Raw genomic sequence first — 57,063 nt, 5'->3', positions numbered from 1 at the left:
GCGGGCATGAGCATCGGCAGCGTGGCCATCTCCTCCGGCACGAGCACCGAGGTCAGCGCCTCCATGCCGTCGCGGGGGATGCCCTCGGCCAACGAGTCCAGCAGCTCCGCCAGGGTGGGGTTCTCGCGGTGCGCCTCGGCCAGCTGCTGTGCGCGCTCGCGGACGTCCTCGTCAAGGAGCAGCTCCCGGCAGGGGAACAACACGGCCGAGTCGACCTCTCCCTCGGGCAGGGAGCGCTGGTCGGCCACGGAGAACTCGCGGATCTCGGCGATCGTGTCCCCGTCGAACTCCACGCGCAGCGGGTGGTCGGCGGTGGTGGGGAACACATCGACGATGCCGCCGCGCACCGCCACGTCACCGCGGCGGGCCACCATGTCCTCGCGGCTGTAGGCGAACTCGGTCAGGGTCGCCAGAAAATGCGCGGGGTCGAGCTCGGCGCCGCGGGCCAGTCGGATCGGCTCCCGGCGGGCCGCCCCCGGAGAGATGGGCTGCACCACCGACCGCGCCGCCGCCACGACGATCCTGGGAGCTCGCCCGGCCATCACCGAGTTCAGGACCTGCAGCCGGCGACCGATCGTGTCGGAGGCGGGCGACAGGCGCTCGTGCGGAAGCGTCTCCCAGCTGGGGAACTGCGCCACAGCCCCATGTGACTGGCTGGGGTCGTCGACAAGCCCCGCCAGCTCGTCGGCCAGCTCCTCGCACTCGCGCTCGGTGGCCGTCACCACCAACAACGGTGCGCGCTCGGCCAGGGTCGCCACCAGGAACGGCCGCAGGGCCTCCGCGGACCGGACCACCGCGGCGTCCCGGTCCAGGCCCGCCCGCAGATCGGCCAGCGCCGGGTTCGCGGCGACCGCCCCGGCCAGGCCGGACAGAACTGCGGTCGTGGGGCTGCTGACAGTGGTCGTCACGCGTGTGAGTCCTCCAGGTGGGGCGGGCGCGGCGGACGGGGCCGCACGGAGAGCACCAGTGTAATCAGGCTCGACACCGGCGAGCGCGGGCGTGACCCCGCTCACCTGACCCCGTCGTCGAGGGGCGAGGCCCCGCCCTTGTGTTACGTCGACGCCGGACGGGTTATTCCAATCGCAACCACCCGGTAACGGACCGACACGCAGCGGTAACGCGGCGGGCGTGTACTCGCTGCCATGTCACCGGAACCCCTCCGGTGACCCCGTCCCCGAGGAGCCCACAGTGCCCGAGTTCGACGCCGCCATCACCGAGAACATCGCCACCTCCCTCAAGGAGATCCCGCACCCGTCGCTGCCCAAGGGCGCGAGCATCTACGGCGGCACCAAGATCTTCCCGGACTACAAGGCCGAGGAGGGCGAGTCGTACTTCACCCTCGTGCACGGCATCGCCCACGAGTCGTCCGTCTCCTTCGTGGCCGTCCTCCAGGCCACCCGCGCCCTGCGCAAGGGGTTCGAGTCGGCCATCTACTTCTACGGCCCCGGCGCCATCAACTGCCTCGCCACCCGCGGATTCCCCACCACCGGGGACTCCGGCTTCCCCGGCGAGCAGAACATCAACGAGTCCCTCGAGGCGTTCATCTCCGAGGGCGGGACCGTGTTCTGCTGCCGCTTCGGGCTCGGCCTCCACGGCGGCCGCGAGGAGGACCTGATCGAGGGAGTGATCCCCGCACACCCGCTCGACGTGCAGGACGCCCTGATCCACTACGCCCGCAAGGGAGCCATCATCAACTCCACCTACATGGTCTGATGTCATGACCACCATCGGCTCGGTCGCGGCCAACTTCACCCGGGACCTCGAACAGAACTACCGGACCATCGCCCACTACGCGGAACTCGCCCGCGACCGCGGTGTCGACTTCCTGGTGTTCCCCGAGGCCGCCATCGGCGGCTATCTCTCCAGCCTCGGCAACCACGGGGACACCACCCGCACGGCCCGGTCGCTGCCGCCGGCGATCCGTCTCGACGGTCCGGAGATCGCGCGCGTCCAGGAGATCGTCGGAGACCTGGTGGTGGCAATCGGGTTCTGCGAGCTCGGCGCGGACGGGGTGAGCCGCTACAACGCCGCCGCCGTCCTCGACGGAACCTGCGTCTACGGCACCTACCGCAAGGTGCACCAGCCGCTGGGCGAGAACATGTCCTACGCCTCCGGCGGCGACTACCAGGTCTTCGACACCCCGGTCGGGCGGGTCGGCCTGCAGATCTGCTACGACAAGGCGTTCCCCGAGGCCGCGCGCGTCATGGCCCTGCAGGGCGCGGAGATCATCGCCTCCCTGTCCGCGTGGCCGGCGGCGCGCACGGCGACCGCGGCCAACCTGCAGGAGGACCGCTGGACCTACCGGTTCAACCTCTTCGACTCCGCCCGGGCGCTGGACAACCAGGTGTTCTGGGTGGCCTCCAACCAGGCGGGGACCTTCGGGTCGCTGCGGTACGTGGGCAACGCCAAGATCGTCGACCCCGGCGGGAACGTCCTGGCCACCACCACTCTCGACGAGGGTCTGGCCGTCGCCGAGGTCGACGTGGCGGGCACCTTCTCCGCGATGCGCGCCGGGATGTTCCACCTGCGCGATCGGCGCCCCGACGTCTACGGGCCGCTGGTCGAGGTGAGCGACCCGGTCGAGGAGAGGAGGCTCGCCAGTGCCTGAGATGAACTTCGCCGTCCGGTGGCCCGACGGCACGGTCCGGGACTACTACTCCCCCAGTCTGGTGATCCACGACCACCTCACGGTCGGCGAGCGTCTCAGCGTCACCGAGTTCCGCGCCCGGGCAACCGACGCCCTCACCGAGGCGGGCGAGCGGGTCCGCGCCCGCTACGGGTTCCTCTGCACCTCCGCCGCCGAGACCGCCGCGCAGGTGACCTCGGCGAGCCTGGCCCACCCCGGGGACGCCCTCGTCGAGGTGGTCGCCATGCACCCTCTCAAGGAGCACCCATGAGCCCCACACAGGTTTCCCCCGGCACCCACATCCCCGTGCTCGTCATCGGCGGCGGCCAGGCCGGTCTCTCGGTGAGCCACCACCTCGGCGCCGCGGGCGTCGAGCATCTGGTGGTGGAGAAGCAGACCGCCGTCCACGCCTGGGCCGACACCCGCTGGGACTCCTTCACGCTCGTCACGCCCAACTGGCACTGCCGACTCCCGGGCTACCACTATGAGGGGCCCGACCCCGACGGGTTCATGACCCGCGACCAGGTGGTGGAGTGGCTGCACGGCTGGCTGGAGACCTTCGACCCGCCGCTCGTCGAGCACACGGCCGCCACGCGGCTGCGCCGGACCGGCACCGGCTTCGAGGTGACCCTTGCGGGCCCGGTCGGAGAGCGGACGGTCACCGCGGACGAGGTGGTGGTGGCCACCGGCGGCTACCCGATCCCGGTGATCCCGCCCTACGCCTCGTTCCTCGACCCCGCCGTGGCGCAGCTGCACTCCGAGCAGTACCGCAACCCGGACCAGCTGGCCGAGGGCGCGGTCCTGGTGGTGGGCTCGGGCCAGTCCGGCGCGCAGATCGCCGAGGACCTGCACCTCGCCGGCCGCCGCGTCCACCTGGCGGTCGGCAACGCCCCGCGGGTCGCCCGGTTCTACCGGGGCCGGGACTGCATGACCTGGCTCGCGGACATGGGGCTCTACGACACCCCCGCCCAGCAGTACCCCGGCGGCAAGGCCGCGCAGGAGAAGACCAACCACTACGTCACCGGCCGCGACGGTGGACGGGACGTGGACCTGCGGCGCTTCGCCGCCGAGGGGATGCGCCTCTACGGCACGCTCACCTCCGGACGGGACTCTCAACTGCGCTTCGCCCCCACCCTGACCGACGCTCTGGATTCTGCGGACCGGGTGTACAACTCCATCTGCGCCGACATCGACCGGCACATCGACGCCCACGGGATCGACGCCCCGCCGCCGTCGAGGTACTCCCCGGTGTGGGCTCCCGAGGCCGACCCGACGTCGCTCGACCTGGCGGCCGAGGGGATCACCACCATCATCTGGGCCATCGGCTACCGGCCCGACTACCGGTGGATCGAGGCCAGCGCCTTCGACGGCGCGGGCCACCCCCTGCAGACCCGCGGTGTGACGGAGGTGCCCGGCCTGTCGTTCGTGGGCCTGCCCTGGATGCACACCTGGGGTTCCGGCCGGTTCCTCGGGATCGACCGCGATGCGAAGTACCTCGCCGACGGCATCATCGCCCGGCATCACGCCAGCCGAGAGGAACGGGCATCATGACCACCTCCACCACCGCCGCAGCCGCCACCACCGCGGGGGCCAACTCGACGCGGGTCGACCTGGCCCTGCTCGGCATCCGGGGCACCCCGCCCCTGCACCGCGACGGGGGCGCGGGACCCAGCGACGACGGGCATCTGGTCGTCTCCGGGCGCGACGCCGCGCTGCCCCGCAATCCCGACAGCCCCTTCGTCTTCGACGGCGACCGGGTCCTGCGCGACGGGGTGGACACCGGGCTCGAGATCTCCGCGATCGGCCGACCCCGCTTCTACGACCGCCGCACCGCGGACGGGGTGCCGTACGAGAAGATCGCGCGGCTCCACGGCCGGGACGTCCTGGCCACGACGGTGGTGCAGACCTGCATCCGCTACCGCCGCGACGAGCGCTGCCGGTTCTGCTCGATCGAGGAGTCACTGCGCGCGGGCACCACCGTGCCCGTCAAGCAGCCCGAGCAGCTGGCCGAGGTCGCCCGCGCCGCCGTGGACCTCGACGGGGTGCGGCAGATGGTCATGACCACGGGGACCTCCGCCGGCCGCGACCGCGGGGCGGCGCACCTGGCCCGCTGCGTCCGCGCCGTCAAGGCGGCGGTCCCGGAGCTGCCGATCCAGGTCCAGTGCGAACCGCCCGCCGACCTGGCGGTGCTGACCGACCTCCGCGAGGCCGGTGCGGACGCGATCGGCATCCACGTCGAGTCGCTCGACGACGACGCCCGCCGGCGGTGGATGCCCGGCAAGTCGACGGTCCCCCTGACCGAGTACCGGGCCGCGTGGAACGAGGCGGTCCGGGTGTTCGGACGCAACCAGGTCTCCACCTACCTGCTGGTCGGGCTCGGCGAGGACCCCGACGAGATGATCGCCGGCGCGCGGGAGCTCGCCGACTCGGGGGTCTATCCGTTCATCGTCCCGTATCGCCCCCAGGCGGGGACCCTCGCCGTCGACGTCGACGGGGCGCCCGCGCCCGATCACAGGCGGGTGGAGTACATCAGCCGCGAGGTGGGCGCGCACCTGCAGCGCCTGGGGATGGCCGGGTCGGACCAGCGTGCGGGTTGCGCGGCGTGCGGCGCGTGCAGCGTCCTGCAGTCGGTCGGCGGGTGAGTCGATGCTCGACCTCCGAGATCTCGCCGGCCCCGCGCTGACGGGTCCCGCCTCCACCGGCCGGACCCGCGCCGTGGAGTCCGTCCTGGGATCGGCCGCCGCGTCGATCCTCGCGGGGGGACACCGCGCGGAACCGGGCCCGGTGGTCAGGATCGCCGAGGACCCCGGGGTGCTGGCCGCCTACCACCGGCTCCGCCACGAGGAGTTCGTGCTCCGCCAGGGACTGTTCCCCCGCACCGACCTCGACGACGTCGACGACGACCCCCGCACCGTGGTGCTCGTCTCGGTCGCGCCGGACGGCACCGTCCTCGGAGGGGTCCGGATCGCCCCCTGCGCCGAGCCGGACATCGGATGGTGGGCCGGGAGCCGGCTGGTGGTGGCCGACACGGCCCACTCCGGTGGCATCGGCCCCGCGCTGATCCGCTCCGCCTGCGCGCACGTGGAGGCCCGCGGGGTACTGCGCTTCGACGCGGACGTCCAGGACCGCTACTGCCCGCTGTTCACCTCCCTCGGCTGGGTCGACACCGGGGCGGGACCGGTCATCTCCGGTCGCGCCCACCGCCGGATGCGATGGCCCGTCGACCGGATCCAGCGCCTCGCCGACACGACCAAGTCCCTGCTGTCCGGACTGCTGGCCCCGTTGGCCGATCAGCCCGGCGGACTCGGCGAGGCCGGCTTCCGCGGCGACGACGGCGCTCCGGTACCGGGTACCGATCTCGTGGCCGCGTGCGACGCGATCCTGCCCTCGATGGTCGAGCGCGACCCCGAGTGGGCCGGCTGGTGCTCGGTCCTGGTCAACCTCGGTGACCTCTCGGCCATGGGCGCCGACCCCGTGGGACTGCTCGACGCCGTCGCCGCCCCGACCCCCTCCCATCTCGAGCGGATCGTCAGGGGCGTGGCCGCCGCGGCGGCCGCCTGGCGGGTCCCCGTGCTCGGTGGCCACACGCAGGTCGGTGTCCCCTCGGCGCTGTCGGTGACCGCGCTGGGGCGCACCTCGCGGCCGGTGCCCGCCGGTGGGGGCCGCGCGGGCCACATCGTGTCCCTCACCGCGGACCTCGGTGGCTCGTGGCGGCCGGGATACCACGAGCGGCAGTGGGACTCCTCCAGCAGCCGGACCTCCGACGAGCTGCGCCTGCTCGCCGGGCACGTGGCACGGACCGCCCCCGCCGCCGCCAAGGACGTGAGCATGGCGGGGATCGTCGGCACGGCGGGGATGCTCGCGGAGGCCTCCGGGACGGGCGCCGAGTTCGACGTCGCGGCGATCCCCCGTCCTGCGGGCGCGAGCGTGGGCGCCTGGCTCACGTGTTTCCCCGGTTACGCCATGCTCACCGCCGACCGGGACCCGGCTCCCGCCCCCGCGGGCCCGGCGGTCACCGCGACCTGCGGGCACCTCACCGACGAGCCCGGCGTGCGACTGCGCTGGCCCGACGGAGAGGTCACCGTCGCCGTCGTCGGCACCGTGACGGGACTCGGTCCCGCCTGATGCGCGCGGTGACCCTGGGAGCGCTGGCGGGGAACTTCGGCCGGGACCTCCCGCGCTGCGTCGCCAAGGCCGTCGGCATCATCGACGCCGCGGCCCGCGACGGCGTGGAACTGCTCGTCTTTCCGCACGCGACCCTCGGCGGCTACCTCGGCGACCTTCGCGACCCCTCCCCCGCGACCCTCCCCCCGGCGCTCGACCCCGACGGTCCGGAACTCGCTGCCATCGCCGCCGCCGCGGGAGACATGACCGTGTGCATCGGCTACACCGAGGCCGGGGACGGCACGCGCTACAACACCGCCGTCTGCCTCACCGGCGACGGAGTCCTCGGCGTCCACCGCAAGGTGCATCAACCGGTCGACGAGGGCACCCGCTACGGCGCGGGTGACACGTTCCGTGCGTTCGACACCCCGGTCGGGCGCGTGGGGATGCTCATCGACTACGACAAGACGTTCCCCGAGTCGGCGCGGTCGCTCGCCCTCGACGGCGCGCAGGTGGTGGCCACCCTGTCGGCCTGGCCCGCCAGCGTGACCGACCGCGCCGCCCGACTGCCCGCGGACCGTCAGTCCCGGCTGTTCGACCTCTACGACTGCGCGCGGGCCGCCGAGAACCAGGTGTTCGTGGTGGCCTCCAACCAGACCGGCGTCATGGGCTCCCTGCGCTTCCTCGGCCAGGCCAAGGTCGTGGGGCCAGGGGGCGAAGTCCTGGCCGCCACCCGCTCCAAGGGCGGGCTCGCCCGGGTCGAGGTCGACATCGACACCGAACTCGCTCGCTCGAAGAGGGTCCTCGACCACCTCGCGGAGCGACGGCCCGAGACCTACACGACCGAACCACGCCGCGCGCCCTCACCTGCGCGACCGGGAGGCGAACCGACGTGCGGATAGCCCTGCTCACCTACTCGACCCGCCCCCGCGGGGGCGTGGTGCACACCCTGCACCTGGCCGAGGCCCTCGCCCGCGCCGGGCACCGCGTGACGGTGTACTCCCTGGCCCGCGGCGCGGACGCCGGCTTCTTCCGCGAGGTCGACCCCGCCGTCACCGTCCGCCTCGCACCGTTCCCCGACCGTCCCGGCGAGTCCGTCACCGACCGGATCGTGCGCTCGATCACCACCCTGCGGGAGTTCGTCGATGCGCACGGGTTCGACATCGTCCACGCCCAGGACTGCATCAGCGCCAACGCGGTCGGCCGGTGCATCCGCACCGTGCACCACCTCGACGACTTCACCACCCCCGTCCTGGTGGAGTGCCACGAGAAGGCCCTCACCACGCCCTATGCGCACGTGTGCGTGTCCGAGGCCGTCGCCGCCGAGGTCCGGTCGGGGTGGGGTCTGGCGCCCACGGTGATCCCCAACGGCGTGGACCACGCGCGCTTCGCCGAGGCCGCCGGCCCGGGGTCGGCCGCCGTCGCCGATCGCGAACGGTGGCGCCGTACGCTCGGCCCGTACGTCCTGGCGGTGGGAGGCATCGAGCCGCGCAAGGGCAGCATCGACCTCCTGGAGTCGTTCGCGCTGCTGCGACGGAGGCGTCCGGATCTCTCGCTCGTCTTTGCCGGCGGGGAGACCCTGTTCGACTACCGCGACTACCGCGCCCACTTCGACCAGCGGTGCGACGAGCTGGGGATACAGCCCGTGGTCCTGGGCACGGTGCCTGAGGGCGAGTTGCCGGGCCTCGTCGCGGCCTGCGACGTCTTCGCCTTCCCCTCCACCAAGGAGGGCTTCGGGTTGGCCGCGATGGAGGCGCTCGCCGCAGGGCGTCCGGTAGTCGCCCGCGACCTGCCGATCCTCCGGGAGGTCTTCGGCCCCTGCGTCGACTACGCCGGATCGGTCCCGGAACTCGCGGACCGGCTGGAGTCCGCGCTGTCCGCCGATCCCGCGCGGGCCGGGGCCGGCAGCGCTCTGGCGGCCTCGCTCACCTGGGACGCGGCGGCCGCGGCGCACCTCGAGTTCTACGCCGACCACTCCGGCGGCCACCTCGGGCAGCCGCCACCGGCGCAGGTGAACGCCGACTGATCGGCCATCGGTACGCTGGCCGCATGCGCGAGACCCCAGACGCCCCGCACGACGACCCCGCGGGCGCCCCCGCCGAGCCGGTGACGATCGCCCCCTCGACGACCACCGACGTCGACGTCCAGCCCGGCCCCGTCTCGCGTGTGTTCACCGACCGGTGGATGGGCGTCCTGCTCACCGTGGGGTCGATCGTCGCCCTGGTGGCGTCGTTCCAGCTCAGCCTGGACAAGATCCGGCTCCTGGAGAACCCGGACTACATGCCGGCCTGCAACTTCTCGATCCTCATGAGCTGCAAGAGCGTCATCAACTCCGAGCAGGGCGCGGTCTTCGGCTTTCCCAACCCCTTCATCGGACTGGTGGGGTACGCGCTGCTCATCGCGATCGGCGTCGCCGCGGCCTCGGGCGTCCGCTTCCCGCGCTGGTACTGGGTGGGCGCGCTCCTCGGGCTGACGTTCGCCGCCGGGATGGTGCACTGGCTGGCGTACCAGTCCATCTTCTCCATCCAGGTGCTGTGCCCCTGGTGCATGGTCGTGTGGGCCATGACCATCCCGATGTTCTGGTACACCCTGCTCCACGTGCTGGCCAAGCTCACAGGTGCCGGCTGGGTCCGGGCGCTCCAGCGGTGGCACCTCGTCCCCGTGGTCGTATGGTTCCTGGCAGTGGCCGCGATCATCCTCTGGGCGTTCTGGGACTTCTACTGGGCGGATTTCTTCGCCAACCTCTGACCGGGGCGCCACGTGGAGTTCTGAACCCGTCGGCCGGACCGCGGCACCTCCGCCGCCCGCACCACCCGTGCGACCCGAAGGGAACCCGATGCGCTTCGTGGGAATCGACGTGGTGATCCCGGTCCACGACGAGCAGGACCTGCTCCCCGGGTGTCTGGACTCGCTCGAGGCCTGCGCCGCCCTCACCCCGGTACCGGTGACGGTGACGGTGGTTCTCGATACCTGCACCGATGCCTCCGAGGCCGTGGCGTGCGGACGGGCCCGAATCGTGAGGAGCGACGCCCGCAACGTCGGCGCGGCGCGGGCTGTGGGGTTCGACTCGCTCGCCCCCTTCACGCCGTCGTCCGGTGAGCGGTGGTACGCCACCACCGACGCGGACTCCCGCGTCCCGGCCACGTGGCTGACCGACCAGGTGGCGTGTGCGCTCGACGGCGCCGACGTGGTGGCGGGACTGGTGGAGGTGACCGACTGGTCCGAGTGGAGCCGGGGCACCCGCGTGCGCTACCTCGAGGACTACCGGTCGGGTTCGGACCACCGTCACATCCATGGCGCGAACATCGGCATCTCGGCCCGCACCTACCGTGACCTGGGTGGTTTCGCACCTCTGCCGGTCCACGAGGACGTGGAGCTGGTGCATCGCGCCGAGGCCGCCGGGATGTCGATCGCCTGGTCCACCGCGGCGCCGGTGACCACCTCCGCCCGGCGGCAGTCCCGCACCCCGGGTGGTTTCTCCGGCCACCTGGCCCTCACCGAGCTGGCCCTCAGCGAGCTGGACCTCACCGGACTCGAGCACCCCGAGCCGGACCACCCCGCTCCCGCTCGCACCGGGGCGGATCACTTCCGGACCGGGGTCGCCCCGTGAGTTCGTCCGATCGCCCCGGGGGCGCCGACCTCGCCCGGCAGTGGGTGAGCTCGGGGCGCGCCGTCCTGCCCCTGCCCGGCCACGGGGACACCCGCGCCCGCTGGTCCGGGCTCACCGACATGTGCGCCCGTGACGTCTCGGCCGGCCGCCTGGTCGAGGCCCACGCCGACGCCGACGCGATCCTCGCCGAGATCGAGGGCACCCGCGTCGCGCCCGGCGAGTTCTGGGGCGTGTGGGCCGCCGAACCGCCGACGCCGCGTGTCACCGCCCGGCGTTCCCCAGGTGGTGCGGGATCCGGAGTCGGTGCGGGTGGCTGGGTGCTCGACGGGGTCAAGGCCTGGTGCTCCGGAGCGGCGGTGTGCACGCACGCCCTGGTCACGGCCCGCGACGACGACGAACCGCGGTTGTTCGCCGTGGACCTGCGCCATCCGGGTGTGTCGGCCCGGACGGGCGGCTGGGCCAACCCGGGGATGGCGGGGACCGGCACCACTGCGGTGGAGTTCCGGGACGTGCCCGCGCGCGCGGTCGGCGCCCGCGGTTCGTACCTCGACCGTCCCGGATTCTGGCACGGGGGTATCGGCGTGGCGGCCTGCTGGCTGGGGGCCGGGATGGCCGTGGCCCGACCACTCGTGGCCCGCTCGAGCAGACCCGACGCCGACGAGCACGCGCTGGCCCACCTCGGCGCGGTCGACGTGTCGCTCGGCGGGGCGGGCTGGGCGCTCGACGCCGCGGCGCGTGAGATCGATGTCGCCGGCCCGGCCGCTGTCACCGACCCCGACCTCGTCGCGGCCCGCCACCGGGCCGTCCGCGTGCGGGCGATCGTGGAGGCCGCGGTCGACGACACCATCCGACGGGTCGGCCGCGCGCTGGGCGCCGGACCGCTCGCGATGGACCCGCGCCACGCGCAGGCCGTGCTCGACGCGACCGTCTACATCCGGCAGTTCCACGCCGAGCGCGATCTGGCCGGCCTCGGCCGCACCGCCCGGACACACGGCGGCTGGGCCCGTGGGTGAGGGCCCGGTGAGCGAACCCGAGGGCTGGGCGGGCATCGGTCCCGGCGACCGCGGCACCCCCGCCACCGAGTGGTCCCGGTGGCTGGCCGGACGAGTTCCCGATCCGGTGTTCCCCATCCCGGGTCGGTGCCGACGGCTCGTCGTCGTCGCTCCCCATCCCGACGACGAGATCCTCGGCGTCGGGGTCACGGCCTCCAGGTTCGCAGCCGCGGGGGTCGACGTCACGGTGGTGGCGGTGACCGACGGCGATGCCTCCCACCCCGACTCCCCCACTCTCTCCCCGCATCGGCTGGCCGAGCTGAGGGTCGAGGAGAGCCGGACGGCGTGCTCGCTTCTCGGGCTGCCCGGGCCCGTCAGACTGGGGCTGCCGGACGGGAAGGTCCGCGAGCATCTCGACCACCTCACAGGCGCCGTCACCGGGATCGTCGACGACGGGGGCCCCGGAACGCTGGTCCTGGCGACGTGGCGCGGGGACGGTCATCCCGATCACGAGGCCGTCGGTCAGGCGGCCGCCGACGCCTGCGCCGCCACCGGGGCCGGGCTGGTCGAGTACCCGGTGTGGACCTGGCACTGGGCCGCGCCCGGTGATCCCCGGGTGCCATGGGGGCGTCGTCGCCGGGTGGTGCTCACCGATGCCGAACTGGAGGCGAAGCGGGACGCCGTCTCGCGGTTCGTCACCCAGGTCGCGCCGCTGTCCGAATCGCCGGGCGACGAGGCGATCCTGCCCGACTGGATCCTCGAACGTCTGGTCACGCGAGAGGAGACGGTGTTCTGGTGAGCACTCCCGGCCACTACTTCGAATCGATGTACGCGGACTCCTCAGATCCCTGGGACTTCGCGACCGCCTGGTACGAACTACGCCGCTACGGGCTGGTGGTGGCGTCACTGCCCGAGCAGCGGTACCGGGTGTGCTTCGAGCCGGCGTGTTCGGTGGGCGTCCTCACCGAGATGTTGGCCGCACGCTGCGACGAGGTCCACGCGGTGGACGTGGTCGACACCGCCGCCGAACAGGCCCGCACGCGCCTCGCCGATGCCGGCCTGGACCACGCCCACGTCCGCACCGCCGACGCGCTCGACCCGTGGCCGCGCGCCAGCTGCGACCTGCTGGTCCTCTCGGAGTTCCTCTACTACACCCCGGAGGATGAGCTCGACGGGCTCATCACCGACCTGCTCCGGCTGGCCGAGCCCGGCGGGACGGTGGTGGCCTGTCACTGGCTCGGTCGATCCTCCGATCACGCCTGTACCGGCGAGCAGGTCCACGCCGCACTCGAGCGCAGCACCCTCACCCTTCTCGCCCACCACCGCGAGAAGGACTTCCTCCTCCAGACCTTCCGCCGCTGACCCCGCTCTCCGCCTGTTCGACCAGGTGCACGATCGCGCTCGCGTGCAGCCTGAACAGCGCGGCCACGTCGGCGTTCCCGGTCAGCGACGCGAGGAAGATCCCGTCCCCCCCGGCCAGAGCATAGGTGGCCACCAGCATCGCGTCCGCCGGCGACAACGCCGGCCTCACCTGCTGCAGCTCAGCCGCGATCCGCTCGATCGCCTCCCCCCGCAGCCGAAGATAGATCTCCCTCGCCACCGGCTCAACGGGACGCCGTTCCAACGCGAGCATCAGCACCAGCCGCAGGAAATCCGGTGACTCCGTGAACGTCCGGGCCACACCCAGGCACAGCTCCGTCACGCGCTGGGCCAGCGCCTCCCCCTCCCCTCTGGTCACCTGACCGAGCCACAGCTCGACGCTCTCCTCCACCACCGCAGCCAGGAGCGCATCCTTATCCGCGAAATGCCAGTAGATCGAGCTCGCGGGCAGCCCACTGACCTCGCTCACCCGCGCGATGCTCGTCCCCTCGTAACCGCGTTCCCCCGCGACCGCCGCGGCGGCCTCGACGATCCTCCGCCGGGATTCGCGGCCCCTCGCCCGCGTGCGCCTGGTCCCGCCCTGCGACTCGCGTCCCTGCGACGCGCGTTCCACCATCCGACCTCCCCGGTCTTGTGTCCAGCACCTCATTGCTCGGGCACCACCCGTGACTTACTGTAGTGATCACTACAGTACCGCGGTGGCGAGAATCCGCCGCCCGAAAGGTGGAAGACATGATCGAGACCCTCACCCGCACCTGGTGGGTTCAACTGATCCGCGGAGCGCTCGCACTCGCGCTGGGTGCCACCGCGCTCGCGGCCCCCGGTTCCGGTTCCGGCGCCGGGATGACGCTCGCGGTGTTCCTGGTGGCCGCGTTCGCGGTCGGCGACGGAGCGATGACCGCCACGACGGCCCTGGCGTTGCCGGCCGACCACCGGGGCCGGGGCGCTCTGCTCGCCACCGGCGCCGGCATGATCGTGCTCGGGATGGCCGTTCTCCTGTGGCCCGGGCTGTCCACGACCGCGCTCACCGTTCTGTTCGCCGCCTGGCTCGTGGCCTCCGGAGCGCTTGTCGCCTACGGCGCGCGCACCCTGCGTCGTCAGATCCCGGACTCGTGGATCATGGCAACGCTGGGGGTGGTGCTCATCGCACTCGGCGTCGGCATCGGCGCCTTCGGCCCCTCGGCGATCGGCACGTTCGTCACCTTCGCCGGCTGGTTCGGACTGGCTGTAGGCGCCGCGATGGTGGCCGTCGCGTTCCGCCTGCGGGCCGATCTCGAACGGCTCCCCGCACCGGCGATCGCCTGAGAGGCGTCGTCGGCCGGGGCCCGGCGCTACGGCCGGCCCGGCCCGGGGCGCATGTCACGACCCACCAGCGAGCCCTCCGGGTTGCTCGGCCCGGTGTACTTGTCCCGCACCTCGGCCTCGAGGGTCGGCCGCGGGTCCAGGTGGGAGAGCCCGTTGAAACACAGGTTGACGATGTGTGCGGCCACCTCCTCCTTGGGTGGGGTGCGCACGTCGAGCCACCACTGCGCCGTGCCGGAGACCATGCCGACCAGCGCCTGCGCGTACACGCTCGCGGTGACGGGGTCGAACCCGCGGTTCACGAACTCCTCTTCGAGGATGTACGTCACGCTCGCCGTCGCGTCGTTGAGCAGGGTCGAGTACGAGCCACCGGGGGCGATCGACGACTCGCGTACCAGGATGCGGAAACCGTCTGTCCGTTCCTCGACATAGCGCAGCAGCGCCATGGCGGCGCGCTCGATGCGCCTGCGCGACCCCTCCCCTTGGAGTGACTCGGTGATCTCGGCACCCAGATACGCCAACTCGCGGTCGCACACCACGGCGTAGAGCCCCTCCTTGCCGCCGAAGTGCTCGTAGACCACCGGCTTGGAGACTCCCGCCACGGCGGCGATCTCCTCGACCGTCGCGGAATCGTAGCCGTACTCGGCGAAGATCCGGCGGCCCACCTCGACCAGCTGCTGCCGTCGTTTGGCGGCACTCATCCTGGTCCTCGGCGCCGGAATGCCCTCGCCCGTCATCATCAACCCCTTCGCGACAGTCCCCCAAGACTAGTCGGCCCCCCACCCACTCTCCGGGTACCGCCCCCGCCCCGGTGGGACCGGACGGGCGTGCACCGGTGCGACCAGGTGCGCGCCAGCGGGCGGCGTGAGGTGTGCCAGACTGTTACCGACCCGGACAGGGTCGTTCCCCCGTGGTGTAATCGGCAACACTTCTGATTTTGGTTCAGACATTCCAGGTTCGAGTCCTGGCGGGGGAGCCGCCGACTACCGCGCGATCCTCAGCCCATCCCGCCGGACATCACGAGCGCCAGGATGAGCACCAGGATCGCCGCGATCGCCAGGACGGCGAGCAGGGGCTGACGGCGGTTGCGCGGGGTGCGGACCTCCTCTCCCTGACGGGTGACGGACTGCGGGTCGGGCTCGTTGATCCCGGTCATGTGAACCTCTCCTCTTCGATTCGGGCGTACTCCTCCAGCAGTACCAACCCGTGGTGTCCTTCGTCGCCCTCTGCCCGGAGTCCCTCGCGCATCGAGCTCAGCATCTCCCGACCGTGGGGGAACGGGGGCAGCAGCGGGATGTCCGGATCGGCGACCGCCTCGATCACCGTGGGCCGGTCCGCCGTGAAGGCCTCCTCCAGCGCCGCGTCGAGCTGCCGACCGTCCTCGACGCGGACGCCCCGCAGGCCCAGGAGCCGGGCGTAGCCGGCCATGTCGAACGCCGGGACGTCCTGTGACGGCGCGAACCGCGGGGCCGACTCTGTCTCCCGCTGCTCCCAGCTCACCTCCGCCAGGTCGCCGTTGCACAGCACCACCACGACCATCGTGGGGTCCGACCACCCCGGCCACGCCTCGGAGACGGTGATCAACTCGTTGATCCCCAGCATCTGCACGGCCCCGTCACCCGCCAGCACCACGACCGGCCGGCCCGGGGCGGTGGCCTTGGCGGCGATCGCGTACGGGATGCCGCAGCCCATCGACGCCAGCGTGGACGACAGGTGAGCCGGGACCGAGGTGGGTAGGTCCATCTGCCGGACGTAGTGGTACACCGAACTGCCCACGTCCACGGCGAGCCGGGAGTCGTGCGGCATGTGACGGCACAGCCGACGGGCCACCAACTCCGGGTTCAGTCCCCGGGCCGGGACCTCGGCGCGCTCGCGGGAGATCTCCCGCCACTGCCCGACCCACGTCTCCACATCTCCGCGCCACGCCGACCGGTCGCGCACGCCCACGCGCTCGGTCAGGGCACGCAACGCCGCGGCCGAGTCCCCGACCAGCCCCACCTCGACCGGGTAGCGGTTTGCCAGGTGCGAGGGGTCGAGGTCGATCTGGACGGCCCGCGCCTGCCCAGGCCGGGGGTAGAACTCGGTCCAGGGATCGTTCGATCCGACGATCAAGAGGGTGTCGCAGTTCTGCAGGATGCGGGCGCTCGCCGTCGTCCCCAGGTGCCCCATCGTCCCACCCACCAAGGGGTGGGACTCGTCGACGTACGGCTTGCCCAGCAAACTCATCGTCACGCCGGCGTCCAGCCGTTCGGCCAGATCCATCAGCTCCTGCCGCGCCCCGGCCATGCCGCGCCCGGCCAGGATCGCCACGCGCTCCCCCGCGTCCAGCACCTCGACCGCGCGGGCGACGTCGTCCTCACGCGGAGAAACCACTCCGTGCGTCCACTCGGGCGCGGTCACGACGACCCCGTGTTCCTGACCGTCGTCCCCGGCCAGCTCGGGCGCCGGCGCGGTCTGCACGTCATGGGGGATGACGACGACGACCGGGGTCCGGTGCGTCAGAGCGGAGCGGAAGGCACGGTCGATCACCATGGGCAGCTGCTCCGCCGCGACGACGGTCTGCATGAAGGGGCCGGCTACGTCGGCGAACACACTGCTCAGGTCGATCTCCTGCTGGTAGTCCGAGCCGAGCGCGCTGGTGTGCTGCTGCGCCACCAACGCCACCACCGGGACGCTGTCCAGCTTGGCGTCGTACAGGCCGTTGATCAGATGCGCGGCGCCCGGGCCCTGCGTCGAGGTGACCACCCCCACGCCGCCCGAGTACTTGCCCTCGGCCACCGCCATGAACGCCGCCGACTCCTCGTGCCGCGCCCGCATGAACCTCGGTGCCACGTCGGACCGTTGCAGCGCGCCGAGCAGGGGGTTGTTGCCGTCCCCGGCGTACCCGTAGATCCGTTCCACATCCCAGGCGACCAGTCGTTCGACGACGAGGTCGGCCACCGTCTTGTCGTCAGTCATGCGTGTCCCCCCTCCGCTGGACGGCCTGATTGGTGGGCCCCACCGTAGGGGCCGCTCCGACCGACCTCCACCGGTTGTCCTCGGGATTCGCGCCTCCTACCGTGCCCGTCATGGACACCTCACTGAAGGCAGTCGCGCTGGTGTGTTCGCTCAAGGCGTCACCGGCCGAGTCGAGCAGCGACCTCATCGCCCGTCAGGTACTCGACGAGTTGGCGACCCACGGGATCGACGGCGAGACCGTGCGGGTGGCCGACTACGACGTGCGTCCCGGAGTGGAGGACGACATGGGGGACGGCGACCAGTGGCCGCAGATCCTGGAGAAGATCACGGCCGCCGACGTGCTGGTGCTCGCGACCCCGACCTGGGTGGGGCACATGTCGAGCATCGCCCAGCGGGTCCTCGAGCGCCTCGACGCCCAGTTGTCGGCGACCGACGAGCAGGGACGACCCGCGATGTTCGGCAAGGTCGCCGTATCGGCCGTGGTCGGCAACGAGGACGGCGCGCACAAGATCGTGGCCGACACGTTCCAGGGCCTCAACGACATCGGGTTCACGATCCCGGCGCAGGGGTGCACGTACTGGAACAACGAGGCCATGAACCCCAAGGACTACGCGGACCTCGAGGAGACACCGTCCGCGGTCTCCTCGACCATCGCCACCTTGTCCGCCAACGCCGCCCATCTGGCGCGACTCCTGCGCGCGGAGCAGTACCCGCCGGTCTGAGCAGATCCCCTGTACGGTGCGGGTCGCGCCCGACCCGGTCCTCCCGTCCGGAGACACCCCTTATCCTTGCCGGGACGAAGCCACGCCCGCCAGCGCGGAACTCACCCCGCCCGAGGAGACTTGATGACCACACCCGACTCCGACCGCTCGCAGACAGCAGTCATCGTCCTGGCCGCCGGATCCGGTACCCGGATGAAGAGCTCGACCCCCAAGATGCTGCACCGGGTGTGCGGCCGGACCATGCTCGGTCACGCGCTGCACGCCGCCGCCGGAATCCGTCCGGAGCAGATCATCGTGGTGGTGGGGCACCAGCGTGAGCAGGTCGGGGCCGCGGTGGACGAGCTCGCCGTGGACCTGGGGGTGCCGGTGACCACCGCGGTACAGCACCAGCAGAACGGGACGGGCGACGCGGTGGCCGCCGGCATGGCGGCGCTACCCGCCGACTTCTCGGGGACAGTGCTGGTCACCACCTCGGACATCCCGCTGTTGGACGCCGACACCCTGCGCGAGGTGGTCGCGCGCCACGACCTGCGTCCGCGGGCGGCGGTGACCGTCCTGACCTCCACGGCGCCGGACCCCACGGGGTACGGACGGATCGTGCGGAACGACGACGGCGAGGTGCTGCGGATCGTCGAGCACAAGGACGCCTCGGACGACGAGCGGGCGATCGACGAGGTCAACTCCGGCATCTACGCTTTCGACGCCCGCGTGCTGCGCGAGAAGTTGGGTGAGCTGAGCACCGACAACTCGCAGGGCGAGCTGTACCTCACCGACGTCATCCAGCTCGCCCGTCAGTCCAACGGGCTCATCCGCGGACACCGCATCGAGGACGCCGACCTGGTGGCCGGGGTCAACGACCGCGTGCAGCTGGCCGCGCTCTCGGCCGAGATGAACCGCCGCCTGTGCCAGGAGGCCATGCGGGCGGGTGCGACGATCATCGATCCGGGAACCACCTGGGTGGACATGGGCGTGCGCATCGGTCGGGACGTGACCATCCTTCCGGGCACCCACCTCACCGGCTCCACGGTGATCGGCGACGGCGCGACCATCGGGCCGGACACCACGCTCCGGGACACCACGGTGGGCGAGGGCGCGACCATCGTGCGGACCCACGCCGTCAGCGCGAGCGTCGGGGCCGGAGCCGAGGTCGGTCCGTTCGCGTACCTGCGTCCGGAGGCCGAGCTGGGAGAGCGCAGCAAGATCGGCACCTTCGTGGAGGTCAAGAAGTCCTCGATCGGGGCGCACACCAAGGTCCCGCACCTGACCTATGTGGGCGACGCACAGATCGGCGAGCACACCAATATCGGGGCATCGAGCGTCTTCGTCAATTACGACGGGGTTAACAAGAACCGTACAGTGATCGGCGATCACTGCCGTACCGGTTCGGACACCATGTTCATCGCGCCGGTGACCGTCGGAGACGGGGCCTATTCTGGCGCGGGTACCGTGATCAAGAACGACGTCCCGCCCGGGGCCCTGGCGGTGTCGGGCGGACGACAGCGGAATATCGACGACTGGGTGATCCAGAACCGACCGGATTCCGGTTCGGCCGAGGCCGCCCTACGTAGCCGGAACGACTCCTAGAAGGACGGACTCACCGAGTGAGCGAGTGGATCGACAACCAGAAGAACCTGATGTTTTTCGCGGGGCGTGCGCACCCCGAACTCTCGGATCAGGTCGCCGCCGAGCTGGGGGTCGAGGTCACTCCCCAGACCGCCCGCGACTTCGCCAACGGGGAGATCTTCGTCCGCTTCGAGCAGTCGGTCCGCGGTTGCGACGCGTTCGTGCTGCAGAGCTGCCCCGCGCCGCTGAACAAGTGGATCATGGAGCAGCTCATCATGATCGACGCCCTCAAGCGGGGTAGCGCCAAGCGGATCACCGCCGTGTTGCCGTTCTACCCGTACGCGCGCCAGGACAAGAAGCACCGCGGGCGCGAGCCCATCTCGGCCCGCCTGGTCGCCGACCTGCTCAAGACGGCGGGCGCCGACAGGATCATCACGGTCGACCTGCACACCGACCAGACCCAGGGATTCTTCGACGGCCCCGTCGACCACATGCACGCCCAGGGTCAGTTGTCGGACTACGTGCGTGAGCACTACGGCACGGACAACATCTGCGTGGTCTCCCCCGACGCCGGCCGCGTCAAGGTGGGCGAGAAGTGGGCCGATGCGCTCGACGGCGCTCCCCTGGCCTTCGTGCACAAGACCCGCGACCCCAACGTGCCCAACCAGGTCAAGTCCAACCGCGTCGTCGGAGACGTCGAGGGTCGCACCTGCGTGCTGATGGACGACATGATCGACACCGGCGGCACCATCGCCGGCGCGGTCAAGGTCCTCAAGGACGCCGGCGCCGGCGACGTGATCATCGCCTGCACGCACGGCGTCTTCTCCGACCCTGCCGCCGAGCGGCTGGCCTCGTGCGGGGCCAAGGAGGTCATCACCACCGACACCCTGCCCATCCCGCCGGAGAAGCGGTTCGACAACCTCACGGTGCTGTCCATCGCGCCACTGCTGGCCCGGACCATCCACGAGGTCTTCGAGAACGGCTCGGTGACCAGCCTGTTCAACGGGAACGCCTGACGTGTCCACGGACGCCGCGGACAGCGCCACCATCTACCACAACCCGCGCTGTTCCAAGTCCCGGCAGGCGCTGGAGTTGCTCCGCGATCGGGGCGTCGAGCCGACCGTGGTCAGGTACCTCGACACCCCACCCACGGTCGACGAGCTGCGCACACTGATCACCGACGCCGGGCTGACCGTCCGGCAGGCCGTGCGGGTCAAGGAGTCCGAATTCACCGAGCTCGGCCTGCTCGAGGCCTCGGACGAGGCGCTGCTCGAGGCGATGGTGGCGCACCCCCGGCTCATCGAGCGGCCCTTCGTCGTCACCGGCAAGGGCACGCGCCTGGCGCGGCCCACCTCCGTTGTCGAGGAGATCCTCTGACGGGTCCGCGACCCGGCGTGATGCGTCGACCCGGCCTCGCCCGCGTCACGGCGCGATTTGGGGGCCGGGCACGGCGCCGCTAGGCTTATCGGGTCATCTCGGCGAGGGAGGGCCCCGCACTCGGGCCACTCCGTTATCGACGCGATCATTGTCGGTGTGGTCCCGGTGGGCCGCCCCGGGCGATCGTCTCGGTCGCCGGGGAGAACGCCTCCAGACGAGCGCGCGAGCGCTCCCCACCGACAGAAGGATCACCATGGCCAACGAGGTCAACAAGCTCAAGACCACCATCCGCAGCGAGTTCGGCAAGGGTTCGGCCCGCCGCGCCCGTCGCGCGGGCCAGGTCCCCGCGGTGCTCTACGGTCACCACACTGAGCCGCGCCACCTCCTCCTCGACACGCTCGAGTTCGCCGCGGTCCTCCGTGCCCACGGCACCAACTCGCTGCTCACCCTGGACATCGAGGGCGAGGAGCAGCTCGCGCTGCCCAAGCAGATCGACGTGCACCCGCTGACCCGCGTCATCGAGCACACCGACCTCCTCGTCGTGCGCAAGGGCGAGAAGGTGACCGTCGAGATCCCCGTCTCGCTCACGGGAGAGGCGGCCCCCGGCACCCTCGTCACGCAGGACGCCGACGTCATCGAGGTGGAGGTCGACGCCACCGAGATCCCCGAGGGCTTCGAGATCTCGGTCGAGGACGCCGAGGCCGGGACCCAGATCACCGCCTCGGAGATCGCCCTGCCCTCCGCAGCCACTCTCGTATCCGACCCCGAGCTGCTGATCGTCAACATCATCGAGGCGCCCTCCGAGGCCGACCTCGAGGCCGAGGAGGAAGAGGCGCCCGAGGGCGAGGCCGCCGAGGACGCCGCCCAGGAGGCCGAGCAGGCGGGCGAGGAGTCCTGATCTCCCGCGGCGAGGCCTGACCTGCCGCGCCCCCGCCCCGGGCCCGGTTCGACCACCGTGTCGGACCGGGCCCGCGGTCGTTCAGCCGCGGATGAGGCCGACGGCCAGGACCACCATCATCACGGCGATCCCCGCGTCCAGCACCCGCCACGCCCCGGGCCGGGCGAACACTCCGCGCAGGGCCCTGCCCCCGAAGCCGATCAACGCGAACCACGCCGTGCCGGCGAGGAACGCACCGGCCGCGAACACCCAGCGGAGATCCCCTGCCTGCTGGTTGGCGAGAGTCCCCAGGAAGACAACGCTGTCGAGATAGGCGTGGGGGTTGAGCCAGGTGAACGCCGCGCACGCCGCCACCGCGCCCAGGGTCGAGGGGATCCGAGTGTCACCGTCCACCTGCAGTCCGCCGCCGGGGCGTAGGGCGCGGGATGCGGCAAAGGCGCCGTAGGCCAGCAGGAACACCACTCCGAACCACTTCATCACCGTGATGGCACCCGGCGCGGACTCGACCAGCGCCCCGACCCCGGCCACGCCGAGCAGGATCAGGATGGCCTCGGACAGGACGCAGAAGATCACGATCGGGACCATCGCCACGTCGCCCCGGATCGAGCGTTGGAGGACGTAGGCGTTCTGCGCGCCGACGGCGGCGATGAGCCCGAGGCCCATGCCGGCGCCCATGAGGAGCGTGGAGGTGGTGGTCACGGCCCCACGCTAGGGCTGCGGTATCTGTAGCGCCACTACAGTTCCTTGGCTAGCATTAGATCTACTTATGCACGCACTTCACCTGGACCAGCTGCGCACCCTCGTGGCCGTCGTCGACCTCGGCTCGTTCGACGCTGCCGCCGCCCACCTTCACGTCACGCAGTCCGCGGTGTCCCAGCGGATCCGGGCGCTGGAGGACTCGGCCGGCCGCATCCTGGTCCGCCGGGACCGTCCGATCACAGCGACGGACTCCGGCGAGACGGTGCTCCGGACCGCGCGGCAGATGCTCCACCTGGAGGCCTCCCTGTCCCGCGAGTTCGACGGGGCGGGCAGCCCGGCAGAGCATGTGGTCCTGGCGGTGGCGTGCAACTCCGATTCGCTGGCCACCTGGTTCCTCGACGCCATGACCGAGGTCCACGCCTCGGGCCAGGTGGTCTTTGACCTCCGCCGCGAGGACGAGTCATTGTCCTCCCAGCTCCTCCGCCGAGGCGAGGTGATGGCGTCGGTGACCAGCGAGTCCCGGGCCGTCCAGGGATGCCGGTCACTCCCGCTGGGGTCGATGCGGTACCTCGCGTGCGCCAGTCCCGGGTTCGTGGCCCGGCACCTGCGCGACGGTTCGCCCACGACCGCACTGGGCAGGGCCCCCATCGTCGACTTCGATCGCACCGACGCCCACCAGAACCACCACTACCGACGATTGGCCCGCCGCGAACCGACCGGACCCCGTCACTTCGTGCCGAGTTCGCACGACCACGTCCGTGCCATCGCCGCCGGGTTGGGCTGGGGCCTGGTGCCCGAGCGACTGGCCACACCGTGGCTGGTCTCCGGTGAGCTCACCGAGGTCTCCCCCGACCGCCCTCTCGACGTCCCACTGTTCTGGCAGCACTGGAGACTCCAGTCCCCCGACCTCGACGCCCTGACCGCCGCGGTGCTCGAGACGGCCCGGTCCGAGCTGCAGGCCTGACGGCGCGAGCAGCGACCGACGGGACCGCCAACCGATGGGAGCGCTGCCCGACCCTGTCTGGGACCATGAGTCCGTGAGTACCGCTGACGCCCCCGGACCCAGGCTCGTCGTGGGCCTGGCCAACCCCGGTCCCGACTACGAGGGCACCCGCCACAACATCGGCTGGGACGTGCTGGTCGAGCTCGCCTCCCGCGCCCTGCCCGTGCCCGCGAGCTTCTCCACACACAAGCGGACCAACTGCGAGGTCGCCCAGACGCGGTTGGCCGACCAGTCCGTGATCCTGGCCCGCCCGCGCAGCTACATGAACCTGTCCGGGGGGCCCGTGGCCGCGGTGGCGAAGTACTTCTCCGTCGCCCCCACCGAGGTGATCGTGGTGCACGACGAGATCGACATCGACTTCGGCCAGGTCCGGCTCAAGCGTGGCGGAGGCGAGGGCGGGCACAACGGCCTGCGCTCGGTCACCAGCGCTCTCGGCACCCGCGACTACCTCCGCGTCCGCGCGGGGGTCGGCCGGCCTCCGGGTCGCATGGCGGTGGCGGACTACGTCCTCAAGCGTTTCTCCAAGCTCGAGCAACCCGACGTGCCGTTCCTGGTGCAGGATGCCGCCGACGCCGTCGAGCTTCTGCTCAGGCACGGACTGGAGACCGCCCAGAACCAGGTCCATACCGCGTGAGCCGCCCCCGGCGGTTCCAACGCGCCGCCGTTCTGGGCTCCGGGGCCGACCTCGTCGACCGCGCGAGCCGCGCACTGATCAACTGGGATATGCATCGCCGCGCCGGCCTCGTCGTCGTCACCGAGGGTCCCGCAACGGTCGGCCGCACCGTCACGCTCCGTCCGCGCACCGGACCAGGGGCGTGGCTCAGGATCGCGGCACCGTGCGAGGTCACGTCGGTGATCGACAGCCCGACCGCCCGCGGCTTCACCTACCGCGCGCTGCCCGGCCACCCCGAGGACGGCTGGGAGTCTTTCCTGGTCGAGCGCGACCCCGTCACCGACGTCGTGCGCCTGCGGATCGAGGCCGAATCCGCCCACGCCACCCTGCTCGCGAAGTGGGGCGCGCCGGTCGCCCGCTGCGAGCAGAACCGGCTCACCCGCCGCTACCTCGCCGCTCTCGTGGACCGTCCCGGTGCACCTCGCCCGGAGGGCGATCACCGCCCCGTGTGACCTCGCCTTTCCTGCACGCTCACCGACCCCGGGCGGTGCACTGGCGGATTGGGTGCTCGACCGTGGGCGGACGTACCCTGGGATGACGACGGCGAGGGCCGCCGGAGCACCGAGGAGGACGCGTGACCGAGACCGCCGAGCACACCGGGACCACCGGACGGCCGGCCGGTCCGGATGCGTCCGGCCACGTCGCGTCCGAGGTGTCCCGCCGCCGGACCTTCGCGGTGATCGCCCATCCGGACGCCGGCAAGTCCACGCTCACCGAGGCGCTGGCGCTGCACGCGCGCGTCATCACCGAGGCCGGAGCAGTCCACGGCAAGTCCGGTCGCCGCGCCACCGTGTCGGACTGGATGGAGATGGAGAAGGCCCGCGGCATCTCCGTCAGCTCCACCGCGCTGCAGTTCACCTACAAACCCTCCGGGTCCGCCGAGGACGACGAGCCCTACGTCATCAACCTCGTCGACACCCCCGGCCACGCCGACTTCTCCGAGGACACCTACCGCGTCCTGACCGCCGTCGACGCGGCGGTGATGCTCATCGACGCCGCCAAGGGCCTCGAGCCACAAACGCTCAAACTGTTCCGCGTGTGTAAGCACAACGGGCTGCCCATCATCACGGTGATCAACAAGTGGGACCGGCCGGGGCAGGCGCCACTGGAGCTGCTGGACGAGATCACCGAGCAGATCGGCCTGGTGCCGACCCCGCTGTTCATGCCGGTCGGCATCGCGGGCGACTACCGGGGGTTGCTCCGCCGCGGCCCCGACGGTGCGCCCGAGGAGTACATCCACTTCACCCGCACCGCCGGTGGATCGACCATCGCCCCGGAGGAGCACTACGACCCGGACACCGCCGCCCAGCGGGAGGGCGAGGTGTGGGAGACGGCCGTCGAGGAATCCGAACTGCTCTCCGCCATGGGGCAGGACCACGACCAGGAGCTCTACCTGGCCGGCGAGACGAGCCCGGTGATCTTCGCCTCCGCGATGCTCAACTTCGGTGTGCACCAGATCCTGGACGCGCTGGTCGAGCTGGCCCCGCCGCCGCACGCGTGGGAGACCGTGACCGGTGCACCCCGGGAGACCTCGGATCCGTTCTCCGCGGTGGTGTTCAAGGTCCAGGCCGGCATGGACGCCGCGCACCGCGACCGGCTCGCGTTCATGCGCGTGGTCTCCGGCGAGTTCGAGCGCGGGATGGTGGTCACCCACGCCCAGTCCTCTAAACCGTTCACCACCAAGTACGCCCTGACCGTGTTCGGCCGCGACCGCACGACCGTCGAGACCGCCTACCCGGGCGACGTGGTGGGCCTGGTCAACGCCACCGCCCTGGCACCCGGTGACACCCTCTACACCGGTAAGAAAGTGCAGTTCCCGCCGATCCCCCAGTTCGCACCCGAGCACTTCGCCGTCGTGCGCGCGCAGTCGCTGGGCAAGTACAAGCAGTTCCGCAAGGCCATCGACCAGCTGGCCGCGGAGGGCGTGGTGCAGATTCTGCGCAACGACACGCGTGGCGATGCCAACCCCGTCATGGCGGCGGTCGGGCCGATGCAGTTCGAGGTCGTCACCGCCCGCATGAAGGCCGAGTTCAACGTCGAGGTGGTCGTCGACACCCTGCCGTACTCCATCGCCCGCCGCACTGACTCCGCCTCCGCCGACGAGCTCGGCCGGCAGCGCGGTGTGGAGGTGTTCCAGCGCACCGACGGTGAACTTCTGGCCCTGTTCGGCGACAAGTGGCGCCTGCAGTACATCAGCAAGGAGATGGAGCACCTCACCATCGAACCGCTGGTCGCGGACACCAACTGACGCTTCCGCCACACCCGCCCCACCGGGCCGGGGCGTGCTCTGAACAACTGTCCAGAAATCTCCCGGAACGGGCCTTGCCTCGGCCACACCTTAGTTAATCTCCCTTTCACGCCGACGCCCCCGCCGACCCACGGCGGGTGCCGTCTGAGAGGGGTACGGCCATGGGAAGCGCCAGTTCGTCCACGAGGTCCACGAGGTCCACGACCACCGGGAGATGGGCGCGCTCGGCGCTGGCTCTGCTCTCGGCTGTCGCGGTGACCGTCCCGCTGGCGGCCGCGCCCGCGCAGGCCGCCACGCCGATCCGGGGGATGGTCGACGCCCACACTCACATCGCCGCCTCCCAGGCGTTCGGCGGCGCCCTGCGGTGCGGTGAGCCGTTCGCCCCCGGCGGGATGGCACAGGCCCTGGCCGACTGCCCCACGCACTCGGACCTCGGCCATTTCTCGCTTCTCGAGTCGGTCCTCGGCGGCACGCCCGTCCCCGGCGGCACACAGGGATACCCCACATTCACACAGTGGCCGGCCTCCAACTCGCAGTTGCACGAGCAGGCCTACTACACCGGTATCGAGCGCGCGTGGCGGGGCGGCCTCCGGGTGCTCAACAACTACCTGGTCGCCAACCGGGTGCTGTGCGAGATGCTCATCGGCTCGCCGTACTCGTGTGACGAGATGGACCAACTCCGTCGTCAGGTCGACTACATGAACCGCATGGAGGCCCACATCGACGCCGAACACGGCGGCCCCGGCCGGGGCTGGTTCCGGATCGCACGGTCTCCCGAGGAGGTCCGGTCGATCGCCGCGCAGGGCAAGCTCGCGGTGACGCTGGGGGTCGAGGCGTCCGAGCCGTTCGGGTGTCGGATGGTCAACGACGTGCCGCTGTGCTCGGCCGAGGACATCGACCGCGGCCTCGACGAATTCGCCTCGTGGGGCGTGTCCACCGTGTTCCCGGTCCACAAGTTCGACAACGCCCTCGGCGGCGCCCGCATGGACGAGGACCTGGCAGGCCTGGCGGTGAATGTGGGCAACAAGATCGGTACCCAGCGATTCTGGGAGACCGAGCCGTGCACCGGCCCCGACGCGGACCACGACCAGCCGATCGCGAGCACCCCGGTCGCGGACGGGCTGTCCGCGCTCACGGCGGGCGCCCCCGCGGGAGCGGCACTTCCCGTGTATCCCGAGGCACCATTGTGCAACGTGCGCGGACTGACCCCGCTCGGCGAGCACGCCGTGCGGGGGATGATGGCGCGCGGCATGGTGATCAACATCGACCACATGAGCGTCAAGACGGCCACGCGGACGCTCGACATCGCCGCGGAGTCGGGGTACACGGGGCTCATCTCCGACCACACCTGGGCCACGCAGGGCATCACGCGCCGCATGCACGAACAGGGCGGGTTCGTGGCCGCCTTCGCGTGGCCCGCCGATGCGACCGAGACCTTCGAGACCGGCTTCCTCGAGGCCTGGCGCGCCAACACGGCCGGCACGACCCGCCCCTGGGCCGGGTACGGCTTCGGATCGGACGTCAACGGTCTGGCGCACCTCGCGGACGCGCGCCCGAGCGCGGCCACCGATCCGCTGGTCTACCCGTTCACCGCGCTCAGCGGCGAGGTGATGGACCGGTGGCGGTTCGGTGACCGCGTCTACGACCTCAACGTCGACGGCGTGGCCCAGTACGGGCTCTACGCGGACTGGGCGGCCGACCTGCTGCACAGGGCCGGACCCGACCGGCCCGAACTGGAGCGTCAGCTCATGGGCGGCGCCGAGGCGTGGACGGCCAACTGGGAACGCGTGCGGTGACCCGACGGGCCGACCGCGTCGGTCCCCTGTGGATCCTGGCGCTCACGCTCGGCGTCGTGGCGGTCTTCGCCTCGTGGTTCGGCCCGCTGCAGATCCTCCTACCCGTTCAGACCGACAGGATCGGTGGCCCGGGCGGTCGAGAGGCGCTGCTCGGGTTGGTGGTGGGCACGGGGGCCGCGGTCGCCCTGGTGGCCAATCCGGTGTGGGGGCTGGTCTCCGACCGGTGCCGCGCGAGGCTCGGCACCCGGATGCCGGTGGTGTATGCGGGCACGGCGATCGGGGTGGCGGGTCAACTGCTGCTCCTGACCTCCGATTCCGGACCGGCCACGGTCGCGGGCTGGGTGCTGGTGCAGCTGGGGTTCAACGGACCGTTCGCGGTGCTGGCCGCCCTGATGGCCGATCGTGTCCCCGAGCAGCAGCGGGGCGTGGTGGGGTCGTTGTTCGGGGTAGGTCAGATCGTCGGGGTGATCAGCGGCGTGGCGGTGGCGGAGTCCGTCGGCGGTGGCACGACCGGGTACCTGGTGCTCGCGGTGCTCACACCCGCGCTGCTCTCGGCGATAGTGGTGGCGGGACGTGCTGCGCCGGTCGTCTCACCCCGTTCCGCGGGAGCCGACATAGACCCGCGACCCCGGATCGCGCTCGCCGACTTCCGTCCGACCCGCGAGTACTGCTGGGCGTGGGCGCTGCGGTTCCTCATGAACCTCACCAACGCGATCCTGCTGATCTATCTGTTCTTCTTCCTGGACGCCGTGGTCGGGGTGCCCGACCCCGGGAACGCGGTCCTCATGATCACCGTCGTCACACTGGTCCTCTCGGCGGTGTGCGCGGCGACGGCGGGGACGTTCTCCGATCGGCTCCACCGCCGCCGAGAGTTCGCCGCCGCCGGGGCGCTGATCACCGCCGGCGGGTTGACCGGTCTCGCGGCGTCCACCACCATGCCCGCCGTGCTGGTCGCCGCGGCCGTACTCGGCGTGGGCTGGGGGCTGTTCATCGCGGTCGACATGGCGATCATCACCGGGTCGCTGGCCACCTCCGGCACCGCGGGCACCCTCCTGGGCATGGCCAACATCGCGACCTCACTGCCGCAGGTGGTCGCCCCCGCGATCGCGGTACCCCTCGTGACCTCCGCCGCCGGGTACCCCGCCCTCTACGGGGCGGGCGCGGGCATCGCCGTCGCCGCCGCCCTGTGCACCCTGCGACTCCGCGGTGTCCGATAGCCCCACCAAATCCGCGAGTCCCACCAGAAAGGACACCTTCCTTGCCGACCCGAGACCCGATCCTGCCCCCCGGTTTCCGCCTGGGCACCGCCACCGCCGCCGCCCAGATCGAGGGCGGGGCCGACGCCGACGGGCGCGGCCCGAGCATCTGGGACACCTTCGCCGCCGAACCGGGCCGGATCCGCGGCGGCGACACCCCGGCCGTGGCGTGCGACCACTACCACCGCCACGCCGAGGACGTCCGCGACCTGGCCGAGCTCGGGGTCGACGACTACCGGTTCTCGATCTCCTGGTCCCGGGTCCTGCCCACCGGGCGCGGGCGGGTCAACGGGCCCGGCCTGGACTTCTACTCGCGGCTCGTCGACGATCTCCTGGCGGCCGGCATCCGACCCGTGCCCACCCTCTACCACTGGGACCTGCCGCAGACCCTGCAGGACGAGGGCGGCTGGTTGCGCCGGGACACCTCCCGGGAACTCGCCGACTACGCCGCGGTGGTGGTCGACGCCCTCGGCGACCGCGTCACCCGCTGGCACACGCTCAACGAGATGAACGTCCACACCCTGTACGGCCACGGGCTCACCGATCACGCGCCGGCCCTCGGGATGGGGCTCGACTGCCTGCCCGTGGCGCACAATCTGCTCCGCGCCCACGGCCTGGCGGTCGAGGCCATCCGGGCCGCCGGGCCCCGGCACGAGGTGGGGGTGGTCCAACAGCACTTCCCCGTCCTCCCCGCGACCGACTCCGCCGAAGACGTCGAGGCCGCCGAGATGTTCCGCATCCTCACCAACTGGCTGTTCTCCGATCCCGTCCTGCGCGGCACCTACCCGGAGGACTGGGTGGCCGAGCTCGTCATGACCTCTGCGGGCCTGACCCCCGACCAGCTCGACCGGGACCTCGCCGTCATCGCCGGGCCCCTAGACCACTACGGCGTCAACTACTACGAACCCACGGTGATCGAGGCCCCGCGCGCCGACACCGACTATTCCGGGGTGCTCGAGGTGGACTTCCCGCAGGACATGCCGTTCCGCCCGGTACGGATCGAGGGCGTCGAGCGGACCGATTTCGACTGGCCGATCGTGCCGTCGGGCCTCACCGACATCCTCGTGTCGCTCCACGAGCGCTATCCGGGGTTGCCGCCGGTCACGGTGACCGAGAACGGGTGTTCCTATCACGACGGCCCGGGGCCGGACGGCGCCGTCCACGACGCGCGGCGGATCGACTTCCTCCGCGCACACCTCGCGGCCGTGGCGAACGCCGTCGACGCGGGCGTGAACGTGGACGGGTACTACGTGTGGTCGGCGATGGACAACTTCGAGTGGGCCGCCGGATACGCCGAGCGCTTCGGCCTGGTCCACGTGGACCACGGCACCCTGGCGCGGACCCGTAAGGATTCCTGGTACTGGTACCGCGACCTGATCGCCGAGCACCGGGAGCGATTGCCCGAGGTGGTCCGACACGACCCTCAGGAGCGCATCCGGCGGTCTAGGCTGGGCGGATGACCACAGCTTCGACCACCGGTCGCCGTCGACCCCTGGGCCTGATCGGCGTGTGCACGGCCCTCGCACTCCTCGGGTCGGCGTGTGGGACACCGTTGGCCACACCCGACCCGGACGCGAGTCCGGCCGCCTACTCGGCGCTCGAGGTCGGCGAGGACCGGATCGACTACGCGGTCGGCAAGGTCACCGACATCGTCGAGGAGGAACTGGAGGCCTCCGGGATCCCGGGCGCGGCCGTCGCCGTGGTGCACGGCGGCGAGGTGGTCCTCGCGGAAGGCTTCGGCGTCCGGGACACCAGCACCGGCGCCGAGGTCGACGCGCAGACCGTCTTCCCACTGGCCTCGATCTCCAAGTCGGTCAGCGCCACCGTGGTGGCCGCGGAGAGCGACGACGGCGAGGTCGACTGGTCCACCCCCGTGAGCCAGTACCTGCCGTGGTTCGAGCTCTCCGATGCCCAGGTGTCGCCCCTCGTCACCGTGGGCGACGTCTTCGCGCACCGCTCGGGGCTGCCCGAACACGCGGGGGACGATCTCGAGGACCTGGGGTATGACCGACCCGCGGTCCTGCATGGTCTGCGGCACCTTCCGCTCACGCCGTTCCGGGCCTCGTACGCGTACACCAACTTCGGACTGACGGCCGGTGCGGAAGCCGTCGCGGTCGCCGCGGGCACGCCCTGGGCCGAGTTGAGCCGTGAGCGGATCTTCCGGCCCCTCGGGATGGGCGACACCTCGTTCTCCCACGATGAGCTGATCGAGCGGGACAACCGGGCCGTCGGCCACGTCAGGAGCGACGCGGGCGAGGCGAACGGCGACTGGGTGCCGGCCGATCCCCAACGCGATCCCGACGCGCAGGCCCCGGCGGGTGGCCTGAGTTCGTCGGTGACCGACATGGCCGCGTGGATGGCCATGGTGTTGGACGACGGCAGGGCGCCGGACGGCTCCCAGGTGGTGCCCGTCGAGGCCCTGAGGGAGGCCCTCACCCCGCAGATCGTGTCCTCGCCCCCGCAGGCCGCGGCCGACCGTCCCGGCGGCTACGGGTACGGCTTCAACATCAGCACCAGCTCCTCGGGCCGCGTCCAGTGGAGCCATTCCGGGGCGTTCGCTCTCGGCGCGGGCACGGCGATGCTCATGATGCCCTCGCTGGACCTCGGGATCATCACGGTGACCAACGCCTCGCCCAGCGGCGTGGCGGAGACGATCAATGCCCGGTTCGCCGACTACGCCCAGTACGGCGACCCCACGCTGGACTGGCGGGAGCTGTTCGGCCAGGCATTCGCCCCACTTCTCGATCCCGTGGGGGACCTGGTGGGCGCGCGGCGACCCGCCGCCCCTTTGCCCTCGCCGGACCCGGCCGAGCTGACGGGGACCTACCGCAACGACTACTTCGGGGAGCTCGAGGTGCGGCAGTCGCAGGACGGGCTGGAGGTGATCGTGGGCCGCGGGACCGCGGCCTGGCCGCTCGAGCCCTGGGACGGCGGGACGTTCGCCGTCGAACCGCGGAGTGAGAACTGGCCACCGGGGTCGCGGGGTTCGGTGACGTTCGACGACGACGAGGTCACCGTCGATCTCCTCGACCGCGACGGTCTCGGGACCTTCACCCGAGCTCCGGCAGAGGACGACCCCGCCGAGGGCGATCCCGGCGACTGACGCGCCGTCTGTCGCGTCTGGCGTCGGCGTCGGGGGTGGTCAGAAACGTCGAGAGCCACCTCATCCGCGGATCGGCGTCCACCAGGAAGGCCTTGACCACGAGCGTCAACGGCACCGCCAGGATCGCGCCCAACGCGCCGGCCACCGAGGTCCAGAACACCAGCGAGAGGAACGTCACGGTGGGGGTGAGCCCCACGGCGTCGCCGGTGAACTTGGGCTGGATGAAGCTCTGGATGACCAGGTTGACCACGCAGTAGATCACCACCACCCAGATGGCGTCGACCGGTCCCCCGGTCAGGAGTGCGAACAGCGCGGGCGGCACGAGGCCCAGCACGAAGCCGATGTTGGGGATGTAGTTGGTGACGAAGGCGAGTACGCCCCACACCACGGCGAGCGGCACGCCGATGATCATCAGCGCCACGGTGTCGATGATCGCGACGATGAGACCGAAGATCGTCGAGACGATCCAGTACGACTTCACGCCGTCGGTGAAGGAGCTGAGGGCGTCGGCAAGCCGGGGCCGCTGACGGACGATCACGGCTCGCCGACGGGTGACGCCCGGGACGTCGAACACCAGGAAGGTCAGCGCGATCACCAGGACGGTGAGCTGGCCCCCCGCCGAGGACACCTGCCCCGCCACGTTCTGGACCGTCCCGATGATCGTGCCGGGGTCCACGCCCGCCAGGCTCGACGAGACCTGATCCTGGCTGACCCCGAACCGGCCGAGGAACTCGATGATCTGGCCGTAGAGCTCGACGAACCTGTCCTGATACTGCGGGATCTCCTCGGCGGCGATCCACAGCGCCCACACGAGCATCCCCACCAGCGCGGCCAGCAGGAGGTAGAGCACCAGCAGGACGATGATCATCCCACCCCACCGTGGCAGGCCGGCCCGCTCCAGGCGCCGCTGCAGCGGCTGGGCGGCGATCACCAGGTTGAGGGCGAGGAAGGCCGGCATGACCATGGCCGCGTGCTGGGAGATCCCCCAGACCACCGCGAACGCCGCGGCCAGCGACACCACCGTGACGCCCGCGATTCCCCACCCCCTGGGCTCCTCGTGCGGGGCAGGCGCCTCGGGTTCGCGCACGTCGTCGCCAGTGGTCGTCATGGCCCCTCCTCGACCCGCGCCCAGCGCGCCGGACGCGGATCAGAGTAGCCCTGTCAGCCCCCGTTCAGCGCCGAACGGATGGCGTCGACGTCGACGTCGTCGAGGTCGGCCGGATCCCACGTGGGATCGCGGTCCTTGTCGATCACCACGGCCCGCACTCCCTCGATGAAGTCCGGACGGGCGGTGATCCATCCGCCCAGCTCCAGCTCGTTGTCGAGGCATTCGCGGAGATCGCCCGCGGCGGCGCCGGCGCGGAGCAGCTCGATGGTGGCGACGACGGACGTCGGGCAGTGGGACCGCAGCATCCCTAGGGTCGCGGTGGCCCACTCGTCCTGCGGGCCGGACTCCAGGGCGTCGACCATCTCCTGCGCGGTGCCGCGGCCGAAGACGTCCTCGATCCGGTCGATGTGCTGCTCGACCGCGGACTCCCCCGCCGCCGCGTGCTCGAGGCCGTGTCGCTCGAGGGCGGCGTCGAGGCCGTCGGATCCGATGGCGGCGACGAAGGCGTCGCGGTCGGCGTCGTCGATCAGATGGGTGGCCAGACCCGTGTAGAGGGCGTCGGCGGAATTCATCCGGACCCCGGTGGTGCCGAGGTAGATCCCCACCGCCAGACCGCGGGTCCCGCCGCCGCACAGCCGGGGGAGGAAGTGACTGGCGCCGACGTCGGGGACGAACCCGATCGCCGTCTCGGGCATAGCCATCATGACCTTGGTGGTGACCACGCGATGCGAACCGTTGATGGAGATCCCGAGGCCGCCGCCCATCGCGACGCCGTGGATCACCGCGACCGTGGGCACCCGGTGGGTGTGGTACGCGAGGTCCATCGCGTACTCCTCGGAGAAGAACTCCCGGTTGGTCTGGTGCTCCCCGGCGGCCGCGGCGTCGCGCAGGGCGCGGATGTCGCCGCCCGCGCAGAACGCCTTCTCCGAGGTGCTCGTGGTGACGACGGCTTCCACGCCCGAGTCCTGCGAGGCGGCGTCCAGGGCGGAGTGCAGGGCCCGGCACATGGGCAGGTCGAGGGAGTTCAGGGCCTTGGGGCGGTCCAGGACGATGTGCTGCATCCGGCCTTCTCGCCGGGTGGTGACGAATTCGCTCATGCCCCCAGTGTGTCAGGCCGGTCACCCGACGTCGCCGGGATACTAGGAATTCCTACCTAGGTCGCCCCCGCCTCGCCTCAGAGCAACTCCGATGCTACGTCCGGGACGTACTTGAACTCCTCGCGCGGCGGCCGCTCGTAGTTGGCACCCTCGGGTCGCTCCGGGATCTCGAAGGTCGGCGGCTCCAGCTTCTCCCACGGGACGGTGGAGAGCAGGTGGGAGATCACGTTGATCCGCGACCGCTTCTTGTCCTCGGACTCGACCGTGTACCAGGGCGCCTCCGGGATGTCGGTGTGGATGAACATCTCGTCCTTGGCCCGGCTGTAGGCCTCCCACCGGTTGATCGACTCCAGGTCCATCGGCGAGAGCTTCCACCGGCGCATGGGATCGTCGTGCCGGGAGCGGAACCGGCGCTCCTGCTCCTCGTCCGACACGGAGAACCAGTACTTGCGCAGCATGATCCCGTCCTCCACGAGCAGGCGCTCGAAGATCGGCGCCTGGTGCAGGAAACGGCGGTACTCGTCGGTCGTACAGAAGCCCATCACGCGCTCCACGCCGGCCCGGTTGTACCAGGAGCGGTCGAAGATCACGATCTCACCGGCTGCCGGCAGGTGCTCGACGTAGCGCTGGAAGTACCACTGCGTCTTGTGCACCTCGGTCGGCGCGGGCAGTGCGACCACGCGGGCGAACCGAGGGTTGAGGTACTGGGTGATCCGCTTGATCGCCGACCCTTTTCCTGCGGCGTCGCGGCCCTCGAACACCACCACGAGCCGGTTGCCCGTCTCCTTGAGCCAGGCCTGCATCTCCACGAGCTCGGCCTGCAAGCGCTCCAGCTCGGCCTCGTAGGCCTTCTTGGGCAGCTTCTCGAGCCCGCTGGGGAGCAGGTTCTTGGTGCTCGACCTCTTACCCGCCGCGTCCTTACCCGCCGAGCCCGAGGCGGCCTTGGGGCGAGCCTTCTTGGCGTCCTTCTTGCCGTTCTTCTCACCGCTCATTCCACCGATAGTACGACCGCGGGGGGCGCGCCGGGCCCGGAGGATGAACTTGACAGTCATGGAGGGTTCTGTCTAGTTTTCTGCGAGGGTGACACACGTCACCTCTCCACTCGCGTTCCTGACGGTAAGGCGACATGACGACTCTCACCCGCCGAGGGTTCCTCGGCTCACTCGCCGCCGCCGGGGTTGCAGCACTCGTGGCCGACCCCCTCGCCGCCGGCCAGGTGACCGACCCCGCGAACCCCGCACCCGCAGGCCCCGGACGAATCCCCCACGAGGTGCAGGACCACCGGGTCCTCGTGGTGGGCAGCGGGTTCGGTGGCGGCGTCGCGGCACTCCGGCTCGCCCAGGCGGGCGTCCCCGTCGTCGTCATGGAACGAGGTCGCCGCTGGCCCACCGGCCCCGACTCGACCACCTACCCCAGCGTCAGCGCCCCCGACGAGCGCATCCTGTGGTTCCGCTCCGCACCCGAGGTCTTCGGCCGTCCCGTGGACCTGCCGCGCTACACCGGACTGCTCGACGCCTCCGTGGGCGAGAACATGACCTCCGTGTGCGCCACCGGCGTCGGAGGCGGGTCCCTCATCTACCAGGGCATGTCGCTCCAGCCCAGCGAGGAGTTGTTCCAGACCTGGTTCCCGGGCGGGATCGACTGGCGCGAGATGGAGCGGGAGTACTTCCCCCGGGTCTCCCGGATGCTCCGCCTGGCCGAGGCCCCGGACGAACTCATCGACTCCCCCCGGTACGCGGCTGCCCGCGTCTTCGCCCAGCGGGTCCGGGCCGCCGGTCTGCCCCTGCGCAAGATCCCCATGCCCATCGACTGGGACTACGCGCTGGCCGAGCTGCGCGGCGAGATGCGGCCCTCCTACACCGACAGCTCGGGCGCGCTCGGCGTCAACAACGGCGGCAAGCACACCGTCGACGTGACGTACCTCGCCGACGCCGAGGCCACGGGACTCGTCGACGTCCGACCGCTGCACGACGTCCGCGCCATGCGGCGGCTGCCCGACGGACGCTGGGAGCTGGACGTCGAGGTCCTCGACACCGCCGGACGTCTCCTCAAGACGCTGGCGATGCGCGCACCCGCGGTCATGCTGGGTGCCGGGTCGGTGGGCACCTCCACACTGCTCACCCGAGCCTCCGCCACCGGCACGCTCACCGACCTCCCCGACGCCGTCGGCAGCGGCTGGGGCACCAACGCCGACCGGATCTACACCTGGACCGACCCCACCGCCGGATTCGGCGCCGTCCAGGGCGGGCCGGTGATCTACGGCAGCCTCAACTGGTCGGACCCCACCACCGCGCACACCCTCATCCAGGCGTCGATCCCCGCGTTCGGTACGGATGTGCACACCACGATGATGGTCGGGTACGGGGTGAGCGCCGACCGCGGCCGGATCGTCTACGACTCAGCGCAGGACCGCGGCGTCATCCGCTGGCCGGCGGCAGGCGACGCGGGCATCCTGCGCGGTCACATCGAGCCCACCGCCCGCGCCATCATCGGTCCGACCGGCCACCTCACCGACACCAACGCCATCGTCAATTCCACCTGGCACCCGCTCGGCGGCGCGGCCATGGAGCAGGTCTGCGACCTCGACGGGCGGGTCCTGGGCCAGCGGGGCCTGTACGTCGTCGACGGGGCCCTCATCCCGGGCACCACCGCCGCCTGCAATCCGTCACTGACCATCGCGGCGATCGCCGAGCGCGCCCTCGACCGGATCGTCCGCCACGATGTGGGCGCGATCTTCTGAGGAGGCAGTGGTCGAGGCCGTTCGAGCGAGCAGCGGGCGAGGCCTTCCGGAAGCATGTGCACACCGTCATCAGCCTGGAATGCCCGGAACCGGTGGCGGCCACCGGGATAATGGATGGTGTGAGGTCCCGCGAGAACATCCTCGACGCCACCCGCCGCGTGATCGGCGAGGTGGGCTTCGAGGGCGTCAACATCGCTGTGGTGGCCAAGCGGGCCGGGGTGAGTCGACAGACCGTGTACTCGATCTTCGGCACCCGTGAGGAACTCGTCAGCGAGACGATAACCCATCAGCTCACCGCACTCCTCGGGGCCTACGAGTCGCTCATCGACTCGGCGGACTCGCTGCTCGAACTCCTGGTGGAGATGGTGATCGTGTCCCGGAGCAGGATCCTCGGCGACCCGCTCCTCCACGCGCTGACGCTCTCCGGCGAGGGCAACCCGATCCACCATCCCGGAGCCACCGACAGATCCCTCGGCTACACAGCTCAGCTGTTGAGACCGGCGCTGGAGCGATTCCCCGAGTACGCCGACAGAATCGACTTCCTCGCCGACGTCGGCGTCCACATCGGCTGGTCGGTGATCGTGCTCGACCATCCCGACTCCCGCTCCGACGCCGAGCTCCGGGCCTTCCTCACCGCCTGGCTGGCGCCGCTGTTCACCTCGTCGTCGTGAGCACCCGGCTGGTCCTGTGGGACCTCGACCTCACTCTGCTCGACCCCGCCGGGTTCGGTTCGCGGATGATCGGGCCCGCTCTCGCCGAGATGGTGGGTCGGGAGCCGATCATGGGCACTTCCTTCGCCGGACGGACGGACCGCGCGATCTGCACCGACCTGCTCGCGAGAAACGGTGTCGAGCCGCGCGACGAGCTCGTCAGCCGCCTCCTCCACGCAGTCGCCGAGAGGTGCGAGACCCACGGTCAGGATCTGCTCGACGCGGGCGGCGGTCCTCTACCGGGCGCGCACGAGGCGGTGCGGGCCCTCGCCTCCGTGGCCGGGGTGCGCCAGGGGATCGTCACCGGCAACATGCGGCGGACGGCGCTGCTCAAGCTCCGGTTGTGCGGTTTCGACGGCCTGCCGGATCCTCGGTTGGGCGCGTTCGGTGATCACCACGCCGACCGCGCCGACCTCGTGCGCGGGGCGATCGCCACGGCCCGCGACCTCGGGCTCGACGTCTCCGCCGGCACCACTGTGGTGATCGGGGACCACGTCCACGACGTGCGCGGGGCACTCGATGCGGGCGCACACTGCGTCGCGGTCGCCACCGGCCGGGTCACCGCTGACGAGTTGCGCGCGGCCGGAGCCCACGCCGTCCTGCCCGACCTCACGGACGTGGAGTCCCTTCGCGAGGCTCTATCCGTCGGTCTGCGGGTCAGCCCTCTATCTGCTCGCCGATCTCCATCCAGCGTTCCTCGAGCTGCTCCTTCTCCGCCGTCACCTCTTTGAGATCGCGGTCGAGGGAGGCGAGCTTCTCCGTGTCGAGAGCTTCTCCTGCGGCCGCGGTGAGGGCCTCGTGAAGGGCGGCCTGTCGCGTGTCGAGCTTGAGCATCTGGCGCTCGATCTTGGACATCTCCTTGCGCAGCGCCCGCTCCTCGCCCGAGCTGAGACCGGACCCGGCGGGCGCAGCGGACGCCGAGCCTGCACCGGACCCGGAGCCCGCCTCGCGCAGGACCTTGCCCGAGTCGCCCGCCGCCCCGGCGCGGGCGCGGCGCTCGAGGTACTCGTCGATCCCCCGCGGAAGGTTGGTGAGCCCGCCGTCGCCGAACAGGGCCCACACCGAGTCACAGATTCGCTCGACGAGGTAGCGGTCGTGGGAGATCACGACCATCGTGCCGGGCCAGCCGTCGAGCAGGTCCTCGAGCTGGCGGAGCGTGTCGATGTCGAGGTCGTTGGTGGGCTCGTCGAGCAACAGCACGTTGGGCTCGTCCATGAGCACCCGAGTGAGCTGCAGTCGCCGCCGCTCGCCGCCGGAGAGGTCCCCGACCGGCGTGCGCTGGCGGGCCGGGGTGAAGCCGAGACGCTCGGCCAGCTGGGAAGCGCTCAGCTCGATGTCACCGAACGCGACGCGTGCGGCCACGTCCTCTATGGCCTCGAGCACCCGCTGATCCAGCGGCAGATCGTCGAGCTCCTGCTTGAGCCACCCGATGCGGACGGTCTTGCCCTCCTTGCGGCGGCCGGCGGCGAGCGGGGCCTCACCGGCGAGGGCGCGCAACAGGGTCGTCTTGCCGGAACCGTTGACACCGACCAGGCCGAGTCGCTCACCGGGGGCCAGACGCCAGGTCAGGTCCTCGACGAGGGTGCGGCCGTCGGGGGCGTCGAGACGGGCCTCCTCGAGCTCGATCACCACCTTGCCGAGCCTCCGGGCCGCGAAGCTCGACAGGCGTAGGGAGTCCCGGGGCGGCGGCACGTCCTTGATCAGCGCCTCCGCGGCCTCGATGCGGTACCGCGGCTTGGAGGTCCGCGCCGGTGCGCCGCGGCGCAGCCAGGCGAGCTCCTTGCGCATGAGGTTCTGCCGGCGGGACTCGGAGGCGGCGGCCTGACGGTCCCGCTCGGCGCGGGCGAAGACCCAGTCGTTGTACCCGCCCTCGAACTGCTCGACCCGGCCGTCGACAACCTCCCAGGTGTGGGTGGCGACGGTGTCGAGGAACCACCGGTCGTGGGTGACCACGACGAGGGCGGAGGACCGCGAGCGGAGGTGATCGGCGAGCCACTGCACCCCTTCGACATCGAGGTGGTTGGTCGGCTCGTCCAGTACCAGCAGGTCCAGGTCCTGGACCAGCGCGGCGGCGAGTGAGACCCGCCGCCGCTCGCCGCCGGACAGGTCCCCCACCGCGGTGTCCAGGCCCAGGTCGTGGATGCCGATCCCGTCGAGCACGGCGCGGATCCTCGCATCCCCCGCCCACTCGTGCGTGGCCACGCCCAGACCGCCGAGCACGGCCTCGCCCACGGTGTCGGCGGCCAGCTCGGTCCGCTGGGTCACCACGGCCAGTCGCAGGCCGCTCACGCGCGAGACCCGCCCGGTGTCCGGCTCGGCCACGCCGGTGAGGATCTCGAGAAGCGTGGTCTTGCCGCCGCCGTTCAGACCGACCACGCCGATGCGGTCGCCGGCATTGACGCCCAGGGAGACGTCGTCGAGCACCTGTCGGATCCCGAAGGACACCGACCCCTGCTCGAGGTTGATGAGGTTGGTGGGGGCCATTACTGCTCCGGTGTCTGTTGCGGGTTGTCTATGACGTGGGCGCCGGCGACGGGGCCGCGGGTGAGTCGGACCTCGCGCGCGACGCCGGTCTCGCTCACCTCGGTGGCCACCGCGATCGCCTGCTCGCGGTGGGCGCAGAAGAACAGGCAGGTGGGGCCGGAGCCGGAGACCATACCGTGCAGGGCACCCGCCTCGGCTCCGGCCCGGAGAGTCTTGCGCAGGGCCGGCATCAGCGAGAGGGCGGCGGGTTCGAGGTCGTTGGCGAGGTTTCCCGCCACACCCGCCGGGTCGTCGCCGGCGAGCGCCTCGACCAGTGCGTCGACGCTTCCTGCCCGGGGCAGTTCGCGGCCGGTGCCTCCCTCCGCGCGCAGCCGGTCGAGCTCGGCGAAGACCACCGGGGTGGACAGGCCGCCGTCGGCGAGGGCCACCACGATGTGCTGTTCGGCCCGGGCGTGCAGCAGCGGGGCGAGCTTCTCCCCCCGGCCGGTGCCGAGCGCCGTGCCGCCGCGGAGGCAGAACGGCACGTCGCTGCCCAGGCGGGCGGCCAGTGACTCGAGCGCCGCCCGCCCCAGTCCCAGTCCCAGCAGTCGGTCCGTGGCCACGAGCGCGGCCGCGGCGTCCGCGCTCCCGCCCGCCATCCCGCCGGCCACGGGGACGCCCTTGACGATCCTGATCGACAACCGCGCATCGACCCCGGCCTCGCCGCGGAGCAGGTCGACCGCCCTGGCGGCGAGGTTGCTCCGGTCCGTGGGCACCTGGTCCGCACCGGGCCCGGAGACGATCACCTCGCCGTCACTGTCGTCGCCAGCGCCGTCGCCGTCGACCAGCGCGACCGTGACCTGTTCCCACAAGTCCACGGCCCGATACACGGTGAGCAGGTCGTGGAATCCGTCCGCGCGCAGATCACCGACCCCCAGGTGGAGGTTGATCTTGGCGGGGGCGACGGCCGTCACGGCGCGCGCGCCGGCGGGGGTGGAGACGTCACGAGGCACGCCGACCAGCCTACGGCTCGCGGTGGGCCGGCCCTATCCCGAGCCGCCCGGCGGCCTCGGCGATGCGCACGTAGTCGGCGGTCGTGAGTTGCTCCCCACGTGTCCTGGGGTCCAAGCCCGCCTCGACGAGCGCAAGTTCGGCCTGTGCGGCGGACCCGGCCCAACCGGCCAGCGCCGCGCGCAGGGTCTTCCGCCGTTGCGCGAAGGCGGCGTCGGCCACCGCGAACACCCGCGTGCGGTGCGCCTGGCCCAGGTCCCACGGCGGGTTATCGTATGCGTCGATCCGCACCAGCCCCGACTCGACGTTGGGCACGGGCCAGAACACGTTGCGCCCGACGGTCCCGACGCGCCTGACGGTGCCGAAAAACCCGGCCTTGACGCTCGGGACGCCGTAGACGCGGGACCCGGGGGCGGCGGCCAGCCGGTCGGCCACCTCGAGTTGCACCATCACCAGCGCGGTCCGCAGCGTCGGCACCTCGGCCAACAGGTGCAGCAGGACGGGGACGGAGACGTTGTACGGCAGGTTGGCCACGAGGGCGGTCGGCCGGGGTTCACCGAGATCGGTGCCGCGCACGGCCAGCGCGTCGGCCGTCACGACGGTGAGGTTCCCGGCGAGCTCCGGGGCGCGCTCGGCGACGGTGGTGGGCAGCCGCCCGGCAAGGAGGGGGTCGATCTCGATCGCCACCACGCGCCCCGCGGCATCGAGTAGCGGGAGCGTCAGCGAGCCGAGCCCTGGACCCACCTCGACGACGGTGTCGCCGCGCCCCACCCCGGAGACGGTGACGATGCGCCGGACCGTGTTGGCGTCGTGGACGAAGTTCTGCCCCTTGGACTTGGTGGGCTTGAGGTCCAGCTCCTCGGCGAGCGCGCGCACCTCGTGGGGGCCGAGCGGGTCGGCCACGCCACGGAAGGTCGCGTCCGTACCGGTCAGCGCAGGCCCAGCTTCGAGGTGCAGGCGGGCCAGGCGCCCCAGCCCTGCGACGCGCGGACCTTCTCGGCGATCGCGATCTGCTGCTCCCGCGTGGCCAGGTGGGCGCTGGGGGCGTACTGGCCGCCACCGTGACCGGTCCACGTGCTGGGGGCGAACTGCAGGCCGCCGGAGTAGCCGTTGCCGGTGTTGATGCTCCAGTTGCCGTTCGATTCGCACTGGGCGATCGAGTCCCACACCCCGCCGTTCGAGACCGCGGGAGCCGAGGGGCGGGGCTTGGTGCCCACCCGGACGACCGCGGCACGGGGCTCGGTGAGGACCTTCTCCTCGCCGCGGGCGCGTTCGGTCTCGACGCCGTTGACCCGGGTCACGGTGTACCGGACCTCGCGCTCACCGGGGGCTCCGGGCTCGACCACGGTCCGCTCGCCCTCGGTCGCCTCGGGATCGTCCGTGGCCTGCTCGGGGACGTCGAACGGCTCGACCACTGTCTCCTCGGCGGTGGTCACGCGGGTCACGGTGACCTCGGTGCCGGGGGTGGCGGGGGCGTCGGCGGGAGGCTCGACCGTGTCGAGCGGTCCGAGGGTGACGCCGGCCCGCTCGAGGTACTCACCGACGGTGTCGCCGGGTGAGGAGAGCGGGGCGGCGGGGGCGCCGTTGTCCGAAAGCAGCAGCTCGCGGGGGGTCACCACGGAGATCTCGGCGCCGTCGAGGGGCACCTCGGCGTCGATGCGGGGGCTGACGTAGCTGCGGGGCGGGACGTCGTCCCGATCGGCGATCAGCTCGGCGACCGTGGTGGCGGTGGTCCACACCTGCTCGCTGCTCCCGTCCACCTCCACGGTCACGGGGCGGGCACGGAGCAGGGTCACGGTGTCGCCGTCGTCGATCCGGTCTCCGGGAGCGACCACCACGTCCCGCTCGTCGACGCTGTACCCGGCGCCCTCGATCGCCGCGCGTACGTCGGACTTGAAGGTGACCAGTTCGATCGGTGCGCCGTCCACCTCGAGGGTGAACGCGGTGCGCTGCTCCAGCGCGGCGACGCCGCCGACGACGAGGGTCGAGAGCATGCCGGCCACGGACAGCCGCAGCATGGTGGAGCGCGACCTGTGGATCCGGTGGAGCGGGGCCAGGACGCCTTTCGCGCCCGTGGGGGTCTCGGTCCGTGAATCGTCAACCACTGGTCAGTTCTCTCCTCGCATAGCCCACGGGCGCCCGTACGGACGCCCGCGTTTCATCACGGTAGCGTAACGAGTCGGCGCCGCAGGGGCAACGTGATGCGCCTGACATGCGACGACGACAACGTGGCCAGATCACGTTTCGTTACATTCTTCCCTTGGCACACTTGAGTCACACGGGCCACACCACCGGGTCCGGGCCGGTGGACGGGCGGACGACCGGGCAGGCGACCCGGACGCGGACTCAGAGCGTCAGCCCGAAGACCTCGCGGGCGGTGTCGGCGACCTCGGCGACGAACTCCTCCGGAGTCTGGCCGCGCACCTGCGCCACCACCCGCGCGGTGTACCCCACGAGCCCTGGCTCGTTGCGGGCCCCCCGGAACGGCTCGGGCGCCATGTAGGGGGCGTCGGTCTCGATGAGCAACTGCCCCGCCGGGGCCAGTCGGGCCGCCTCGCGAAGGTGCTCGTTCGCCTTGAAGGTCACGTTGCCGGTGAAGGACAGCACGTAACCGCGGTCCAGCGCCTCCCGGGCCACGTCGATCGGCGAGGAGAAGCAGTGCAGCATGACCTGCGGGATACCCGACCCGGGGCCGGCCACCTCGCCGAGGACGCGCATCAGGTCGTCGTCGGCGTCGCGGTTGTGGATCATCAGGCACTTGCCCACCTCGGCGGCGAGGGCCGCGTGCCAGCGCAGGGACTCCTCCTGCTCGGCCGGGTCCGCGCAGCCCTCCATCGTGCCCACCCAGTAGTGATCCAGACCGGTCTCCCCCACCGCCACCACGCGCGGATGGGAGGCCAACTCGCGCAGCCGCGCACGCACGGCGGGGCCCCGGTCCGGGTCGGTGACTTCACGCGCCCGGGTGGGGTGCACCGCGACGGCGGCGTAGACCCGCTCGTCGGCCTCGGCGGCCGCCACCACGGCCTCGGACTCGGCCAGGTCGTCGCCCACGGTCACCATCGCCGCCACCCCCGCCAGGGCGGCCCGGTCCGCCGCGCCACGCACCTCGTCCGCGGTGCGATGACCGCAGGAGTACAGGTGAGTGTGGGCGTCGACCAGACCCGGCAGCGGCTCGGGGAGGACGGGCGTCGGACGGGGCTTGCGCTTACCCATGGGTCCCGGTCACTCCGCCGGCTGGATCGGTGCCCAGGCGGGCCCGGTCTCGGCGAGCTCCGGGTCGACCTTGGCGAACAGGGGGTTGGGCTTGGCCAGCGGGGTCCCGGGGGTCAACTCGGTGCGCGCCCACCGGGCCTGTTCGGAGGCGTAGTCACCCATGATCACGGGATAGCTACGACCGGCCTCGGGCAACCCCGCGCCGACCAGGTCCACCGGCATGTCGTCGGTCACCTCGTGGACCTGCGGCGCCGCGGCCCACACCCCCTGCCCGCCGATGGCGCCGTGGATCTGCTGTGCGGCGGACGGCAGGTACGGGGTGAGAAGGGTGTTGGCGTCGGAGACCACCTGCAGGGCGGTGTGCAGGACGGTGCCCAGACGCTCGCGCTGGTCGGGGTCCTTGGCGAGTTTCCACGGTTCGGTGGCCGCGATGTACCGGTTGGCGGCGCCGACGATCCGCATGGCCTCGGTGGCGCCGGCCTTGAAGCGGGACCGCTCGAGATGGCCGCCGACCGTGGCGAAGGCGGCCTCCGCGTCGCGCAGCAGTTCGGCGTCCAGATCGGTCAGGGTCCCGGGCCGGGGGATCTCGCCGAAGTTCTTGTGCGCCATCGACACCGTGCGGTTGACCAGGTTGCCCCAGCCGCCCACGAGCTCGGCGTTGGTGCGTCGGACGAACTCGTCCCAGGTGAAGTCGGTGTCCTGATTCTCCGGCCCCGCCACCGAGATGAAGTACCTCAGCGAGTCGGGGCCGTACTCCGCCAGGAAGTCGCGGACGTAGATCACCACGCCGCGAGAGGAGGAGAACTTGGACCCGGACATGGTGAGGAACTCGGACGAGACCACCTCTGTGGGCAGATTGAGTGCGCCGAGCGCCCCCGGCTGTCCGCCGTGCGCGCCCCGGCCGTCGTAGCCGATGAGCTCGGCCGGCCAGATCTGCGAGTGGAAGGTGATGTTGTCCTTGCCCATGAAGTAGTGGGACACGGCCTCGGGGTCGGTCCACCACCGCCGCCACGCCTCGGGCTCACCGGAGCGCCAGGCCCACTCGATCGAGGCGGAGAGGTATCCCACGACGGCGTCGAACCACACGTAGAGCTTCTTGTCACCGCGGTCCTGCCAGCCCTCGACCGGGATCGGGATACCCCAGTCGATGTCGCGGCTCATCGCCCGCGGCCGGAGGTCCTCGAGGAGGTTGAGCGAGAACTTCAGGACATTGGGACGCCAGTCCTCGCGCCCCTTGAGCCAGTCCCCCAGCGAGTCCGCGAGCGCGGGCAGGTCGAGGAACCAGTGCTCGGTCTCGATGAATTTCGGGGTCTCCCCGTTGATCTTGGAGACCGGGTTCTTCAGGTCCGCCGGATCGAGCTGGTTGCCGCAGTTGTCGCACTGGTCACCGCGGGCGCCGTCGTAGCCGCAGATCGGGCAGGTGCCCTCGATGTACCGGTCCGGCAGGGTGCGGCCCGTGGACGGGCTCACGGCTCCGGTGGTGGTCTTGGCCACCATGTACCCGTTGCTGTGCAGACCACGGAACAGCTCCTGGACCACCGCGTAGTGGTTCCGGGTGGTGGTCCGGGTGAACAGGTCGTAGCTCAGTCCCAGGCCCGCCAGGTCGTCGACGATGACCCGGTTGTACCGGTCGGCGAGGGACTGGACCGACACGCCCTCCTTCTCGGCCTGCACGAGCAACGGGGTGCCGTGCTCGTCGGTGCCCGAGACCATCAGGACGTCGTTGCCGGCCATCCGCTGGTACCTGGAGAAGACGTCCGACGGCACCCCGAAACCCGAGACGTGACCGATGTGCCGGGGGCCGTTCGCGTACGGCCATGCGACCGCGGTGAGGACTGTCTTCGCCATGGGTCCCAGACTAGTGGTCGCGTCCGCGGGTTCCGTGGCGGGAGTACACCCCGATCACCTCAGGCGTTCTCGGCCGCCGGATCGTGCGAGAGCGACTTGTGGATCGACACACACAGGGCGATCAACACCAGCACGAACGGCGACGCCGCGATGATGGTCATGTTCTGCAGGCTCGACAGCGCGTTCCCGCCGCCGTCACCGGCCACCAGCATGATGATCGCGACCGCGGCCGTGAACGAGCCCATGAGCATGACGATCCACCGCGAGGGCTCCTCGATCCCGTACTGGGCCATCCCGCCCATGACGATCGACGCCGAGTCGGCCGAGGTGATGAAGAAGACGGCGATGAGCAGCATCGCCATCACCATCAGCACCCCCGCGAGGGGCAGCTCGCGGAGCAGGTTGAACAGCTGCGGTTCGAGAGAACCGTCCCCGAAGACGCTTCGCCCGGCCTCCTCGAGGTAGAGGGCGAACCCGCCGAAGATGGAGAACCAGATCACCGACAGGGTGCTGGGGACCAGGACCACGCCGATGATGAACTCGCGGACCGTGCGGCCGCGGCTGATCCGGGCGAGGAACATGCCGACGAAGGGCGACCAGGAGATCCACCACGCCCAGTAGAAGACGGTCCACGAGGACAGCCACCCGGCGGCCTCACCGTTCTCGCTGACCGCGGTGCGGGAGGCCATCTCGAAGAAGTCGGAGAAGTAGGTCCCGATCGTGGTGGGGATGAGGTCGAGCATGAAGAACAGGGCCCCGGAGAAGACGGCCACGAACAGGGCGAGCGAGACGGCCAGCACCAGGTTGATGTTGGACAGGATCCGGATACCGTTGCCGATCCCGGAGGCGGCCGACGCCAGGAACACCAGGCCCAGGACCACGATCACACCCACCACGAGAGCGATCCCACCACCGTCGACCGCGCCCGTCTCGTTGAGCCCGGCCCGGATCTGCAGCGCGCCCAGACCCAGCGAGGCCGCGGTGCCGAAGATGGTGGCCACGACCGTCGCCACGTCGAGGACCTTGCCGATCCACCCGCTGGCCCGCTTCTGGCCGATGAGCGGGACGAACGCCTGGGAGACCAGATGCCCGCGCTTGAAGCGGTACGCGGCCAGTCCGAGTGCGAGGCCGACGACGGCGTACATGGCCCACGGGTGCAGGGTCCAGTGGAAGGCCGTGGTGGCCATGGCCACGTCATACTGCTGCTCCTGCCCGGGGGGCGGGGTCTGGTAGTGGGTGAGCGGCTCGGAGACACCGTAGAACATCAGGCCGATGCCCATCCCGGCGGCGAACATCATCGCGATCCAGGACTTGGTGGAGTACTCCGGCTTCTCGTTGTCGCCGCCCAGACGGATGCCGCCGAAGCGCGAGAACGCGAGGTAGATCGTGTAGGCGACGACGGTGGTGGAGACCAGGATGAACAACCAGCCCACGGTCTCGACCACCAGCGAGAACGCGTTACCCGCGGCGTTCTCGAACGACGCTGTGTAGAACGCGCCCCAGACCACCACGATGAGGGCGATCACGGTGGTCGGGATGATCACGGCGAGGTCGGCTCGGGGCTTGGCGGCCGGAGTCGAGGCGGGGTCACTCTTCTGTTGGCTGGAACTGGACATTCTTGAAACCTTGTCAACAACTCACCCAGAGTGCAAGGTAACAACTTCTTCACCTGCACAGTTGCGTGTAAGCATGAACGGGTGCCCGACCGTCTGATAGCCGTCCCGGACCTGCTCCGCGCGCTGCACGGTCGGTCGCGGTCACTGGGTCTGGCGCCCCCCGCCGCCTTCCTCGGCGACTGGCATGACCACCGTGCCGTGCTGGTGCCGTCGGTGCACCTCGAGCCCGTCGCGCACCCCGCAGCTCTCGAGGATAGTGACCATCTCGTCGTCGTCTACCGCTCCTTCCCCGACACCGTGCCGGGCGCCGCCCCACCGCTCCCGGCCGCGGTGCGCGGCGAGGCCTCCGGATGGCTCTGTCTCGACGGCGACGGCCGGTGGTCGCGTCACGGCGACGCGCCCGACCCCGTCCAGGTGATGCGCGACCACGGTGTCGATCGAGGCGAGGAGGCACGGACCGACCGCCTCCCCCACTGGTCCGCCCCGGACCGGGCGGCTCACCGCTCGGCGGTCGTTGAGTGCCTCGAGGCGATCCGGGCGGGCGAGGTCTACCAGGCCTGCCTGAGCACCCGAGTGGACGGACATCTCCGCGCGGACCCGCTCGAGACCTTCCTCGAGATCTCCGGCCACGCACCCGCCTCACGATCGGCGTATCTCGAGGGTCCGTGGGGCGCGGTCCTGGGGTTCTCACCTGAGGAGTACCTGGTCCGCCGAGGTGACCGGGTGCGCTCCAGCCCCATCAAGGGCACGTTGTCGGCCGACCTCGACCCGGAACTGTTACTGGGGTCGGCCAAGGACGTCGCCGAGAACATCATGATCGTCGACCTGGTCCGCAACGACCTCGGACGCGTAGCCGACGTCGGCTCGGTGACCGTGACCGACCTGCTCGCCGTCCGGCCGGCACCCGGCGTACACCACCTGGTCTCCACCGTCACCGCCCTGACGACCGCGGACAACGCGGCACTGGTGGAGGCCACGTTCCCGCCCGCCTCGGTCACCGGGACCCCCAAGGCGCGGGCGCGGGAACTGATAGCCGGGTGGGAACCGCGGTCCCGGGGCCTGCACTGCGGGGCGTACGGCTTCTCCCTGGGCCGGGACCTCGAGCTCGCGGTCGCCATCCGCACTCTCGAGGTCACCCCCGACGGGCGCGTGGAGCTGGGCGTGGGCGGCGGCATCACCATCGACTCCGACCCCGACGCCGAATGGGACGAGTGCGTGCACAAGGCCGCGTTCACCTGGGGCGGCGGACCGCCACCCTGGTAGCCGTCGGCGCGGCGCGCCACGGCGGGTGGTCAGCCCCGCGCGTCGACGACCGCCTGGTAGAGCTCGCGCTTGGTCAACGACGACCCCTCCGCGACGATCGCGCACGCGTCCTTGAGCCGCTCACCCGCCTCGACCCGCTCTTCGACGATCTCCACCAGGTCCTCGGTCGTGGCGGCAGAGCCGGCGGCGTCCGCCCCCTCGATCACCACCACGATCTCCCCGCGCACCCCGTCGGCGGTCCGGTCGGCCAGGTCGCCGAGCGTGCCCCGCAGGACCTCCTCGTAGGTCTTGGTGAGCTCGCGGCACACCGCGGCCCGCCGACCCGGCCCCAACGCCTCGGCGGCCTCGGCGAGCGTCTCGGCGAGCCGGTGAGGCGACTCGAAGAACGCGCACGTGCGCTCCTCGGCGGCCAGGCGGGCCAACCAGGTCCGCCGGCGACCCGCCCGGCGCGGGGGGAAGCCGTCGAAGCAGAACCTGTCCACGGGTAGGCCGCTGAGGACCAGCGCGGTGGTCACGGCCGACGGGCCGGGCAGACAGGTCACCGGCAGGTCCGCGTCGATACACGCGGTGACCAGCGAATAGCCCGGGTCGGACACCGAGGGCATCCCCGCATCGGTGACCACGGCCACCACGTCTCCCGCCCGGACGCGGTCCATCAACTGGGGGACGCGACCCGCCTCGTTGTGCTCGTAGAAGCTCATGACCCGCCCCCGGATGGTCACACCCAGCGCGGTGGCGAGCCCACGCAGGCGCCGGGTGTCCTCGGCGGCCACCACGTCCGCCGAGGCCAGCAGGTCCCGCAACCGCGCCGAGGCGTCGCCCGGGTTCCCGATCGGGGTGGCGGCCAACACGACACGTCCGGACGTCATGCGCTCCAGACTATCCCCGGTCCGCGCCCACCCACTCGCCGTGCCCGTCTCCCCGACGTCCAGAAGGCCCCCATTATGCTCGCCGTGTGACCCCGACCCCAGGCGTGCGATCCCCGGGCCGCCCGCTCCCGGTTCCGGACACCGGCCCGGTCGACACCGCCCGCGACTGGATGGCCACCGCCGTCATCCTGGTGCTGGCCTTCCTCTCCCGCTTCTGGGGCCTGACCTCCGCTACGGACGAGGGCACCCCGGTTTTCGACGAGAAGCACTACGCGCCGCAGTCGTTCAGCATCGCGCAGTTGGGGATCGAGGAGAACCCCGCCTACGGGCTGGTGGTCCACCCGCCCGTCGCCAAGCAGATCGAGTCGCTCGGTGGCCTGCTCTTCGGCTACACGCCCCTGGGGTGGCGGTTCACCGCCGCGATCTGCGGCGTGCTGGTGGTGCTGATGGTCATGCGGATCACCAGGCGGCTGACCCGTTCCACTCAGCTGGGTCTGATCGCGGGCCTGCTGCTGTGTCTCGACGGGGTCACCTTCGTGACCTCGCGCATCGGCATGCTGGACATCTACCAGGTCCTGTTCGTCACCGCCGCCGCCGGCGCCCTGCTGGTGGACCGCGACCAGATGCGCGGCCGCATGCACCGGGCCGCTCTCGCCGGCCGGCTCCACCTGTCGGACTTCGGACCGCGACTGGGATTCCGCTGGTGGCGGTTCACCGCCGGTGTCATGCTCGGGCTCGCGCTGGGCGTCAAGTGGTCCGGCCTGTACTTCATCGCGTTCTTCGGACTCATGACCGTGGCGTGGGACTGGGCCCTGCGCAGCCGCTACGGTGTCCGGCGGCCCCTGGCGGGCGCCCTCCTGTGGGACTCCGTGCCCGCCTTTTTCTCGCTCGTCATCTGGCCCGTCCTGATCCAGATGTTCACCTGGCTGCCGTGGTTCGCGAGTGAGAACTCCGTCTACCGGCACGTCGTGGGCACCAAGGTGGAGGACAACTGGCTGCCCGACTCCCTGCAGTCGTGGCTCTATTACCAATCCTCCGTGCTGAGCTTCCACTCCTCGCTCACCACCTCGGCGGGCAATCGACACCCGTGGGAGTCCAAGCCGTGGACCTGGCCGATGAGCCTGCGGCCGATGCTCTACTACGTGGAACAGGGCGAGGACGTCACCGGCTGCGGCCAGGATTCCTGCGTCCGCGCGATCATGCTCCTGGGCACGCCCGCGATCTGGTGGCTCGCGATCCCCGTCCTCGGGTGGGCGTTCTGGCGGGCGGTGATCTGCCGCGACGGCCGGTATGCGTTCCCGCTCGTCGGCTACATGGCCGGCTACCTGCCGTGGTTTCTCCAAATCGACCGCCAGATGTACTTCTTCTACGCCGCGGTGATGGTGCCGTTCTTCGTCATGATGGTCGCGCTGGTGCTGGGCGAGATCGCCGGTAGATCCGACGACTCCCCCCGTCGGCGGACCATCGGCCTGGCGATCGTGTGCCTCTACCTCGCGCTGGTGGTGGCCAACTTCATCTACATGCTGCCCATCCTGTCCGGGATGCCCATCACCCCGACGGAATGGAACCATCAGCTCTGGCTGCCGTCCTGGCGTTGAGCCGGTTACCCGCCCAGCACCCTGTCGATGCTGAACCGGCCCGCTCCGACCGCGGCGATGAGCAGCACCCCCACCCCCAGCGCCACCACGAGCTCCCACCCGTTCTGGGTCACGAAGGGACCGTTGGTGGCGTGGACGAAGTACAGGGCCCCCGCCATGTCCACCGCCAGCAGGATCCCGGCCAGTGGGGTCAGGATGCCCGCGATGAGCGCGATCCCGGCGATCAGCTCGACCCCGGCGACCACCGCGGCGGTGACCTCCGGCTGCGGGATCCCGTACCCGGCGAACTGCTCCCCCACCCGGGCCAATCCCAGCGTGAAGAACTTCTGCCACCCGTGGGCCACGAACACCGCCCCGAGCCCGATCCGGGCCAGCAGGATCGCGGCGTCGTTGAGGGTCTCCATCCCCCTCACGGGAGGATTCCCTCGCCGGCCTTGTTGATCCGGCGGCTCAGTAGCCGCATCGCGAGCATGTAGAGGGGTGGCGCGAACTTCTGGGCGGCGAACGCCAGCCTGATGTCCGGCGAGGTGTAGACGATGTAGCGACCCTTGCGCACACCCTCGATCGTCTTGGAGGCCGCGACGTCCGGGGTGACGGCATGCCGACGGAACTGGTCCACCGTCTTGGCGACCTGCGGATCCGAGCGGTCCACTCCCGCGATCTCCACGGTCTCCACCAGCGGGGTGTCCACGCCACCGGGGCACACCAGGTGCACGCCGATCCCGTAGGGCGCCAGATCGAACCGCAGGACCTCGGCGATTCCGCGGATGCCGAACTTGGCGGCGCTGTAGGCGGCGTGCCACGGCAGGCCGAGCAGGCCCGCGGCAGACGAGACCATGACCAGGGCCGCGGGTCGCCGGGCGGCCATCATCGCCGGGACGAACGCCTCGATCACGTGGATGGTGCCCATGAGGTTGACCTCGACCATCGACCGCCACACGCGGTGTTCGAGGAGGTCAGGTCGCCCCCAGGCCGAGTTTCCCGCGACGTGGAAGACGGCGTGCGGGGCCCCGTGGGCGGCGACGACGGTCTCGCCGAACCGCATCACGGCCTCGTGGTCGGTGATGTCCAACACCTCGGAGGCGAGCACCGTGCCACCGGTGTCCCGGCAGGCGCTCGCCGCCGTCTCCAGGCCTGCTGCGTCACGGTCCGTCAGGACCAGCGAGGCGCCCTCGCCCGCCAACCGGATCGCCACGGCGCGGCCGATCCCGCTGGCCGCGCCGGTGACCACGCAGGTCGTGCCGCGGTAGTCGGTGATCCGTCTCCTCGACATGTGCTTCCCTTCCGGCCCGAACCGCTCAAGCGGGCCTCCTGGGGTCCCACCGTAGCGTCACGCCGGTCTCATCCAGGGGTCACGCGCGTGCGGGGATGGGCGGGACGTAGTCGCGCAACACGCAGCGGCTCCCGCTGTAGATCGTGGCCATGCACCGGTTGCAGTGCACGCACAGGGAGCGACGACGGTCGTCGGCCTGCAGCTTGAGGGGCAGGTCAGGCTCGCGCAGCAGACCGCGTCCCATGGCCACGAACTCGAACCCCGCGTTCATCGCCTTGTCGATCGACGGCCGGTCGACGATCCCCCCGAGCAGCATCATCGGCAGGCTGACGGCCTCGCGGATCTGGCGGGCGTCATCGAGCATGTAGGCGTCGGTGTAGGGGTACTCCTTGAACATCCGGGGGCCGACGACCTTCATCCCCAGCTTGATCACCGGCGGCTGGGTGGCCGCGAACTCGTGCAGCGGCGCGTCACCCTTGAAGAGGTAGATGGGGTTGAGCAGCGAGCTGCCCACGGTCATCACCAGGGCATCCGCCGAGCCGTCCTCCTCGATCCACCGGGCCACCTGGACCGCCTCATCGATCCAGAAGCCGCCGGGCACGCCGTCGTCCATGTTGAGCTTCATGGTCACCGCGATCCGGTCCCCCATGGCGTCGCGGATGGCGCGGCCGATGCGGCGGGCGAACCGGGCACGGTTCTCCAGCGACCCGCCGTAGGAGTCCTTACGCTTGTTGAGCCGGGGGCTGAGGAACTCGCTGACCAGATAGTTGTGCCCGAAGTGCACCTCGATCGCGTCGAAGCCGGCCTCCGCGGCACCGCGGGCCGCGCGGACATGGTCCTCGACGATCCGGTCGATGTCCGCCTCGGTGCAGGCCCTGGTCAGCGACATGCCCGTGGGGGCCGGGATCCGGGACGGCCCCATCGCCGGCATCCGGGTGGAGGCGGAGTTGGCCACCGCCCCCGCATGGCCGACCTGCGCGGAGACGGCCGCACCCTCGGCGTGCACGGCGTCGGTGAGCTTGCGGAGCATGCCGCCGTCACTCATACCCCAGTGATACTGGTGCCGGTCGGTCCGGCCCTCGGGAGAGGTGGCCAGGTAGGCGACGGTCGTCATGCCGACGCCGCCGCGGGCGTACTCGGCGTGGAACTCGATGAGCTCGTCGGTGACCCGACCCTCGGGGCAGCGGCCCTCGAACGTCGCGGCCTTGACGATGCGGTTGCGCAGCGTCACATTTCCGATCTTCGCCGGGCTGAACACATCGGGGGCGGGGGTTCCGGGTGCGAGGGGCATGGACGGACTATAACGCGTTTCAATTCGGCACACCCGCGCTTTGGCCAGCAGTTTTGCACTGAGTGCAAAGCCGGTTCCGCCTCCGGGCCGTCCACCGACGGCCACGGGGCGCCCGCCGGGGCCCTACCGGCCGCCCAGCGGCACGCTCAGCCCTGGGGGTTGAGTGACGTGGAGTCGATGCCCGCCAGTGCCTGGTCCACCAGGTCGGCCGCGGAATCGGTCGGCACCACCCTTTCCAGTGCACTTCCCACCCCCGGCACGCCGCCGACGAGCGCGGCGACGGAGCCGTTGGTGTCTCCGGCGAGCAGGTGGTCGATCGACGCGCCGAGCGCCGGGGCGATCACACAGACCGCACTGGTCGGCAGACCCGCCCCGGCGAGGTTGGCGACGCTGCCGGCATTGCACGCCGCGGTCGCCACGGAACCGACCGGGCCGCTCGCGGATCCCGGCAGCGAACCGGTGACGGAGCCGAGTTGCGCGGACGCCGTCCCGGCGCCCGCGAGAAGGGTGACGGCGGCCATGCCGCACACGGTGAGGAGCCTTCTGGACATGTCGTTCTCCCTGGTGTCGTCGAGTGGCGGCGGCCGCCGCCTGCATCTCAGCACATCAGAGTTTCCTTACCCGCAGGCGAACTTCGCGCGGATTCCGGGTGCGGTCACGGCGAACTGGCGCCGTCCGGTTACTCGGAGGGTCCGACCCGGTCGGCGTGACCGAGCGACTTGCCCGGAGCGACCAGATCGCGGACGGCCCGCTTCAGTTCGGTGATCTCGGGGAATCCGCCATCCCTCTTGCGGTTCCAGACCTGCTCGCCGTCGACATCGATCCGGAACGTCCCGCCCGTGGCGGGCACGAGCGCGATCTCACCGATCTCACCCTCGAAGGTCTGGAGTAGCTCGCCCGCGTACCACTGGGCGCGCAGCATCCACCGGCACTGCGTACAGAAGGTGATGGCGATCCGGGGAGACGGCATGCCGCCCACAGTGCCACAGGCGGACCATCCGGTTTCACTGCTGGGCGGGCTCCGTCGTCGTCGTCATCGTCGGATGCGGCTCGTACATCGAATCGATCTCCTCGACGCTCTTGCCGGTGGTCTCGATCCGGAACAGCCACGTGATGACCGCCCCGAGCAGAGAGGTCCCCACCAGGATCGCCAGGACCACGCTGGTGCCCCAGGAGACCAGCAGAATCGGGAAGAGGAACGAGGTGAGGACCGCACCCGACTTGGCGATGGACGCGGCCATGCCCGCCCCCGTCCCTCGCAGGGCCGTCGGGAACACCTCCCCCGCCACCACATAGGTCATGGAGTTGGGACCGAGGTTTGTCATGAACTGGAACAGGATGAACCCGGTGAAGACGAGCACCGTCTGCACCGACCCGTGGGCCAGGGTCGAGAAGGCGGCGATGGCGAGCCCGGTCGCGCAACCGAGGAAGCCCAGGATCTGCAGCCGCATGCGACCCCACCTGTTGACCAGCACGATGGCGACCAGGATGCCCACCAGGAGGAAGATGTCGATGAGCGCGGCACCCTTGGCGCCGAGCAGGTCCTCGTGGATGATCGCCGACGACGACGAGTCGCTACTGGCCACGTTCCCGAGGGTGGTGGCGATGATCGTCGGCGTGAAGATGCCGATGCCGTAGGTACTCAGGTCCTGGAGGAACCACGGGACCGACGCCAGGATTGTCGACCGACGCCACGGCGCCCTGAACAGCGCGCGGACGTCCTTCGTCGCGGTCCCGGCCCCGCCGTCCCGCCCGCCTGAGAGCGTCACGACCGAGGGGTACCGCGGCGTGCGGTCGAGGAGCTTGGTGAGCTCGACCTCGGCCTCCGCGCGACGACCCACGTTGGCGAGCCAGTGCGGACTCTGGACGACGAACACCCGGCCGACGGCGACCAGTGCCGCCGGCACCACGACGACGCCGAACATGAGTCGCCAGGAGTCGAGCGAGCTGGTGGTGCTGAGGATCGCGACACCGACCAGCGTTCCCGCCACGGCGCCGACCGCCTGGAACGCGAAGGCCGACAGCACCTTCCGGCCGCGGCCGGCGGTGGTCTGGGTCTCGGAGAGGATCGCGTGCGCGGTCGGGTAGTCGCACCCCAGCGCGACCCCCATCCCGAACAGGCACACGAGGAAGACGGCGAACCCGGGTGCCACGGTGGCACCGAGCAGGAACACGGTGAACAGGACCATCTCGACGAGGAACATCTGCTTGCGGCCGAAGCGGTCCGACAACCCGCCGAGGGCCGTGGCCCCGACCATGATGCCCGCGAGGGTCGCCGCGGTGAGCAGTCCCGTCTCCACCGCCGAGAGTGACCAGTAGGCGGTGATGAGCGGCAGGGCCACCCCGATGAGGAACACGATCAGTCCCTCGAAGAACTTGCCCGCCGAGGCGAGCCAGAAGATCCTGCCCTGCATGGTGGTCATGCCGCCCGCGACCGCCGGGGTACCGTCCCGCCACCAGGGGGTCTCGTCGATGTAGTGCTGAACCGTGGAGGGGGTCCCGGGGTCGTCGTCGCCCTCGGGCGCGGGTGTCGCCATGACGCAGAAGACTACTCAGATACCCCCGGGTACACCGGTGCCGCGGTAAACCCCGCGTGAACGCTCACGCGGCCCCCGGCCCGGCCGGGGCTAGGTGTTCTGTCCACGCAGGTTAG

Annotated in this window: 55 protein-coding genes and 1 tRNA gene (1 of these 56 only partly in view); 33 read left to right on the top strand and 23 right to left on the bottom strand. The window is 71.0% G+C overall.

Annotation, left to right across the window (positions count from 1 at the left end):
- Positions 1 to 908 carry the 5' end (the start) of a transcription-repair coupling factor gene (gene mfd / locus H483_RS37435; protein ID WP_017838535.1) on the bottom strand. It extends 2,770 nt beyond the left edge of the window, so the window shows 908 of its 3,678 coding nt (coding positions 1-908); the start codon lies at positions 906 to 908; the stop codon falls past the left edge of the window.
- 280 nt (positions 909 to 1,188) lie between these two features.
- Here mfd and H483_RS37430 point away from each other — a divergent pair, with 280 nt between their 5' ends.
- The 13 genes from H483_RS37430 (at position 1,189) to H483_RS37370 (ending at position 12,694) form a co-directional block, all read left to right on the top strand.
- Positions 1,189 to 1,713 carry an MSMEG_0572/Sll0783 family nitrogen starvation response protein gene (locus H483_RS37430; protein ID WP_017838534.1) on the top strand — a complete coding sequence of 175 codons (525 nt, stop codon included), beginning with the start codon at positions 1,189 to 1,191 and terminating at the stop codon, positions 1,711 to 1,713.
- A 4-nt stretch (positions 1,714 to 1,717) separates the two neighbouring features.
- Positions 1,718 to 2,608, top strand: a complete 891-nt coding sequence (locus tag H483_RS37425) for a carbon-nitrogen hydrolase family protein (RefSeq protein WP_017838533.1) — start codon at positions 1,718 to 1,720, stop codon at positions 2,606 to 2,608.
- Positions 2,601 to 2,897: an MSMEG_0570 family nitrogen starvation response protein gene (locus tag H483_RS37420; RefSeq protein WP_017838532.1), complete on the top strand. Its 297-nt coding sequence runs from the start codon at positions 2,601 to 2,603 to the stop codon at positions 2,895 to 2,897. Before H483_RS37425 ends, H483_RS37420 begins: the two co-directional genes overlap by 8 nt.
- The gene (locus H483_RS37415) at positions 2,894 to 4,177 is read left to right on the top strand and encodes an MSMEG_0569 family flavin-dependent oxidoreductase (protein WP_017838531.1); all 1,284 of its coding nucleotides are present in this window, start codon (positions 2,894 to 2,896) and stop codon (positions 4,175 to 4,177) included. Before H483_RS37420 ends, H483_RS37415 begins: the two co-directional genes overlap by 4 nt.
- Complete coding sequence (locus tag H483_RS37410) at positions 4,174 to 5,268, top strand: MSMEG_0568 family radical SAM protein (protein WP_017838530.1); 1,095 nt, start codon at positions 4,174 to 4,176, stop codon at positions 5,266 to 5,268. The genes H483_RS37415 and H483_RS37410 overlap by 4 nt, the downstream gene beginning before the upstream one ends.
- A 4-nt stretch (positions 5,269 to 5,272) precedes the next feature.
- Positions 5,273 to 6,751, top strand: coding sequence for an MSMEG_0567/sll0787 family protein (locus tag H483_RS37405; protein ID WP_017838529.1), 1,479 nt, complete (start codon positions 5,273 to 5,275; stop codon positions 6,749 to 6,751).
- Complete coding sequence (locus H483_RS37400) at positions 6,751 to 7,632, top strand: carbon-nitrogen hydrolase family protein (protein WP_017838528.1); 882 nt, start codon at positions 6,751 to 6,753, stop codon at positions 7,630 to 7,632. Before H483_RS37405 ends, H483_RS37400 begins: the two co-directional genes overlap by 1 nt.
- Positions 7,623 to 8,756 (top strand): MSMEG_0565 family glycosyltransferase, encoded by a 1,134-nt coding sequence (locus H483_RS37395; protein ID WP_017838527.1) that lies wholly within the window; start codon positions 7,623 to 7,625, stop codon positions 8,754 to 8,756. The genes H483_RS37400 and H483_RS37395 overlap by 10 nt, the downstream gene beginning before the upstream one ends.
- Before the next feature lie 23 nt (positions 8,757 to 8,779).
- Complete coding sequence (locus H483_RS37390; protein ID WP_017838526.1) at positions 8,780 to 9,478, top strand: vitamin K epoxide reductase family protein; 699 nt, start codon at positions 8,780 to 8,782, stop codon at positions 9,476 to 9,478.
- 88 nt (positions 9,479 to 9,566) lie between these two features.
- Entirely contained in the window at positions 9,567 to 10,340 is a 774-nt protein-coding gene (locus H483_RS37385) for a glycosyltransferase family 2 protein (protein WP_017838525.1), read from the top strand.
- Positions 10,337 to 11,353: an acyl-CoA dehydrogenase family protein gene (locus H483_RS37380; RefSeq protein ID WP_017838524.1), complete on the top strand. Its 1,017-nt coding sequence runs from the start codon at positions 10,337 to 10,339 to the stop codon at positions 11,351 to 11,353. The genes H483_RS37385 and H483_RS37380 overlap by 4 nt, the downstream gene beginning before the upstream one ends.
- Positions 11,354 to 11,360: 7 nt before the next feature.
- Complete coding sequence (locus H483_RS37375) at positions 11,361 to 12,131, top strand: PIG-L deacetylase family protein (protein WP_042330387.1); 771 nt, start codon at positions 11,361 to 11,363, stop codon at positions 12,129 to 12,131.
- A complete protein-coding gene (locus H483_RS37370; protein WP_017838522.1) occupies positions 12,128 to 12,694 on the top strand; it encodes a class I SAM-dependent methyltransferase in 567 nt (188 codons plus the stop codon). The genes H483_RS37375 and H483_RS37370 overlap by 4 nt, the downstream gene beginning before the upstream one ends.
- Here the strand turns inward: H483_RS37370 and H483_RS37365 are convergent.
- Positions 12,636 to 13,328 carry a TetR/AcrR family transcriptional regulator gene (locus H483_RS37365; protein WP_017838521.1) on the bottom strand — a complete coding sequence of 231 codons (693 nt, stop codon included), beginning with the start codon at positions 13,326 to 13,328 and terminating at the stop codon, positions 12,636 to 12,638. The genes H483_RS37370 and H483_RS37365 overlap by 59 nt on opposite strands.
- A 116-nt stretch (positions 13,329 to 13,444) precedes the next feature.
- On the opposite strand from H483_RS37365, the gene H483_RS37360 reads away from it, so the two are divergent.
- Complete coding sequence (locus H483_RS37360; RefSeq protein WP_017838520.1) at positions 13,445 to 14,017, top strand: DUF308 domain-containing protein; 573 nt, start codon at positions 13,445 to 13,447, stop codon at positions 14,015 to 14,017.
- Positions 14,018 to 14,043: 26 nt separating this feature from the next.
- Here the strand turns inward: H483_RS37360 and H483_RS37355 are convergent, their stop codons facing one another.
- Positions 14,044 to 14,715: a TetR/AcrR family transcriptional regulator gene (locus tag H483_RS37355; protein ID WP_017838519.1), complete on the bottom strand. Its 672-nt coding sequence runs from the start codon at positions 14,713 to 14,715 to the stop codon at positions 14,044 to 14,046.
- A 203-nt stretch (positions 14,716 to 14,918) separates the two neighbouring features.
- Here H483_RS37355 and H483_RS37350 point away from each other — a divergent pair.
- A tRNA-Gln gene (locus H483_RS37350) sits at positions 14,919 to 14,990 on the top strand.
- 21 nt (positions 14,991 to 15,011) lie between these two features.
- Here the strand turns inward: H483_RS37350 and H483_RS39780 are convergent.
- The gene (locus H483_RS39780; protein WP_017838518.1) at positions 15,012 to 15,170 is read right to left on the bottom strand and encodes a hypothetical protein; all 159 of its coding nucleotides are present in this window, start codon (positions 15,168 to 15,170) and stop codon (positions 15,012 to 15,014) included.
- Positions 15,167 to 16,972, bottom strand: a complete 1,806-nt coding sequence (locus H483_RS37345) for a thiamine pyrophosphate-requiring protein (protein ID WP_017838517.1) — start codon at positions 16,970 to 16,972, stop codon at positions 15,167 to 15,169. The genes H483_RS39780 and H483_RS37345 overlap by 4 nt, the downstream gene beginning before the upstream one ends.
- 110 nt (positions 16,973 to 17,082) lie before the next feature.
- On the opposite strand from H483_RS37345, the gene H483_RS37340 reads away from it, so the two are divergent.
- From H483_RS37340 to H483_RS37320, 5 genes are all read left to right on the top strand, one after another.
- The gene (locus H483_RS37340; RefSeq protein ID WP_017838516.1) at positions 17,083 to 17,694 is read left to right on the top strand and encodes a flavodoxin family protein; all 612 of its coding nucleotides are present in this window, start codon (positions 17,083 to 17,085) and stop codon (positions 17,692 to 17,694) included.
- Between the two features lie 123 nt (positions 17,695 to 17,817).
- Positions 17,818 to 19,278 (top strand): bifunctional UDP-N-acetylglucosamine diphosphorylase/glucosamine-1-phosphate N-acetyltransferase GlmU, encoded by a 1,461-nt coding sequence (gene glmU / locus H483_RS37335; protein ID WP_017838515.1) that lies wholly within the window; start codon positions 17,818 to 17,820, stop codon positions 19,276 to 19,278.
- A gap of 17 nt (positions 19,279 to 19,295) precedes the next feature.
- Positions 19,296 to 20,273, top strand: coding sequence for a ribose-phosphate diphosphokinase (locus tag H483_RS37330; protein WP_017838514.1), 978 nt, complete (start codon positions 19,296 to 19,298; stop codon positions 20,271 to 20,273).
- Between the two features lies 1 nt (position 20,274).
- Entirely contained in the window at positions 20,275 to 20,634 is a 360-nt protein-coding gene (arsC, locus tag H483_RS37325; protein WP_017838513.1) for an arsenate reductase (glutaredoxin), read from the top strand.
- 253 nt (positions 20,635 to 20,887) lie between these two features.
- Positions 20,888 to 21,532, top strand: coding sequence for a 50S ribosomal protein L25/general stress protein Ctc (locus tag H483_RS37320; protein ID WP_017838512.1), 645 nt, complete (start codon positions 20,888 to 20,890; stop codon positions 21,530 to 21,532).
- An 81-nt stretch (positions 21,533 to 21,613) separates the two neighbouring features.
- Here the strand turns inward: H483_RS37320 and H483_RS37315 are convergent, their stop codons facing one another.
- Positions 21,614 to 22,231, bottom strand: a complete 618-nt coding sequence (locus H483_RS37315) for a LysE/ArgO family amino acid transporter (RefSeq protein ID WP_017838511.1) — start codon at positions 22,229 to 22,231, stop codon at positions 21,614 to 21,616.
- Positions 22,232 to 22,298: 67 nt separating this feature from the next.
- Here H483_RS37315 and H483_RS37310 point away from each other — a divergent pair, with 67 nt between their 5' ends.
- The 8 genes from H483_RS37310 (at position 22,299) to H483_RS37270 (ending at position 32,310) form a co-directional block, all read left to right on the top strand.
- Positions 22,299 to 23,195 (top strand): LysR family transcriptional regulator ArgP, encoded by an 897-nt coding sequence (locus H483_RS37310; protein WP_017838510.1) that lies wholly within the window; start codon positions 22,299 to 22,301, stop codon positions 23,193 to 23,195.
- 34 nt (positions 23,196 to 23,229) lie between these two features.
- Positions 23,230 to 23,868 (top strand): aminoacyl-tRNA hydrolase, encoded by a 639-nt coding sequence (gene pth / locus H483_RS37305; protein WP_017838509.1) that lies wholly within the window; start codon positions 23,230 to 23,232, stop codon positions 23,866 to 23,868.
- Positions 23,865 to 24,359 carry a DUF1990 family protein gene (locus H483_RS37300; protein ID WP_017838508.1) on the top strand — a complete coding sequence of 165 codons (495 nt, stop codon included), beginning with the start codon at positions 23,865 to 23,867 and terminating at the stop codon, positions 24,357 to 24,359. The genes pth and H483_RS37300 overlap by 4 nt, the downstream gene beginning before the upstream one ends.
- Before the next feature lie 122 nt (positions 24,360 to 24,481).
- Entirely contained in the window at positions 24,482 to 26,155 is a 1,674-nt protein-coding gene (locus H483_RS37295; protein WP_017838507.1) for a peptide chain release factor 3, read from the top strand.
- A 161-nt stretch (positions 26,156 to 26,316) separates the two neighbouring features.
- The gene (locus H483_RS37285; protein ID WP_152428096.1) at positions 26,317 to 27,951 is read left to right on the top strand and encodes a hypothetical protein; all 1,635 of its coding nucleotides are present in this window, start codon (positions 26,317 to 26,319) and stop codon (positions 27,949 to 27,951) included.
- A complete protein-coding gene (locus H483_RS37280) occupies positions 27,948 to 29,168 on the top strand; it encodes an MFS transporter (protein ID WP_238556419.1) in 1,221 nt (406 codons plus the stop codon). The genes H483_RS37285 and H483_RS37280 overlap by 4 nt, the downstream gene beginning before the upstream one ends.
- A gap of 41 nt (positions 29,169 to 29,209) precedes the next feature.
- Positions 29,210 to 30,667 (top strand): GH1 family beta-glucosidase, encoded by a 1,458-nt coding sequence (locus H483_RS37275; RefSeq protein ID WP_017838503.1) that lies wholly within the window; start codon positions 29,210 to 29,212, stop codon positions 30,665 to 30,667.
- Positions 30,664 to 32,310 carry a serine hydrolase gene (locus H483_RS37270; protein ID WP_017838502.1) on the top strand — a complete coding sequence of 549 codons (1,647 nt, stop codon included), beginning with the start codon at positions 30,664 to 30,666 and terminating at the stop codon, positions 32,308 to 32,310. The genes H483_RS37275 and H483_RS37270 overlap by 4 nt, the downstream gene beginning before the upstream one ends.
- Here the strand turns inward: H483_RS37270 and H483_RS37265 are convergent.
- The 3 genes from H483_RS37265 to ppk2 form a co-directional block, all read right to left on the bottom strand.
- The gene (locus H483_RS37265) at positions 32,258 to 33,418 is read right to left on the bottom strand and encodes an AI-2E family transporter (protein ID WP_017838501.1); all 1,161 of its coding nucleotides are present in this window, start codon (positions 33,416 to 33,418) and stop codon (positions 32,258 to 32,260) included. The two genes, H483_RS37270 and H483_RS37265, sit on opposite strands and share 53 nt — an antisense overlap.
- Positions 33,419 to 33,471: 53 nt before the next feature.
- Positions 33,472 to 34,515: an enoyl-CoA hydratase/isomerase family protein gene (locus H483_RS37260; RefSeq protein ID WP_017838500.1), complete on the bottom strand. Its 1,044-nt coding sequence runs from the start codon at positions 34,513 to 34,515 to the stop codon at positions 33,472 to 33,474.
- Between the two features lie 77 nt (positions 34,516 to 34,592).
- A complete protein-coding gene (gene ppk2, locus H483_RS37255) occupies positions 34,593 to 35,507 on the bottom strand; it encodes a polyphosphate kinase 2 (protein WP_017838499.1) in 915 nt (304 codons plus the stop codon).
- 134 nt (positions 35,508 to 35,641) lie between these two features.
- On the opposite strand from ppk2, the gene H483_RS37250 reads away from it, so the two are divergent.
- The 3 genes from H483_RS37250 (at position 35,642) to H483_RS37240 (ending at position 38,696) form a co-directional block, all read left to right on the top strand.
- Positions 35,642 to 37,255: a GMC oxidoreductase gene (locus H483_RS37250; RefSeq protein WP_017838498.1), complete on the top strand. Its 1,614-nt coding sequence runs from the start codon at positions 35,642 to 35,644 to the stop codon at positions 37,253 to 37,255.
- A gap of 119 nt (positions 37,256 to 37,374) precedes the next feature.
- On the top strand, positions 37,375 to 37,926 hold the full coding sequence (locus H483_RS37245) for a TetR/AcrR family transcriptional regulator (protein WP_031265370.1): 552 nt from the start codon (positions 37,375 to 37,377) through the stop codon (positions 37,924 to 37,926).
- Positions 37,923 to 38,696: an HAD family hydrolase gene (locus H483_RS37240; RefSeq protein ID WP_017838496.1), complete on the top strand. Its 774-nt coding sequence runs from the start codon at positions 37,923 to 37,925 to the stop codon at positions 38,694 to 38,696. The genes H483_RS37245 and H483_RS37240 overlap by 4 nt, the downstream gene beginning before the upstream one ends.
- Here the strand turns inward: H483_RS37240 and H483_RS37235 are convergent.
- From H483_RS37235 to H483_RS37205, 7 genes are all read right to left on the bottom strand, one after another.
- Positions 38,623 to 40,449 (bottom strand): ABC-F family ATP-binding cassette domain-containing protein, encoded by a 1,827-nt coding sequence (locus H483_RS37235; RefSeq protein ID WP_017838495.1) that lies wholly within the window; start codon positions 40,447 to 40,449, stop codon positions 38,623 to 38,625. The genes H483_RS37240 and H483_RS37235 overlap by 74 nt on opposite strands.
- Entirely contained in the window at positions 40,449 to 41,441 is a 993-nt protein-coding gene (locus H483_RS37230; protein WP_017838494.1) for a 4-(cytidine 5'-diphospho)-2-C-methyl-D-erythritol kinase, read from the bottom strand. Before H483_RS37230 ends, H483_RS37235 begins: the two co-directional genes overlap by 1 nt.
- A 10-nt stretch (positions 41,442 to 41,451) precedes the next feature.
- Complete coding sequence (gene rsmA, locus H483_RS37225) at positions 41,452 to 42,372, bottom strand: 16S rRNA (adenine(1518)-N(6)/adenine(1519)-N(6))-dimethyltransferase RsmA (RefSeq protein ID WP_042330380.1); 921 nt, start codon at positions 42,370 to 42,372, stop codon at positions 41,452 to 41,454.
- Positions 42,369 to 43,544: a resuscitation-promoting factor gene (locus H483_RS37220; protein WP_017838492.1), complete on the bottom strand. Its 1,176-nt coding sequence runs from the start codon at positions 43,542 to 43,544 to the stop codon at positions 42,369 to 42,371. The genes rsmA and H483_RS37220 overlap by 4 nt, the downstream gene beginning before the upstream one ends.
- Before the next feature lie 241 nt (positions 43,545 to 43,785).
- The gene (locus H483_RS37215) at positions 43,786 to 44,652 is read right to left on the bottom strand and encodes a TatD family hydrolase (RefSeq protein WP_017838491.1); all 867 of its coding nucleotides are present in this window, start codon (positions 44,650 to 44,652) and stop codon (positions 43,786 to 43,788) included.
- Positions 44,653 to 44,661: 9 nt separating this feature from the next.
- A complete protein-coding gene (metG, locus tag H483_RS37210; RefSeq protein WP_017838490.1) occupies positions 44,662 to 46,500 on the bottom strand; it encodes a methionine--tRNA ligase in 1,839 nt (612 codons plus the stop codon).
- A gap of 59 nt (positions 46,501 to 46,559) precedes the next feature.
- Complete coding sequence (locus H483_RS37205; RefSeq protein WP_017838489.1) at positions 46,560 to 48,116, bottom strand: BCCT family transporter; 1,557 nt, start codon at positions 48,114 to 48,116, stop codon at positions 46,560 to 46,562.
- 81 nt (positions 48,117 to 48,197) lie between these two features.
- On the opposite strand from H483_RS37205, the gene H483_RS37200 reads away from it, so the two are divergent.
- Entirely contained in the window at positions 48,198 to 49,379 is a 1,182-nt protein-coding gene (locus tag H483_RS37200; RefSeq protein WP_017838488.1) for an aminodeoxychorismate synthase component I, read from the top strand.
- 29 nt (positions 49,380 to 49,408) lie between these two features.
- On the opposite strand, the gene rsmI is transcribed toward H483_RS37200, so the two are convergent.
- The gene (gene rsmI / locus H483_RS37195; RefSeq protein ID WP_017838487.1) at positions 49,409 to 50,248 is read right to left on the bottom strand and encodes a 16S rRNA (cytidine(1402)-2'-O)-methyltransferase; all 840 of its coding nucleotides are present in this window, start codon (positions 50,246 to 50,248) and stop codon (positions 49,409 to 49,411) included.
- Positions 50,249 to 50,334: 86 nt separating this feature from the next.
- Between rsmI and H483_RS37190 the strand changes: the two genes are divergently transcribed.
- Complete coding sequence (locus tag H483_RS37190; protein ID WP_031265364.1) at positions 50,335 to 51,846, top strand: dolichyl-phosphate-mannose--protein mannosyltransferase; 1,512 nt, start codon at positions 50,335 to 50,337, stop codon at positions 51,844 to 51,846.
- Between the two features lie 5 nt (positions 51,847 to 51,851).
- Here H483_RS37190 and H483_RS37185 read toward each other — a convergent pair whose 3' ends face one another.
- The 6 genes from H483_RS37185 to H483_RS37165 all read right to left on the bottom strand — a co-directional run bounded on the left by H483_RS37185 (position 51,852) and on the right by H483_RS37165 (position 56,947).
- A complete protein-coding gene (locus H483_RS37185; protein WP_017838485.1) occupies positions 51,852 to 52,250 on the bottom strand; it encodes a DoxX family protein in 399 nt (132 codons plus the stop codon).
- Between the two features lie 5 nt (positions 52,251 to 52,255).
- Positions 52,256 to 53,119 (bottom strand): SDR family oxidoreductase, encoded by an 864-nt coding sequence (locus tag H483_RS37180; protein WP_017838484.1) that lies wholly within the window; start codon positions 53,117 to 53,119, stop codon positions 52,256 to 52,258.
- A gap of 79 nt (positions 53,120 to 53,198) precedes the next feature.
- Positions 53,199 to 54,410 (bottom strand): NADH:flavin oxidoreductase, encoded by a 1,212-nt coding sequence (locus H483_RS37175; protein WP_017838483.1) that lies wholly within the window; start codon positions 54,408 to 54,410, stop codon positions 53,199 to 53,201.
- A gap of 146 nt (positions 54,411 to 54,556) precedes the next feature.
- Positions 54,557 to 54,961: a hypothetical protein gene (locus H483_RS0120285; protein WP_017838482.1), complete on the bottom strand. Its 405-nt coding sequence runs from the start codon at positions 54,959 to 54,961 to the stop codon at positions 54,557 to 54,559.
- Between the two features lie 128 nt (positions 54,962 to 55,089).
- A complete protein-coding gene (locus tag H483_RS37170) occupies positions 55,090 to 55,380 on the bottom strand; it encodes a SelT/SelW/SelH family protein (RefSeq protein WP_017838481.1) in 291 nt (96 codons plus the stop codon).
- A gap of 34 nt (positions 55,381 to 55,414) precedes the next feature.
- Positions 55,415 to 56,947: an MFS transporter gene (locus H483_RS37165; RefSeq protein ID WP_017838480.1), complete on the bottom strand. Its 1,533-nt coding sequence runs from the start codon at positions 56,945 to 56,947 to the stop codon at positions 55,415 to 55,417.
- Positions 56,948 to 57,063 lie beyond the last annotated feature (116 nt).

Origin of the sequence: Dietzia sp. UCD-THP, assembly GCF_000349585.1 — a bacterium.
Classification (GTDB): domain Bacteria; phylum Actinomycetota; class Actinomycetes; order Mycobacteriales; family Mycobacteriaceae; genus Dietzia; species Dietzia natronolimnaea_A.
The sequence above is the reverse complement of the archived record's forward strand: the minus strand, read 5'-3'. Positions and strand labels throughout refer to the sequence as shown.

Coding starts and splice junctions, on each gene's coding strand:
- H483_RS37425 (WP_017838533.1), top strand. CDS start 1,718: ATGACCACCATCGGCTCGGTCGCGGCCAACTTCACCCGGGACCTCGAA.
- H483_RS37415 (WP_017838531.1), top strand. CDS start 2,894: ATGAGCCCCACACAGGTTTCCCCCGGCACCCACATCCCCGTGCTCGTC.
- H483_RS37410 (WP_017838530.1), top strand. CDS start 4,174: ATGACCACCTCCACCACCGCCGCAGCCGCCACCACCGCGGGGGCCAAC.
- H483_RS37405 (WP_017838529.1), top strand. CDS start 5,273: ATGCTCGACCTCCGAGATCTCGCCGGCCCCGCGCTGACGGGTCCCGCC.
- H483_RS37400 (WP_017838528.1), top strand. CDS start 6,751: ATGCGCGCGGTGACCCTGGGAGCGCTGGCGGGGAACTTCGGCCGGGAC.
- H483_RS37390 (WP_017838526.1), top strand. CDS start 8,780: ATGCGCGAGACCCCAGACGCCCCGCACGACGACCCCGCGGGCGCCCCC.
- H483_RS37385 (WP_017838525.1), top strand. CDS start 9,567: ATGCGCTTCGTGGGAATCGACGTGGTGATCCCGGTCCACGACGAGCAG.
- H483_RS37365 (WP_017838521.1), bottom strand. CDS start 13,328: ATGGTGGAACGCGCGTCGCAGGGACGCGAGTCGCAGGGCGGGACCAGG.
- H483_RS37360 (WP_017838520.1), top strand. CDS start 13,445: ATGATCGAGACCCTCACCCGCACCTGGTGGGTTCAACTGATCCGCGGA.
- H483_RS37355 (WP_017838519.1), bottom strand. CDS start 14,715: ATGAGTGCCGCCAAACGACGGCAGCAGCTGGTCGAGGTGGGCCGCCGG.
- H483_RS39780 (WP_017838518.1), bottom strand. CDS start 15,170: ATGACCGGGATCAACGAGCCCGACCCGCAGTCCGTCACCCGTCAGGGA.
- H483_RS37345 (WP_017838517.1), bottom strand. CDS start 16,972: ATGACTGACGACAAGACGGTGGCCGACCTCGTCGTCGAACGACTGGTC.
- H483_RS37340 (WP_017838516.1), top strand. CDS start 17,083: ATGGACACCTCACTGAAGGCAGTCGCGCTGGTGTGTTCGCTCAAGGCG.
- glmU (WP_017838515.1), top strand. CDS start 17,818: ATGACCACACCCGACTCCGACCGCTCGCAGACAGCAGTCATCGTCCTG.
- H483_RS37320 (WP_017838512.1), top strand. CDS start 20,888: ATGGCCAACGAGGTCAACAAGCTCAAGACCACCATCCGCAGCGAGTTC.
- H483_RS37310 (WP_017838510.1), top strand. CDS start 22,299: ATGCACGCACTTCACCTGGACCAGCTGCGCACCCTCGTGGCCGTCGTC.
- pth (WP_017838509.1), top strand. CDS start 23,230: ATGGGAGCGCTGCCCGACCCTGTCTGGGACCATGAGTCCGTGAGTACC.
- H483_RS37285 (WP_152428096.1), top strand. CDS start 26,317: ATGGGAAGCGCCAGTTCGTCCACGAGGTCCACGAGGTCCACGACCACC.
- H483_RS37270 (WP_017838502.1), top strand. CDS start 30,664: ATGACCACAGCTTCGACCACCGGTCGCCGTCGACCCCTGGGCCTGATC.
- H483_RS37265 (WP_017838501.1), bottom strand. CDS start 33,418: ATGACGACCACTGGCGACGACGTGCGCGAACCCGAGGCGCCTGCCCCG.
- H483_RS37260 (WP_017838500.1), bottom strand. CDS start 34,515: ATGAGCGAATTCGTCACCACCCGGCGAGAAGGCCGGATGCAGCACATC.
- ppk2 (WP_017838499.1), bottom strand. CDS start 35,507: ATGAGCGGTGAGAAGAACGGCAAGAAGGACGCCAAGAAGGCTCGCCCC.
- H483_RS37250 (WP_017838498.1), top strand. CDS start 35,642: ATGACGACTCTCACCCGCCGAGGGTTCCTCGGCTCACTCGCCGCCGCC.
- H483_RS37235 (WP_017838495.1), bottom strand. CDS start 40,449: ATGGCCCCCACCAACCTCATCAACCTCGAGCAGGGGTCGGTGTCCTTC.
- H483_RS37215 (WP_017838491.1), bottom strand. CDS start 44,652: ATGGGTAAGCGCAAGCCCCGTCCGACGCCCGTCCTCCCCGAGCCGCTG.
- metG (WP_017838490.1), bottom strand. CDS start 46,500: ATGGCGAAGACAGTCCTCACCGCGGTCGCATGGCCGTACGCGAACGGC.
- H483_RS37205 (WP_017838489.1), bottom strand. CDS start 48,116: ATGTCCAGTTCCAGCCAACAGAAGAGTGACCCCGCCTCGACTCCGGCC.
- rsmI (WP_017838487.1), bottom strand. CDS start 50,248: ATGACGTCCGGACGTGTCGTGTTGGCCGCCACCCCGATCGGGAACCCG.
- H483_RS37185 (WP_017838485.1), bottom strand. CDS start 52,250: ATGGAGACCCTCAACGACGCCGCGATCCTGCTGGCCCGGATCGGGCTC.
- H483_RS37180 (WP_017838484.1), bottom strand. CDS start 53,119: ATGTCGAGGAGACGGATCACCGACTACCGCGGCACGACCTGCGTGGTC.
- H483_RS37175 (WP_017838483.1), bottom strand. CDS start 54,410: ATGCCCCTCGCACCCGGAACCCCCGCCCCCGATGTGTTCAGCCCGGCG.
- H483_RS0120285 (WP_017838482.1), bottom strand. CDS start 54,961: ATGTCCAGAAGGCTCCTCACCGTGTGCGGCATGGCCGCCGTCACCCTT.
- H483_RS37170 (WP_017838481.1), bottom strand. CDS start 55,380: ATGCCGTCTCCCCGGATCGCCATCACCTTCTGTACGCAGTGCCGGTGG.
- H483_RS37165 (WP_017838480.1), bottom strand. CDS start 56,947: ATGGCGACACCCGCGCCCGAGGGCGACGACGACCCCGGGACCCCCTCC.